The following is a 57,671-nucleotide window of genomic DNA, read 5'->3' on the forward strand; positions in this document are numbered from 1 at the left end:
GCACCGAACCGTCGTCGCCCGGGACGACGACGTGGTCGGCGTCGACGACGAGGAGGCGCTCCCCGACCTGCGAGCGGACGGGCAGCCGCACGTCGGTGCGCTCCCACCGGTCGGCCTTGGGCGTCTGGACGACGAGGGCGCGGTCGAGCACGCCGAGCACCGATGTGGTGGTGAGCACGGCAGAGGAGCGGTAGCGGGCCCGCGCGTCACGGTCGTCGGGCGTCTCGCTCCACGAGAAACGGCCGGGCCCTCCGGCGACGGGTTCGCCGACGAGCACGGCGTCGTCCGTGCCCTCCTTGGGGAACCCCACGACCTGGCCGCCGACCACCCCCAGCACCCCGGTCAGGTCGTCGGGGGTCGTGACGGCGCCGCTCGCGACCTGCACGAGATGGGTGGCGTGGCACCCCTCGAGGACGACGTAGCTGTTGCCGACGGTGGGTGAGCGTGAGACCAGGTCGGCGATCGTCGTGCTCCACCGCACCGTGCCCGAGGGGTCCGTCCCGGTGACGAAGCCCGCGCGTTCCGGCGGCACGTCCGGACAAGGGTCGAACGAGCAGGTGCTGTGGGTGCAGCCGGCGACCGCGAGCAGCATGACGAGGGCCGCGGCCACGCCCCCAGAGCTCCTTCGGCGCACGTCCGCCCCCTGTCCACGGTCTCCGGTGTCCTTCGCTGTGCCTCGTCGTCCTGGAGGACACCGTTGCCTCGGCGGATCGTTGCACGCGGAGGAAGCCGATGCGGGGAATGCCGTGCGCACCGGCTGCGTTTGGGAGGAGGTGCGCCTCTCTGGCACACTCTTCCTTCGGACCGGTTCACGGGAGAGCGGCTCCCCAGCGCGAGCAGCCATGACACCGACCCGGCCGACCACCTCGAGGAGACAACGTTGAAGAAGGACCTTCACCCCCAGTACGTCGAGACCACGGTGACCTGCACCTGTGGCAACACGTTCACCACGCGCAGCACCGAGACCTCCGGCAAGATCGCCGCGGACGTGTGCTCGCAGTGCCACCCGTTCTACACGGGCAAGCAGAAGATCCTCGACACCGGTGGCCGCGTGGCCCGGTTCGAGGCCCGTTACGGCAAGAAGGCCGCCAAGTAGGTCTCCCGCACGCCGGCTCCCACGACTTCGGTCGTCGGGGGCCGGCGTTCGTCGTACCCACCTCCGTTCCGCCACCCGAAGGGCCTTCCGTGCTGGAATCCGTGCAGTCGATCCTCGACGAGTACGCCGAGCTCGAGCAGCAGCTCGCCGACCCCGCGGTCCACGGTGACCAGGACCTCGTGCGCACCCTCAACAAGCGGTATGCCGCACTGGCTCCGACCGTCGCGGCGGCGCGTGAGTGGCAGGCCGCCGGCGACGACCTCGCCGCGGCCCGGGAGCTGGCCGGCGAGGACGAGTCGTTCGCCGAGGAGGTGCCGTCTCTCGAGGCGCGTCTGGCCGCGGCGCAGGAGCACCTGCGCCGGATGCTGGTGCCGCGCGACCCCGACGACGACCGTGACGTCATCCTCGAGGTCAAGGCCGGCGAGGGAGGCGACGAGTCCGCGCTCTTCGCCGGCGACCTGCTGCGGATGTACCTGCGCTACGCCGAGCAGCGCGGCTGGCGCACGGCCATCGAGGACGCCACCGAGAGCGACCTCGGCGGCTACAAGGACGTACGCGTCTCCGTCCGTTCCAAGGGCACCCCCGGCCTGGCGGAGGGCCCGTGGGCGCGGCTGAAGTACGAGGGCGGGGTGCACCGCGTGCAGCGGGTGCCCGTGACCGAGAGCCAGGGCCGCATCCACACCTCCGCCGCCGGCGTGCTCGTCATGCCCGAGGCCGAGGAGGTCGAGGTGACCATCGACCCGGGCGACCTGCGCATCGACGTCTACCGGAGCAGCGGTCCGGGCGGGCAGAGCGTCAACACGACCGACTCCGCCGTGCGCATCACGCACGTCCCGACCGGGCTCGTGGTGTCCTGCCAGAACGAGAAGTCGCAGCTGCAGAACAAGGAGGCCGCGATGCGGGTCCTTCGCGCCCGCCTGCACCAGATGGCCAAGGACGAGGCCGACGCCGAGGCGAGCGCCGCGCGTCGCTCCCAGGTGCGCACCGTCGACCGCTCCGAGCGCATCCGCACCTACAACTTCCCCGAGAACCGCATCTCCGATCACCGCACCGGCTACAAGTCCTACAACCTCGACGCCGTGCTCGACGGCGACCTCGACCCCGTCGTGCAGTCGGCGCTCGACGCCGACGAGGCCGCCAAGCTCGCCGCGCTCGCCGACGACGGCTCACGCCCGTGACGGAGGGCACGATCGACCTGCGCGTGGGCGTCCGGGGCGCGGCTGCGCGGCTGCGCGAGGCGGGGGTCGCCTCTGCCGACGTCGACGCCGTCGAGCTCGCGGCCCACGCCCTCGGGGTGGACGCCTCCGAGGTCCGTCGGCTCATGGTGCTCGGCGGCCGCACCCTTCCGAGCAGGTATGCCGTCCTCGTCGACGAGCGCGCGCGCCGGGTGCCGCTCCAGCACCTGACCGGCCGCGCCCACTTCCGCCGGCTCACCCTCTCGGTGGGGCCGGGTGTCTTCGTGCCGCGCCCCGAGACGGAGCTGCTCGTGGAGCTGGCGCTCGCCGAGGTGGACCGGGTGTCTGCATCTCGCGCGGATGCGCCGGTCCGGGTCGTGGACCTGTGCACCGGCTCCGGGGCGATCGCGCTGTCGGTCAAGGAGGAGCGGCCCGACGCGGAGGTCCGCGGCGTCGAGATCTCGCCCGACGCATACGCCTGGGCTGTGGCCAACCGCGACCGTCTCGCCCTCGACCTCGACCTCGTCGAGGGCGATGCCACCCAGCCGTGCTTCCCGGACTGGACGAACGGCGTCGACGTGGTCACGGTGAACCCGCCCTACATCCCTGTCGGCGCCGTGCCGCTCGACCCGGAGGTGCGCGACCACGACCCCGCGGTGGCGCTCTACGGCGGCAGCGAGGACGGACTGGCGATCCCGCTCGCCGTGGCGAGGGTGGCAGCCACGCTGCTCCGTCCCGGCGGCCTCGTCCTCCTCGAGCACGCGGACTCGCAGGGGGAGAGCCTGCCGCGCCGGCTGGCTGCGGCGGGTGGCTGGACCGACGTGGCCGACCACGACGACCTCTCCGGTCGCCCTCGGGTGACGACGGCCCGCCGCTCCCGCTGACCCGGACCTCCGACGGGCTTCCCAGCGCTCCCCAGTAGGCTCGGGGCGTGAGCGAGCGCTACGACTGCACCGATCCCGCCGGTCGAGCCGAAGGCATCCCGGCCGCCGCCGCCGCCGTCCGACGTGGCGAGATCGTGGTCCTCCCGACCGACACCGTCTACGGCATCGGTTGCGACGCCTTCGACGCCACCGCCGTCGCCTCGGTGCTCGCCGCGAAGGGCCGGGGACGCGACATGCCGCCGCCGGTGCTGATCCCCACCGCGCGCACCGCGCAGGGGCTGGCCACGCAGGTGCCCGACTACGCGCAGCGGCTCATGGAGAAGTTCTGGCCCGGGCCGCTGACCCTCGTGCTCAAGGCGCAGACGTCGTTGCACTGGGACCTCGGTGAGACCAACGGCACCGTGGCGCTGCGCGTCCCCGACCACGAGATCACCCTCGAGCTGCTCGGCGACATCGGCCCGATGGCCGTGACGAGCGCCAACACCACCGGCGACCCGGCGGCGCGCACGGCCGGCGAGGCGTCGGCCATGCTCGGCGAGTCGGTGGCGGTCTACCTCGACGGCGGCACGGCGGGGGAGGGGCAGCCCTCGACGATCATCGACTGCACCGGCGAGACGCCGGTGACCCTGCGCCTCGGTGCGCTCTCGCAGGCCGACGTCGACGCCGCCCTCGAGCCGGAGCCGCCCTTGGAGGCGCCCGCCCCCGAGGAGGAGCCACCCGCAGACGTACCGGCCGACGTGTCCACCGGCGAACGGCCGGCGGACGACCACGGCCCGACCCAATAGAGTTGGCCCGCGCTCGCGCCCCACTCCCGACCCACCCGGAGATCCTTCATGGCTGACGACACGTTCTACGGTTCCGACTTCGGCGCCCTGCAGTCCTTCGACCCGGACATCGCGGGAGTGCTCCTCTCCGAGCTGGACCGCATCCGCGGCGGCCTGCAGCTCATCGCGAGCGAGAACATCAGCTCGCCGGCCGTGCTGACGGCCCTGGGCTCGACGCTGTCCAACAAGTACGCCGAGGGCTACCCGGGCCGTCGCTACTACGGCGGCTGCTCCGAGGTCGACAAGGCCGAGACGATCGCCATCGAGCGGGCCAAGGCCCTCTTCGGCGCCGACCACGCGAACGTGCAGGCCCACTCGGGCGCCAGCGCGAACCAGGCCGTCTACGGCGCCTTCATGTCGCCCGGCGACACGATCCTCGCGATGGCGCTGCCGATGGGCGGCCACCTGACCCACGGCACGAAGGTCTCCTTCTCCGGCAAGTGGTTCAACGCCGTGCACTACGGCGTCGACCAGAAGACCGAGGACATCGACTACGACCAGGTCGAGGCGCTCGCCAGGGAGCACCGACCCAAGGTCATCTGCGCCGGCGGCTCGGCCATCCCGCGCCTGATCGACTTCGAGCGCTTCCGCGCCATCGCCGACGAGGTCGGCGCCATCCTCTGGGTCGACGCCGCGCACTTCATCGGGCTCGTCGCCGGCAAGGCGATCCCCTCCCCGGTGCCGTATGCCGACGTCGTGACCTTCACGACGCACAAGGTGCTGCGCGGCCCGCGCTCCGGCGCGCTCGTGTGCAAGGCCGAGCACGCCGCTGCCATGGACAAGGCGATCTTCCCGATGATGCAGGGCGGCCCGCAGATGCACACCATCGCGGCCAAGGCGGTCAACTTCAAGGAGGCCGCCACCCCCGAGTACGCCGAGTACGCCAAGGACGTCATCGCCAACAGCCAGCAGCTCGCGGCGAGCCTGCTCGAGCTCGGCATCCGTCCGACCACGGGCGGCACCGACACCCACCTGTCGCTGCTCGACCTGCAGGGGGTCGGCGTCACCGGCAAGGAGGCCGAGGAGCGGGCCGACGCGGCCGGCATCGTCCTCAACAAGAACGCCATCCCGTTCGACCCGCAGAAGCCCAACGTCGCCTCCGGCATCCGGGTGGGCACGCCGTCGGTGACGACCCAGGGGATGGGCCTGGAGGAGATGAAGCAGATCGCCTCCCTCATCCACCAGGCCGTGACCAAGGGCGACGCGGACCCCGAGCACGCGGTGAGCAAGCAGGTGCGCGCGGAGGTCACCGACCTCGTGACGCGCTTCCCGGCATACCCTCGCTGAAGAGCCCGTACGTCCCAGCGTCGGCTCCCGAGCGAAGGTCGGTAGGTGCACGAGTACGTCCTCGTCCTCATCGTGGCCGCGGCGGTCACGTACCTCGCCACACCCTTCGTGCGCAGCCTCGCCGTGGCGACGGGCGCGTTCACGGCGGTCCGTGAGCGCGACGTCCACAAGACGCCGATCCCGCGACTCGGGGGAGTGGGGATCTACATCGGCTTCGTCGCGGCGGCGCTGGTGGCGAGGGCGCTGCCCTACCTCGGCACGCTCTTCTCGACGAAGCAGATCCTCGGCGTCGTCGCGGCGGGCGGAATCGTGTGCCTGCTCGGGGCGTTCGACGACATCCGCGAGCTGGACTGGCTGACCAAGCTGGCCGGCCAGATGCTGGCAGCCGGCTTCATGGCGTACACCGGGGTGCAGCTGCTGTCCCTGCCGATCTTCGGCACGACGATCCTGCCCACGCCCGTGCTGGTGCTCTTCACCGTGCTCGTCGTGATCGCCTCGACCAACGCGGTGAACTTCATCGACGGCCTCGACGGGCTCGCGGCCGGCGTCGTGGGGATCGCCGCCTTCGCGTTCTTCATCTACAGCTACCTCGTGTCCCGCTCCTTCGTGCCGGCCAACGTCTTCTCGACGGCGACGTTCATCTGCGCCGCCCTGGTCGGCTGCTGCGCGGGCTTCCTGCCGCACAACTTCCATCCCGCGCGCCTGTTCATGGGGGACTCGGGGGCGCTCACGCTGGGGCTGCTGCTCTCGGCCGCCACGATCACCCTGACCGGCAACGTCGACCCGGGACAGGTCAGCTCCAACGACGTGTCCGCGGCCTTCCTGCCGATCCTCGTGCCGCTCGCCGTCCTGCTGCTCCCGCTGCTCGACATGCTGCTGGCCGTCGTGCGCCGCACGCGCGCCGGGAAGCGACCCTGGCACCCGGACGCGATGCACCTGCACCACCGCATGCTGAGGATCGGCCACGGCCACCGCCGGGCCGTGCTCATCCTCTACCTCTGGGCCGCCATCGTGGCCCTCGGTTCGGTGTCCTTCGTGATCTGGGACGGGCTGCGCCCGCTAGCGGTCGTGGGGGCGGCCGCGGCCATGGGGGTCGTGCTCACGGTCTGGCTCCCGCGGTGGAGGCCTTCTGAGCGCTTGTGATAGCATTCACAAGCACCTGAGGGCAGTCTGAGAAGGCCGCCGGAGGTGCTGAAAGTGCCCCTCGCACACCCCAGGTCCCGCGCCTCGACGAGTCCGCCGCAGCCTGGGAGAGCCACCGCACCACGCCTCCCGACCCACCCAGGCAGGTCCTCCTTGAGCGCCACACCGGCCGGCAACGCATCACAGTCCGATGCGTTCGCGCAGCTCCTCCGGGGCTCCCTGCTCCCGACGGCGGTCACCGGCCTCGTCTGCGTCGTCGTCGGCCTCTTCTCGAGCCCGAAGGCCGGCTGGTCGGCCGCGCTCGGCGCCGCGCTCGTCATCTTCTTCTTCAGCCTGACGCTCCTCGTCATGAAGCGCACGGCCGATCTGGCGCCGACCACGACGATGATGGTGGTGATGGCCACCTACACCCTCAAGGTGCTCGTGCTCGGCGTCGTGATGTTCGCGCTGCGCGACGTCGCGTGGGCCTCCGGCTACGCCATCGGGCTGTCCATCACGGTGTGCGCCGTGGTGTGGCTCTTCTTCGAGATGCGCGCCTACAAGCGCCTGCGGATCTTCGCGTACGACCCCGACGGTGAGGCCTCCCTCGACCGCCCGCCGAGGCCGGAGCCGCGTGATGAGCCGTGAGAGCGGAGACCGACATGAGCACACCGACGCCTCGCGATCCCGACGACGCGCGCCCCGACCGGGACCAGACCGGCGAGCCGCCAGTGCCCCCCGAGCCCACGGAGCCGACCGAGCCCACCGAGGAGGAGCGCCGGGAGCAGCTGCAGGCGTTCAACCGGCGCGAGCAGGACTCCGCCTGGCGGGCTGTCGCGTACCTGCTGACCGGACCGCTGGTCTACGGCGGGCTCGGCGCCCTCGCCGACCACTGGCTGGGCACGTCGTGGCTGGTCGGAGCCGGGATCGTGGGCGGGATGGCCTTGTCGCTATACCTCATCTGGTTCCGATACGGTACCCATTGAGCAGACTGCCGATCCTGACCTCCCGCGTGCGGCCGAGCACCGTGCCGCCGAACAGCGCCTCGCCCGCCGAGCTGCCGAACCGGGGTCAAGCCCTCGACCACGCCCCCTGCACTGCCCCTGAACTGCTGATGCCGCTGGCCGGCGCAAGCGCCCAGAACGTACGAAGGAGTAATCCGTGAGCATCGTTGCCGCCGCACCGACGGACTTCGAGGCCCCTGGAGTCAGCGAGTTCTGGCAGCCGCTGTTCGGCACCAGCGGTCCCTGGGCCATCACCCGCCCGATCCTGCTGATGGTCGCCTCGGCCATCCTGCTCGTCTGGTACCTCCTGGCGACGACGCGCAAGAAGGCGATCGTCCCGAGCCGCGGGCAGATGGCCACCGAGGCGGTCTACGGCCTGGTGCGCAACGGCATCGCCAAGGACCTCATCGGGTCCAAGGAGTTCCTCAAGTTCGTCCCGCTGCTGTTCTCGCTGTTCATGGTCATCCTCGTGAACAACGTGTTCGGCGTCCTGCCGCCCTTCAGCTACCCGACGATGAGCCGCATCGGCTTCCCGATCGCGCTCTCCCTGCTCGTCTGGGTCATCTTCCACGTCGTCGGCATGCGGAAGCACGGCTTCCTCGGCTACTGGAAGTCGCTCGTCCCCTCGGGCCTGCCCAAGGCGATGATCGGGCCGATCTTCATCCTCGAGCTCATCACCGACCTGTTCACGCGGCCGGTCACGCTCGCCCTGCGACTCTTCGGCAACATGTTCGCCGGCCACATCCTCATCGTGCTGTTCATCACCGGCGGCTGGTACATGCTCACCAACGGCGGCATCCTCGTCATCGCCGGCGGTGTCACGTGGATCTTCGCCTTCGTCATGACGCTCTTCGAGCTGCTGGTCGAGTTCCTGCAGGCCTACGTCTTCACCCTCCTCGCCGCGCTCTACATCGGCGGCGCCCTGGCCGACGAGCACTGACGGCCGCACCTACCAGCACGACCAGCTCCACCCGTTCCACCCACGCTTCACCAAGCCCCGCTGGTAACCGCCAGCGGGACCGACCAGAAGGAAATGGAATCAACATGACCGGCAACATCGCCATCCTCGGTTACGGCCTCTCCGCCATCGGCCCCGGTATCGGTGTCGGCCTGATCTTCGCCGCCTACATCAACGGCGTCGCTCGTCAGCCCGAGGCCCGCGGCATGCTCCAGCCGATCGCCTTCCTCGGCATGGCCATCACCGAGGCGCTCGCCATCTTCGGTATCGCGCTCGCGTTCGTCTTCAAGGCCTGACGCCCCCGGGCACTCCGAAGCTTCGTTCGTTTCTCTCTAGGAGACCCTCATGCAAGCAGTGACCGTGACCGCCGACGGCGGCGAGGGCGGCTTCTGGGCCACCGCGGCACCGATCATCCCGCACCCGCTGGAGTTCATCTTCGGCCTCGTGGTCTTCGCGATCCTCTACGTCATCGTGAAGCGCACGGTCGTCCCGCGTCTCGAGCAGATCTACGCCGAGCGCACGGCGGCCATCGAGGGCGGTATGAACAAGGCGGAGGAGGCCCAGGCGCAGGCCCAGGCCGCGCTCGAGCAGTACCAGGCGCAGCTCGTCGAGGCCCGCTCCGAGGCCGCCCGCATCCGCGAGGACGCCAAGGCCCAGGGCGCCCAGATCCTCGCCGAGATGCGCGAGCACGCGGCGTCCGAGGCGGCCCGGATCACCGAGACGGCGCACAAGCAGATCGAGGCCGAGCGCCAGCAGGCGGTCGTCTCGCTCCGTGGTGACGTGGGCCGCATCTCCACCGACCTGGCGAGCCGCATCGTCGGCGAGTCCCTCCACGAGGAGACCCGCCAGAAGGGCATCGTCGAGCGCTTCCTCGCCGAGCTCGAGTCGGGCGACGTCGTCCGTGAGAAGGTCGGGGACCGCTGATGCAGGGACCCTCACGCGCAGCAGCGGCGGCGAGCCGCGGGGTCTTCACCGGCGTGCTCGCGGCCGGTGTCGACCGTGCGCGGCTGGCCGAGGAGCTCTTCGCGGTCGTCGGCGTGATCGACGGCAGCGCGACCCTGCGTCGCGCCGTCGCCGACCCCTCGCGCGAGGGGGCGCACAAGGCCCAGCTCGCGGAGCGGCTCTTCTCGGGCAAGGTCAGCGCCGAGGCGCTCGTCGTGCTCAAGGGCGTCTTCACGCAGCGGTGGAGCTCGGAGCGCGACCTCTCCGACACCCTCGAGTCGTATGCCGTCGAGGCCGTCATCGCCGAGGCCGAGGTCGCGGGCCGTGCCGACCGGCTCGAGGACGAGCTGTTCCGTTTCGAGCGGATCGTCGCCGCCGACCCGGCCCTGCGCGCGGCGCTGTCCGACACGCAGGCGCCGGCGGACAAGCGGGGCGACCTCGTGTCGTCGCTGCTGCGCGACAAGGTCACGCCCGAGACCCTCGTGCTGGCCCGCCAGGCGGTGGTCGCTCCGCGCGGTCGTCGCTTCGACCGGGTCGTGGAGCACTACCTCGAGACGGCCTCGAGCCGCCGCGAGCAGCAGACGGCCGTCGTCACCTCGGCCGTCCCGCTCACCGACGACGACCGCGCCCGCCTCGCGGCGGGGCTCGCCGCCCTCTACGGCGGCACGGTCCACGTCAACACCGTCGTCGACCCCCGGGTCCTGGGCGGGGTCAAGGTCGAGATCGGTGACGAGGTCATCGACGGGACCGTCATCCGCAAGCTCGACGCGGCCCGCCGGGCCATGGGCGCCTGAGGCGTCCACCACCAGCTGTGAACAACCACCGGCCCTTGCGGGTCGAAACCGAGGAGAAGATCTGACATGACGGAGCTTTCGATCCGTCCGGAGGAGATCCGGGACGCACTGGACTCGTTCGTCCAGTCCTACGAGCCCGGCGCGGCCTCCCGCGAAGAGGTCGGCCGCGTCACCGACGCCGGTGACGGCATCGCTCACGTCGAGGGTCTGCCCTCGGCCATGACCAACGAGCTGCTCCAGTTCGAGGACGGCACGCTGGGCCTCGCGCTCAACCTCGACGTCCACGAGATCGGGGTCGTCGTCCTCGGTGACTTCGCGGGCATCGAGGAGGGCCAGACCGTCAAGCGCACGGGCGAGGTCCTCTCCGTCCCGGTGGGCGACGCCTTCCTGGGTCGGGTCGTGGACCCGCTCGGCAACCCGATCGACGGGCTCGGCGACATCCAGAGCAGCGAGCGGCGTGCGCTCGAGCTGCAGGCGCCCAACGTCGTCCAGCGCAAGTCGGTGCACGAGCCCCTCCAGACCGGAATCAAGTCGATCGACGCCATGACGCCGATCGGGCGCGGCCAGCGCCAGCTGATCATCGGCGACCGCCAGACCGGCAAGACCACGGTCGCGATCGACACGATCATCAACCAGAAGCGCAACTGGGAGTCCGGCGACCCCGACGCCCAGGTCCGCTGCATCTACGTCGCCATCGGCCAGAAGGGCTCGACCATCGCGTCGGTCCGCGGCACCCTCGAGGAGGCCGGCGCGCTCGAGTACACCACGATCGTCGCCGCCCCCGCGTCGGACTCGGCGGGCTTCAAGTACCTCGCCCCCTACACCGGTTCGGCCATCGGCCAGCACTGGATGTACCAGGGCAAGCACGTCCTCATCGTCTTCGACGACCTGAGCAAGCAGGCCGAGGCCTACCGCGCCGTGTCGCTGCTGCTGCGCCGTCCGCCGGGCCGCGAGGCCTACCCGGGCGACGTCTTCTACCTGCACAGCCGCCTCCTCGAGCGCTGCGCGAAGCTCTCCGACGACCTGGGCCACGGCTCGATGACCGGCCTGCCGATCATCGAGACGAAGGCGGGTGACGTCTCGGCGTACATCCCGACCAACGTCATCTCCATCACCGACGGCCAGATCTACCTGCAGGCCGACCTCTTCAACGCCAACGTCCGACCGGCCATCGACGTGGGCGTCTCGGTCTCCCGAGTCGGCGGCGCCGCGCAGATCAAGGCGATGAAGTCGGTCGCCGGTCGTCTCAAGCTCGACCTCGCGCAGTTCCGCGCCATGGAGGCGTTCGCCATGTTCGCCTCCGACCTCGACCCCGCGTCGCGGGCCCAGCTCGCCCGTGGTGCGCGCCTCGTCGAGCTGCTCAAGCAGCCGCAGAGCTCGCCCTACCCCGTCGAGGAGCAGGTCGTCTCGATCTGGACCGGCACGACCGGCCGGCTCGACGACGTCGCCGTCGAGGACGTCCGCAACTTCGAGCAGGAGCTGCTCGAGACGCTGCGTCGCGAGGGCCGCATCCTGCAGACCATCCGCGAGACCCTCAAGCTCGACGACGACACCGAGACGGCCCTGGCCAAGGTGGTCGACGAGGTCAAGTTCACCTTCCGGGGCACCGGTCGGGACGGTCTCGAGGCGGGCAACGAGGAGTTCGACGAGATCGCCGACGACCAGATCACCCAGGCGCAGATCGTCAAGCAGAAGTAACCGGGCACGGGGCTGCACGCCCCGTGCCCCCGGGGCGCCCGCTCGGCTGGGCGGGCGCTCCGGGGCAGCCCAACGGCATACGGCATCGGGGTAGACCCGATCCACCCCACGAACGCAGACTTACGACATCAAGAGAGGCGGAGCACATGGGAGCGCAGATGCGGATCTACCGCCAGCGCATCAAGTCCGTCAACTCCATCAAGAAGATCACCAACGCGATGGAGCTGATCGCCGCCGCCCGCGTCGTCAAGGCCCGCCAGCGGGCCACCGAGGCGATGCCGTACACGACCGCGCTGACCCGCGCCGTGTCGGCGGTGGCGACCAACACGAACGAGGACCACCCGCTGACGACGGCGAAGGAGACCGCCACGCGGGCCGGCGTCGTCGTCATCACGGCTGACCGCGGACTTGCCGGTGCCTACTCCGTCGCGGCGATCAAGGAGAGCGCGGAGCTGATCTCGCGCCTGACCGCCGAGGGCAAGGAGGTCGTGCCCTACCTCGTCGGTCGCAAGGCCGTGAGCTACTACAAGTTCCGCAAGCGCCCCTACGCGGCCGAGTGGACGGGCTTCTCCGACGCCCCGACGTTCGAGAACGCGAAGGAGATCGCCGACCGGATCACCGCAGACTTCCTCAAGGACACGGCCGAGGGCGGGCACGACGAGATCCACGTCGTCTTCACCCGGTTCCGTTCCATGGTCCGGCAGGACCCGCACGTGCTGCGCCTGCTGCCCCTCGAGGTCGTCGAGGCCGACGAGGCCGGCCACGACGAGAGCCTGGACCTCAGCGTGCACCACTACGAGGAGGGCCAGATCCCGCCGGAGTACTCCTTCGAGCCGAGCGCCGCCGAGGTCCTCGACCTGCTGCTGCCGAAGTACGTCCGCAACCGGATCTACACCGCCCTGCTCAGCTCGGCGGCGTCCGAGCTCGCCGCCCGCCAGCGCGCGATGAAGTCGGCGACCGACAACGCGACGGAGCTGATCAAGACCTACCAGCGCCTCGCCAACCAGGCCCGCCAGGCCGGCATCACCCAAGAGATCAGCGAAATCGTGGGCGGCGCCAACGCCCTCGCCGACGCCCAGAAGTAACGCCCACAGGTAAGGAAGCAGACCACCATGACTGCAACTGTCAGCGACACCACGTGGACGGCCCCGCCCGCGGGCGGCGTCGGACGCATCTCCCGCATCATCGGCCCGGTCGTCGACGTCGAGTTCCCCGTCGAGGCCATGCCCGAGCAGTACAACCTGCTCACGACCGAGGTCACCCTCTCCGGCGAGACGAAGAACCTCAACCTCGAGGTCGCCCAGCACATCGGCGACAACATGGTCCGCGCCATCTCGCTCCAGCCGACCGACGGCCTCGTGCGCGGCTCCGTCGTGCAGGACACCGGCGGCCCGATCACCGTCCCTGTCGGCGACGTGACGCTGGGCCACGTGTTCAACACGACCGGCGAGTGCATGAACCTCACCGAGGGCGAGACGCTCCAGGTCAAGGAGCGGTGGGGGATCCACCGCAAGGCCCCGGCCTTCGACCAGCTCGAGTCCAAGACCACGATGTTCGAGACGGGCATCAAGGTCATCGACCTGCTCACCCCGTACGTCCAGGGTGGCAAGATCGGCCTCTTCGGTGGTGCCGGTGTCGGCAAGACGGTGCTCATCCAGGAGATGATCGCCCGTGTCGCCCGTGACCACGGTGGTGTGTCGGTGTTCGCCGGCGTGGGTGAGCGCACCCGTGAGGGCAACGACCTCATGGTCGAGATGGAGGAGGCGGGCGTCCTCGGGCAGACCGCCCTCGTGTTCGGCCAGATGGACGAGCCGCCGGGCACGCGCCTTCGCGTCGCCCTGTCGGCGCTGACGATGGCGGAGTACTTCCGCGACGTCCAGAAGCAGGACGTGCTGCTGTTCATCGACAACATCTTCCGCTTCACGCAGGCCGGCTCGGAGGTCTCCACCCTCCTCGGCCGTATGCCGTCCGCCGTGGGCTACCAGCCCAACCTCGCCGACGAGATGGGCACGCTCCAGGAGCGCATCACCTCCACGCGTGGTCACTCGATCACCTCGATGCAGGCGATCTACGTGCCGGCCGACGACTACACCGACCCGGCCCCGGCCACGACGTTCGCGCACCTCGATGCGACGACCGAGCTGTCCCGTGACATCGCGTCGATGGGTATCTACCCCGCCGTCGACCCGCTCACCTCGACCTCGCGAATCCTCGACCCGCGCTACGTGACGCAGGAGCACTACAGCACCGCGGTGCGCATCCGCTCGATCCTGCAGCGCAACAAGGAGCTGCAGGACATCATCGCGATCCTCGGTATCGACGAGCTCTCCGAGGAGGACAAGATCCTCGTCAACCGGGCCCGTCGCATCCAGCGCTTCCTGTCGCAGAACACCTACGTCGCGAAGCAGTTCACGGGCATCGAGGGCTCCACCGTTCCGCTGTCCGACACGATCGAGGCGTTCACCAAGATCGCCGACGGCGAGTACGACCACGTCGCCGAGCAGGCCTTCTTCATGTGCGGTGGCCTCGACGACGTCGAGCGCCAGTGGGCCGACATCCAGAAGAACCTCTGACCGGTCTCTGACGAGAGCGGTTCGACACTCCCGAGGCGGGGAGGTGCCCTGGTGGGGCGCCTCCCCGCCTCGTCGTATCCGGGCTCTTCGCGTCACCGGCGGGCATGCGGGTACGCCTCCCAGTGTTGGCACAGATGAACGACGTCAGCGCCGACGGGACCAGCACCTCCACCCAGCCCAAGGAGAATCGTGAGCACGTCCACCCAGCAGGCCCCCCGCCATCGGGTCGTGGTGATCGGATCGGGTTTCGGCGGGTTGTTCAGCACACAGCGGCTGAAGCGAGCCGACGTCGACGTCACCCTGATCGCCCGGACCTCCCACCACCTCTTCCAGCCGCTGCTCTACCAGGTGGCCACCGGCATCCTGTCCGAGGGCGAGATCGCCCCCTCGACGCGTGAGGTGCTGCACAACCAGCCCAACGCCACGGTCCTGCTCGGCGAGGTGACCGACATCGACCTGGTGGCGCGGACGGTGACGCACACGACCGTCGGGCGCGAGACCGTCACGCCGTACGACTCCCTCATCGTGGCTGCCGGGGCCGGCCAGTCCTGGTTCGGCAACGACCAGTTCGCCCGGCACGCCCCCGGCATGAAGTCCATCGACGACGCCCTCGAGCTGCGCGGCCGGATCTTCGGCTCGTTCGAGCTGGCCGAGCTGGCCTCGACGCAGGCCGAGATCGACCGCCTCATGACGTTCGTCGTCGTCGGGGCCGGACCCACGGGCGTCGAGATGGCGGGGCAGATCTCGGAGCTCGCCAAGCGCACGCTGCGCCGCGACTTCCGGCGGATCGACCCCACCAAGGCGAGGGTCATCCTCCTCGACGCGGCTCCCGCGGTGCTCGGCTCGTTCGGCGAGAAGCTGGGGGAGCGGGCGGTCGAGCGACTCACGGACATGGGCGTCGAGGTGCGCCTCGGTGCCAAGGTCGTCGACGTCGACTCCACCGGCATCGAGGTCGAGCACCAGGACGGCCGACGCGAGCGCATCGAGTCGGTGTGCAAGGTGTGGGCGGCCGGGGTGAGCGCCTCGCCGCTGGGGCGCCAGCTGGCCGACCAGACGGGCGCCCAGCTCGACCGCGCCGGCCGCATCGCCGTCCAGGACGACCTCACCCTCCCGGGGCACCCGGAGGTGTTCGTGGTCGGCGACATGATGTCGCTGAACCGGCTCCCCGGAGTGGCGCAGGTGGCGATCCAGGGCGGGCGCTACGCCGCCGAGCAGATCATGCGGCGCCTCGACGGCCGCGAGCCCAAGGGCCCGTTCGAGTACTTCGACAAGGGCTCCATGGCCACGATCTCGCGGTTCTCAGCCGTGGCATCGGTCGGCAAGGCGCAGTTCAGCGGCTTCTTCGCCTGGGTGTTGTGGCTCGCGGTGCACCTCGTCTACATCATCGGCTTCAAGCACCGCATCACCACGCTGCTGCACTGGGTGGTGACCTTCATCGGTCGCGGTCGCTCCGAGCGCGTGGTCACCGAGCAGCAGGTGTTCGCCAGACAGGCCATCGCCGACCTCGGCGACGAGTTCGGCCCTGAGCTGCCGCGCCTGGCCCACGACCGCCCACACGAGCAGGCGGACCTGCTCGACGCGGGCCCGGGCGCCCAGGCCCAGGCCGCTGCTCGGGCGCAGGGCGTCCCCGCCCCGGCGGCACAGGCGCAGGCCGGTGCGCGACAGGCACCCGCTCCCGCGGAGCGTCCTCGCGCGGACTGAGCCCCGCCTGCCCTCGTCTGTCCCCGTGTGCGGCGGGGCCGGGTCGCATGACGCGGCCCCCGCCGCATACGTGTTCGGGGTCGTCAGCGGACGAGGCGCTCCACGGCCGCACCCAGGCGCGGCAGGGCGGCCACCACGTGGTCCTTGGCCTTGCCCCGCAGGGAGCCGTACACCTTGGCCGCGGAGGCGTGCGACGTGCTCGCCGCCCTGGCGTCCGTCACGGCGAGCAGGGCGTCGGCCACGGTCTCGGGCTGCGAGGCCAGGTGGTCGCCGAAGGGACGGTCGCCCTTCGTGGCCCAGAAGGGGTCGAGGGCCGTGGCGAACTGCGGGAGCAGACGGTCGGTGGCGCGCTGCACGAAGCCCCCGCCGAGCTTCTTGACGGTGGCGTAGCCGGCCTTGACGGCGACACCGCCGATCCCGGACTTGTCGGCCACCTCGGCGTCGACGACGTCGGTGAGGGCCGTGACGGCCACGGGCCGGCGCGACGGTTCGAGGAGGGCCTCGGAGACGGTGGTGCTCATGGTCGGGACTCCTTGTGGAGGGTCGGGAAGCGGGGTCGGCGAAGCCGGACCCCGCGCGTTCGGAGCATCCTGCCAGAGGCACTAAACTCGGCGGCACACCCCCACGATCCGGAGGAAACGTGAGTTCGCTCAAGGTTGAGATGGTTGCCGCCGACCGGAAGGTCTGGGAGGGCGAGGCCAAGTTCGTACGCGCCCGGTCCATCTCCGGTGAGCTCGGCATCCTGCCCGGCCACACCCCGCTGCTCGGCGTGCTCGTCGAGGGCGAGGTCTCCATCGAGTCGCTCGAGGGCGAGCGCCGCACGGTGATGGTCGACGGTGGCTTCCTCTCCGTCGACTCCGACGTGGTGACGATCGTCGCCGAGCACGTCGACGCCTCGTCGCTCCAGGCCAACTGAGGTCGCCGCGTGCCGTCCGCTCTGATCTCCACCGAGGTCGTGATCGGCACGCTGCTGGTGGCCGCGGTGGTCGTCCTCGCGACGACCTACCTGCGCCGCCGCTACATCGCCAGGGGCCTGCCGCTGACGCTCTGCGGCCTACGCCGGGCCGGCACCGAACGTTGGCGCCTCGGCCTCATCCGCTTCGGCGACAACGCCCTCGAGTGGTACACCCTCGGGGGCGTCTCCCTGCGCCCCAAGCGGCGTTGGCTGCGCCAGCGGCTGCTCCTCGAGGCGCCGCTGCTGCTGCAGGGGGCCGACTCGATCCCGCTGCTGCCGGGCGCGAGCCGGGTGCCGTGCAGCGACGGCGACCACCGCTTCGACCTCGCCCTGCAGGGGCCTGCCTACACCGCGCTGCGGTCCTGGCAGGAGGCCTCGCCTCCGGGCTACAACGTCAACGTCGCCTGACTCGGACGCCTCATGGCGGAGTCTGATCGTGCGCCAGGTCGCGCACCTGTTGCGCCCTGACGACGGGGCTGCGGGGTCTACTGCCTGACCAGGCGCTGGGCCAGCGGCGGCGGACCGGCTCGCCGGCTGAGCGGCGTGCCCGGTGGCCGGGTCAGTGCTTCTCGGCGCGCTCGGGCTTCTCGACGCGGCCGCCACCGGGCTGCCACAGCACGTCCCCGCCGATCGGCTTGTTGGCGATGCGCGCGAGGATGAAGAGCAGGTCCGAGAGCCGGTTGAGGTACTTCGCGGTCAGCACGTTGACGCCGCCGACGCCGCGGGCCTCCTTCGGCTCGGACCCGGCCGGCGCGGTGGGCGCAGGCGAGGTGCCGTGCTGGTCGATCGCCGCCCAGGCGGACCGCTCGGCGCGCCGGACGATGGTCGTGGCGAGGTGCAGGTAGGCGGACCCGGCCGTGCCGCCGGGCAGGATGAACGACCGCAGCTTCTCGACCTGCTCCAGGTAGTGGTCGCAGTCCTTCTCGAGGTCGTCGACCCAGGGCTGCTCGACGCGCAGGGGCGGGTAGTCGTAGGTCTCGCGCAGCGGCGTCGAGAGGTCCGCGCCCACGTCGAAGAGCTCGTTCTGAACGCGGCGCAACGTCGCGACGACCTCCTCCGGGAGCTCCCCGCACGCGACGGCGATGCCGATGGCGGCATTCGCCTCGTTGGAGTCGGCGTACGCGTGCAGCCGGGCGTCGTTCTTGCTGACCCTGGAGAAGTCCCCGAGGCTCGTCGTGCCGTCGTCGCCGGTTCGCGTGTAGATCCGCGTGAGGTTGACCATGGGGTCACTCTCTCACCCCCCGCGCGCCCACCGGCGGTCGGCCGGCCCGCGTGGAGGGCCCCGGTAGGGTGCTCGGGTGAGAGAGCGATTCCGCGTCGTCGGCGGCGCGCACCTCGTGGGCCAGGTGGCCGTCGTCGGAGCCAAGAACAGCGCGCTGAAGCTCATGGCCGTGGCCCTGCTGGCGGTCGGTCGCACGACGCTGACCAACGTCCCGGCCATCGCCGACGTCACGATCATGGCCGAGCTGCTGCGTCGCCTGGGCGTGGGCGTGGACTACGACCCGCAGGCCGGTGTCGTCGTGCTCGACGTGCCGGAACGCATCGGTCACCGCGCCGACTACGAGCTCGTCCGGGCCCTGCGCGCGTCCATCTCCGTCCTCGGGCCGCTCGTGGCCCGGGTGGGCGAGGCCGATGTCGCGGTGCCCGGGGGTGACGCCATCGGCTCGCGCGGCCTGGACCTGCACGCCGCCGGCCTCGAGGCCCTGGGGGCCGAGGTTCACGTGACCCACGGCTACCTCGTGGCAACGGCTCCGAACGGGCTGCAGGGAGCCGACATCCGGCTCGACTTCCCGAGCGTCGGGGCGACGGAGAACATCCTCACGGCAGCAGTGCTGGCCCGCGGCACGACCACCATCGACAACGTCGCCAGGGAGCCGGAGATCGTCGACATCGCCGAGATGCTGGTCTCGATGGGCGCCCGCGTCGAGGGCGCCGGCACGTCCCGGCTCACCGTCCACGGTGTCGAGGTGCTGAGTCCGACCCGCCATGCCGTGGTCCCCGACCGCATCGCGGCCGGCACGTGGGCCTTCGCAGCCGCCACCACCCGCGGCGACATCGAGGTGGTCGGCGGCGTGGCCGAGCACCTTCGGGCCCCCCTCGGCGCGCTCGAGCAGGCGGGCTGCGACGTCGCGGTGACCGAGGCCGGCTTCCGGGTCTCGGCCCGGGAGCGGCGTCCCCGCGCCTTCGACGTGGCGACGCTGCCCTACCCGGGCTTCCCGACCGACCTGCAGCCCTTCGCGCTGACCTACAACGCCGTCGCCGACGGTTCGGCCATGGTGACGGAGAACCTCTTCGAGGCGCGCTTCCGCACCGTGCAGGAGCTCGCGCGCCTGGGGGCCGACGCCCAGATCGACGGGCACCACGTGATGACTCACGGCGTCGAGATCCTCTCGGGGGCACCGGTCGTCAGCAGCGACATCCGCTCCGGCGCCGCCCTGGTGCTGGCCGGTCTGGTGGCCGACGGCGAGACGCTCGTCAGCAGCGTGCACCACATCGACCGCGGCTACCCACGGTTCGAGGAGGCGCTGCGCGCGCTGGGTGCCGACGTCACCCGCGAGCCGGACGACGAGCTCCCCTTCGACTGATTCGTCACGAACGTCCGGAGCGTCCCGAAGCGGCGCTCGGTTCGACCCGCGATGTTCGTATTTTCTTGACCAGTTCTTGACTCCAAGGGGCAGCGTTTCGGCCGACCGAGACGTCATCATGATTGACGTCACAGCGTTTGGAAGGGGTCCACATGACGCTGAACACCCACCGCAGGGGTCTGGTCCGGGTACTCGAGGCGCCGGACGGCCACGACGTCATCATCGAGGGGCGCCTCGACGTCCACACGGTGCCCGACATCCGCGACGCGATCCATGCGGTCATCTCGCAGGGGCCCGGCGAGCTGCGCCTGCACGTGCGTGATGCCGAGATCGGCGACGCCACGGGTCTCGGGGTCATCGTCCACCTCCACCGGCGGGCCACGCGTGCCGAGCGTCGGCTGCTGCTCGTCGACGCGAGCGAGCGCACGACCCGCCTGCTGCGCGGTTGCCGTCTCGACCGCCTCCTCGCCACCCCTCGCCACGTCGCGGTCGGTGGCCATCCGTCGGCGACTGTGGCGCCTCTCACCGCCTGAGCGACTCCTCGCCGCGCGGGGCCGCCGCTACCGTCGAGCCATGTCTTCGACGGAGAGCACGCCGCCCCCCACCACTCGGGTGACGCCCGACCGTCCGTGGGTCATGCGCACGTATGCCGGCCACTCGAGCGCCGCTGCGAGCAACGCCCTCTACAGTCGCAACCTCGGCAAGGGACAGACCGGGCTGTCGGTCGCGTTCGACCTGCCGACCCAGACCGGCTACGACCCCGACCACGTGCTCTCGCGGGGCGAGGTGGGCAAGGTGGGTGTCCCGGTCAGCCACGTCGGCGACATGGCGGCCCTCTTCGACGGCATCCCGCTGCGCGAGATGAACACCTCGATGACGATCAACGCGACGGCGATGTGGCTGCTCGCGCTCTACCAGGTCACCGCCGAGCGCCAGGCCGAGGCGGCCGGCGAGGAGCCGGCCGAGTGGGTGCAGGCGCTGTCCGGCACGACGCAGAACGACATCATCAAGGAGTACCTCTCGCGCGGGACCTACGTCTTTCCGCCCGCGCCGTCGCTGCGGCTCATCACCGACCTCGTCGCCTACACGGTGCGCGAGATCCCGAAGTGGAACCCGATCAACATCTGCAGCTACCACCTGCAGGAGGCCGGGGCCACGCCGGTGCAGGAGATCGCCTACGCGATGTCGACGGCGATCGCCGTGCTCGACGCGGTGCGCGACTCCGGTCAGGTGCCGCCCGACGAGTTCGCGAGCGTCGTCGCCCGCGTCTCCTTCTTCGTCAACGCGGGCGTGCGCTTCGTCGAGGAGCTGTGCAAGATGCGCGCCTTCGTGCAGCTGTGGGACGAGCTGACGCGGGAGCGCTACGGCATCACCGACGCCAAGGCCCGACGGTTCCGCTACGGCGTCCAGGTCAACAGCCTCGGCCTGACGGAGGCCCAGCCCGAGAACAACGTCCAGCGCATCGTCCTCGAGATGCTGGGCGTCACGTTGTCGAAGGACGCCCGCGCCCGCGCCATCCAGCTCCCGGCGTGGAACGAGGCGCTCGGGCTCCCGCGGCCGTGGGACCAGCAGTGGAGCCTGCGCATGCAGCAGGTCCTCGCGTACGAGTCGGACCTGCTCGAGTACGACGACCTCTTCGCCGGCTCGCACGTCGTCGAGGCGAAGGTTTCGGCCCTCGTCGAGGGTGCGCGCGCCGAGATGGCCCGGGTCGAGGAGCTGGGCGGTGCCGTGGCGGCCGTGGAGTCCGGCTACATGAAGGCAGCGCTCGTCGCCTCCCACGCCGAACGCCGCCGGCGCATCGAGTCGGGGGAGTCGGTCGTCGTCGGACTCAACCGCTTCGAGACGACCGAGCCGAACCCGCTGACCGCCGACCTCGAGACCGCGATCCAGACGGTCGACCACGACGTCGAGCGCCACGCCGCCGAGGCCGTACGCGTGTGGCGGGAGAACCGCGACGCCGACCCCGGGCGCCGGGCCCGGGCGGAGGCCGCCCTCGAGCGCCTCCGCGCCGACGCCGCGTCGACCACCAACCTCATGGCGGCCTCCCTCGAGTGTGCGCGCGCCGACGTGACGACGGGGGAGTGGGCCGCAGCCCTGCGCGAGCAGTTCGGCGAGTACCGCGCTCCCACCGGCGTCTCCGGGTCGGTGGGCGTCGGGTCCAGCGAGCCCGGCGACGCCCTGGCGCGGGTCCGCGACCTCGTGGCCCGCACCGGGGAAGACCTGGGCGAGAGGCTGCGCATCCTCGTGGGCAAGCCGGGCCTCGACGGGCACAGCAACGGCGCCGAGCAGGTGGCGGTGCGCGCCCGCGATGCCGGGTTCGAGGTCGTCTACCACGGCATCCGCCTGACGCCCGAGCAGATCGTCGCCGCAGCCGTGGCGGAGGACGTCCACCTCGTCGGGATCTCCATCCTCAGCGGCTCGCACATGGAGCTCGTGCCCGAGGTGCTGCGCGGCCTGCGCGACGCCGGCGCCGGCGACGTGCCGGTCATCGTCGGCGGGATCATCCCGGAGTCCGACGCCGCTGCTCTCCGAGCGGCCGGGGTCGCCATGGTCTTCACCCCGAAGGACTTCGGGCTCAACGAGATCATGGCCGAGATGGTCGGTGTGATCCGGAGCGCACGTGGACTCCCGGTGCTCGAGTCCGCGCCGGCCTGAGCAGGGGTAGCGTCGCGAGCATGAGCGACCTGCAGTGCGCGGCACGACTCGTCCTCGTCAACCCTCCCGGTCTCACCGACGTCGCGTGGCTCGCCTCCGCGATCCACCTCGAGCGGGTCCAGGCGGTGTATGCCGCCGACGACGTCCCCGACACCGGCCCGGTCGAGTCCCTGGCCGACGACCTGGGGGTGCCTGCTCACCTCGGGCACGGTGACCTGCACGACGGGTCGTCGGGACTCGAGGAGCTCGTGGACCGGCACCGCGGCGAGACCGTCGTGGTCGTGCGCGGCGGTGAGGCCACCGACCCGGTCATGCTCCTCGTCGACGCCGACGGTGTGTCCCGCCAGCCGATCGAGGGCCTGCGCTGAGGCACGTCCAGGGCACACGGCATACGACCAGGTCGGCGGACGACCCGGCGGGTCAGAAGAGGCGGGACTCCGCGTCGTCGATGCCCTTGAGGGCGTCGTAGTCGAGGACGACGCAGCGGATGCCGCGGTCCTCGGCGAGCGTGCGCGCCTGCGGCTTGATCTGCTGCGCCGCGAAGACACCGGTCACGGGCGCGAGGTGCGGGTCGCGGTTCATCAGCTCGAGGTAGCGCGTGAGCTGCTCGACGCCGTCGATCTCACCGCGGCGCTTGATCTCGACGGCCACGCTCGTGCCGGCCGAGTCCCTGGCGAGGATGTCGACGGGCCCGATGGCGGTCATGTACTCGCGCCGCACGAGCGACCAGCCGTGCCCGAGGGTGTGGATGTGCTCGGCGAGCAGCTTCTGCAGGTGCGCCTCGACGCCGTCCTTGACCAGGCCCGGGTCGACGCCGAGCTCGTGGTCCGAGTCGTGCAGCACCTCGTGGAGATGGACGGTCAGGCGGTCCTCGCTCTTGGCGTGCTGGACGCGCCAGACGGCGACGACGCCGTCGGCGGCCAGCCCCTCGTCCGGCTCGACCTCGGCCATGGTGCACGGCGGGGACATCCAGTTGAGCGGCTTGTAGGAGCCGCCGTCGCTGTGCACGAGGACCGACCCGTCTGCCTTGACGACGAGCAGCCGGGTCGCGAGGGGCAGGTGGGCGGTCAGCCGACCGTCGTAGTCGACGCTGCAGCGGGCTATGACGAGACGCACCGGACCACCCTAGAGGAGCCGGCACGACGCCGCGTGGGCAGCGTCACGCCCCGGGCGGGTGTGGCCGGTGCGCGGCCTCTGCGAGACTCGCACCCATGGCTCGTGAGTTCACCAAGGTTGGCGTCATCGGACTCGGCACCATGGGTGCCGGCATCGTCGAGGTCTTCGCGCGCAACGGCATCGACGTCGTGGCGGTCGAGGTCAGCGACGAGGCGGTCGAGAAGGGCCGTGGCGTCCTGCAGCACTCGACCGACCGGGCCGTCTCCCGCGGCAAGCTGAGCGAGCCCGACCGCGACGCCCTGCACGACCGTGTGCAGTTCACGAGCGACATGGCCGACCTCAAGGAGTGCCAGCTCGTCGTCGAGGCCGTGCCCGAGCACCTCGACCTCAAGAAGGAGATCTTCGGCCGGCTCGACGCGATCGTCTCGGACGACGCGATCCTCGCCACCAACACGAGCTCTCTGCCGGTCACCGAGATCGCCGTCGCGACGATCAACCCCAAGCGCGTCGTCGGGATGCACTTCTTCAACCCGGCACCTGTGCTGCAGTTCGTCGAGGTCATCAAGACCGTCATCACGAGCGACAGGACCTTCGAGGACGTCAAGGCCCTCGCCGAGCGCCTCGGCAAGAAGCCGGTCGTCGTCGGCGACAAGGCGGGCTTCATCGCCAACGCGCTGCTCTTCGGCTACCTCAACCACGCCGTCGCGATGTACGAGAGCAAGTACGCCACGCGCGAGGACATCGACGCCGCCATGAAGCTCGGCTGCGGCTACCCGATGGGCCCGCTCGCGCTGATGGACCTCATCGGCCTCGACACGGCCTACGAGATCCTCGACACGATGTACAAGCAGGGGCGTGACCGCCTGCACGCGCCGACCCCGATCATCAAGCAGATGGTCAGCGCGGGCCTCAGGGGCCGCAAGAGCGGCCGCGGCTTCTACACCTACGCCGAGCCCGGCAGCTCACAGGTCGTCGACGACGCGCTGACGCCGTCGGGCGCCGCTGCCGGGGCGGCCGGCACCCGCCCCGTCCGATCGGTCGGGGTCGTCGGCTCGGGCACGATGGCCACCGGCATGGTCGAGGTCTTCGCCAAGGCGGGGCTCGACGTCACCTTCGTGGCGCGCACCGAGGCGAAGGTCGCGGCGGTGCAGGCCGCACTCGCCACAAGCCTCGAGAAGGCCGTCCAGCGCGGCAAGGCCACCGAGGAGGAGCGTGACGCGGCGCTCGCCCGCGTACGCGGCAGCGTCCGCCTCGAGGACCTCGCCCAGGTCGACCTCGTCGTCGAGGCGGTCGTCGAGGACCTCACGGTCAAGCGGGCCCTCTTCGAGAACCTCGACGAGATCTGCCGTCCGGGCGCGATCCTCGCCACGACGACGAGCTCGCTGCCCGTCGTGGAGTGCGCGGCCGCGACCACGCGTCCGCAGGACGTCATCGGCATGCACTTCTTCAACCCCGCCCAGGTGATGAAGCTGGTCGAGGTGGTCCACACCGTGTCGACCGCCGACGACGTCGTGGCCACCGTCCAGCAGCTCTGCCGCACCATCGGCAAGCACCCGGTGACCTGCGGCGACCGTGCCGGCTTCATCGTCAACGCGCTGCTCTTCCCCTACCTCAACGACGCCGTGAAGATGCTCGAGGCCAACTACTCGACGGCCGACGACATCGACACCGCGATGAAGACCGGCTGCGGCCTGCCGATGGGCCCGTTCGAGCTGCTCGATGTCGTGGGCCTCGACGTGTCGCTCGCGATCGAGCGGGAGCTCTACCTGGAGTTCCGCGAGCGCGGCTACGCCCCGGCACCACTCCTGGAGCACCTCGTGACCGCCGGGTATCTCGGACGCAAGACGGGCCGCGGCTTCCGCACCTACGCCTGACACCTACGCTGGAGCCATGCCCTCGCGCCGCCGCCCCAGCAAGCACGCGCGCGAGCACGTCCCCCTCGACGTGACGCGGATCCAGGGCGGCAGCACCCGCGAGGAGTCGTATGCCGGCACGCGCTGGACCGTGCGCTCGGTCAGTGGGGCGACCGCCACCCGGGCGTACCTGTGTCCCGGGTGCCAGCAGGACGTCGTGCCCGGCACGCCGCACGTCGTCGTGTGGCCGGCCGAGGGGGTCGGTGGCGTCGGCGACCGACGGCACTGGCACTCGGGCTGCTGGCAGCGCCGCGATGCCCGGCCGCCCGGCAACTCCTACCGCTGAGGTCTGCCTGCCCCGCCGGCCCTACCCGTCCGACCGCCGGTTCGATGTGTTGCAGGGTCACCGGTGGCCCCCGATCACATCGACCCGCGGGGGAGAATGGCAGCAGGAGCAGGCGGCGAGTCGGGCGTGACCGGGGTCAGGCGTCGAGGACCGGGGTGAGCTCGCGGGCGACCAGGTGCAGCGGCGCGGTGTCGCGTGAGGCGCGGGCCAGCACGAGCGCGCCCTCGAGCGCGCAGAGCATGAGAGTCGACAGCGTCTCGGCCCGCCGCCGGGTCCTGCCCATGCCGACCAGGGCCTCGGCGACCGGTTCGCGCCAGGTGTCGAGCGCGGCGGCGGCGGCGCTGCGGACGGCCTCGTTCGAGTCGGCGCAGTCGACCACGGCACCGGCTACGGGGCAGCCACGCTCGAAGTCGCGGGCCCGCAGGTCGGCGGACCAGTCGTCGACCATGGCGGTGAAGAGCCGGCTGGGGGAGGGCCGCCGCATGCCTTCCAGGTGCTGCCGCACGCGGTCGGCGGCCCACGTGCCGGACCACTCGAGGGCCTCGGCGACGAGCTGGTCCTTGCCGCCGGGGAAGTAGTGCTGGAGGGAGCCGCGGGGAGCCTCGGCCGCGGCGACGACGTGGCGCAGGCCCGTCGCCGTCACACCGGCCCGACGAAGCTGCTGCGCCGCCTCGTAGACGATCCGCTCACGTGGTCCGCCTGGTCCTCCCCGCATCTCGGGCTCCTGTCGGCAGGTGGTCGCTTCCGCTGGGTAATGACAGGTGTCATGATAGCTCTGTCGCTATGACGATCGTCATGACGGCGAGGCTGTGGTCGAGGAGGACCCCGTGGTACGAGTGGGATTCATCGGGCTCGGCATCATGGGTCGGCCCATGGCGACCAACCTGCTTCGAGCGGGGATCCCGCTGGCCGTGTGGAACCGGTCGCCGGAAGCCCTGACGGCGATGGCACGCGAGGGGGCCCTCGTGCGGTCCTCGCCTGCCGCCGTCTTCACCGAGAGCGACGTCGTGCTGCTCATGCTGGCCCACGAGGCTGCGGTGGACGAGGTGCTGGGCCGGGCGACGCCCGAGTTCCCCGCCATGGTGGCCGGGCGCGTCGTCGTGGCCTGTGGCACCACCTCCGCCGCGTTCTCCGTCGGCCTCGAACGTGACGTCGTAGCGGCCGGCGGGCGCTACGTGGAGGCCCCGGTCTCCGGCTCGCGGGTCCCGGCGGAGCGGGGTGAGCTGGTGGGGCTCCTGGCGGGGGACGACGGTGCGGCGGAGCTGGTCGTGCCCCTGCTCGAGAAGACGTGTCGCACGGTCGTGCGCTGCGGGGTCGTGCCGGCCGCGCTCGGCACCAAGCTCGCCGTCAACCTCTACCTGTGCACCATGGTCGCCGGGCTCACCGAGGCCTACCACCTGGCCACCGCGCTCGACCTCGACCTGGTGGCCTTCCAGCGGGCTGTGGACGCCGGGCCGATGGCCAGCGCCGTGTCGACCCTCAAGCTCGCCAAGCTCGTCGAGCGGGACTTCGACGTTCAGGCGGCGATCCGTGACGTCCACCTCAACACGCGGCTCGTCGCCGAGGCGGCCCGGTCCGTGGGCGTGGCCAGCCCGCTGCTCGACGTCACCCGGGAGCTCTTCCGTGAGACGGAGGAGTCGGGAGCCGGGTCCCTCGACATGGCGGCGGTCGTGACGGCCCTCGAGAGCCGCGACGGGATCACCGCCACACGGCATACGTCGGCGGTCGAACGAGCGGTCTAGGGCCGCGGCCGCGCGGCCAGCACCTGCTCGCGCAGGACGTCGGCGTGCCCGCAGTGCTGCGCGAGCTCGCGCAGCATGTGGAGGTAGACCCACCGCAACGGGAGAGGACCTCGTCGGTTGCCGTGCACGATGTCGTCGAGCCCGAGCGGTGCCGTCGCCCTGCGCGAGTCCTCGCACGCCTGCTCGTGGGCCCGCAGCACCGAGGCGACGGTGTCGGCGTCGGTGAGGAGGAAGGACTCGTGCGGCGTGGCAGGGATGCCGATCTCCGCACGGGAGCGACACGTCACCGCCTCGTCGAACCACACCTTCTCGACGAACGTCGCGTGCTTGAGCAGGCCGAGCAGGGTCGTGGCCGACGGCACCAGCGAACGCCTGGCCTCCTCCTCGCTCAACCCGTCGAGCGCGGCACGGATGCCGGTGCGGTGCTCGTCGAGGAAGACCTCGAACAGGACCCGGAGCGGCGCGTCGAAGACGTCCTCGCCGTGCGTCGGGGGCAGCGTCATGGGACAGAGCCTGACACGACGGACCCCGGTTCAGCCCGGGGAACCGGCCGCCCGAGCCGCGGTCGCCCTATTGGCGCCGCTGCCGCGGTACGAGGACCTCCTCGTAGAGGAGCAGGGCCCCTGCGGCGAACGGGATGGCGAGGAGGGCGCCCAGGATCCCGAGCAGCGCGCCACCGGCGAGGGCGGCGACCACGGTCACCGCACCCGGCACCGCCACGGTGCGTTGCATGATCCGCGGCATGACGGCGTAGTTCTCGATCTGCTGGTAGACGATGAAGTAGATGATGACGATGAGCGCCTTCTTGGGCTCGTCGAAGAAGGCCACGATCGCGACGACCGAGGCGCCGAGGGTGGCCCCCACCATCGGGATGAGGCCGAGGAAGCCGACGGCGACGGCGAGCACGGCGGCGAACTTCAGGCCGATGAGCGTCATCATGATCCACGCGCAGAACGCGTTGATGGCGGCCACGGCCACCTGGCCGATCGCGTACGACCCGACCCGACGCATGACCTCCTCGGCGAGCGAGACGGTGCGCGGACGGCGGCTGGCCGGCACGAGGGCGTAGGCCGCCTGCTTGACGGCCGGCAGCGAGGCGAGGAAGTACAGGGTGAGGACGAGCACCGTCAGGACGCTGAACACACCGGACGCGATGACCTTGCCCGCGTCGAGCACCCCGCCGAACACGCCCGCCCACAGGTTGCCGTCGGCGACGCGCTTGTTGACCTCCTCCTGGACGCGCTGGACGAGCTGGTATCGGTGGTCGACGTCCTGCACCCACGGGTTCGCCAGGAGGTTGTCGAACATCCGCGGGGCGTTGGTCGCCAGCTCCGTGCCCTGCTGCGCCACCGGTGGGATGACGAGCCACCCGACGAGCGTGAAGAGTGCGAGCACGCCGAGGAAGACGATGGTGACGGCCGCTCCGCGGCGGAACCTGCGACGCGTGAGTCCCTCGACCAGCGGGTTGAGGGAGAGGGTCAGGAAGAGCGAGACGACGAGCAGGGTGATGACGGTGCCGAGGCGTCCGACCGCCTGCACGACGGCATACGCGGTGAGCACCCCGACGGCGCCCACGAAGCCCACGTAGAACGGCGACTGCCGGTTGAAGGGTGTGCCGGTCGGGCCGAAGTCGCGCCGGGGGCCCTTGGACTTCCTGGTGCCCGTGCCGCTGCCGTCATCGCCGGCAGCCGCGGTGTCGGCCGGAGCGGTGTCGGCCGCAGGGGCCGGCGTCGCCTGCGGTCCGTGCGGAGTCGTGCCGGTCGTCTCGGACGTGTCGGTCGCGAGGGCCAGGGTGGCCTGGAGGACGTCCGGTTGCTCCGGTTCGGGAGTCGCCCGCGGGTGGCGGGGCTCGCGGTACTCCGGCGGCGGCTGGTCGTCGAAGCCGAGGTCGCGGGCACGGAACTGGTCCATGCGCGCCCGCTGCGTGCGGCGGTAGCGCGTCCAGCGACCCCAGATGCTCACGGGCGCGAGCCTACGGCAGCGCCGCGGGGCACGTCCGGCGACGCCACGCAGAGCGGGCACCCCGCGCGGCGTCGCCGGACGGCATAGGGCTACTGGTTGCAGAAGCGGTTGATGGCCTTCTCGAAGCCCGCGCGCTTCGCGGGGTCGGTGACGCCGAGACCCGGCTCGGGAGAGAGCGTGAGCACGCCGACCTTGCCCTGGTGGGCGTTGCGGTGGACGTCGAGCGCGGCCTGGCCCACGTCCTCGAGCGTGTACGTCTTGCTCAGGGTCGGGTGGATGAGGCCACGGTTGATCAGCTCGTTGGCCTCCCACGCCTCGCGGTAGTTGGCGAAGTGGGAGCTGACGATGCGCTTGAGGTTCATCCAGAGGTAGCGGTTGTCGTACTCGTGCATGTAGCCCGACGTCGAGGCGCACGTGACGATCGTGCCGCCCTTGCGCGCCACGTAGACGCTGGCGCCGAAGGTCTCGCGCCCGGGGTGCTCGAAGACGATGTCGACGTCGTAGCCGCCGGTCAGCTCGCGGATCCTCTTGCCGAACCGCTGCCACTCGCGGGGGTTCTGCTCGGTCCCCTCGTCGTTCCAGAAGCGGTAGCCCTCGGCGTTGCGGTCGATGATGAGCTCGGCACCCATGGCCCTGCAGATCTCTGCCTTCTCGGGCGAGGAGACGACGCAGATCGGGGTCGCGCCACCGGCGAGGGCCATCTGCGTGGCATAGGAGCCGAGGCCGCCGGACGCGCCCCAGACCAGCACGCGGTCGCCGAGCTTCATCGCGGCACCGTGCTTGGAGATGAGCTGCCGGTAGGCGGTGGAGTTGACCAGGCCGGGGGAGGCGGCCTCCTCCCACGTCAGGTGCGACGGCTTGGGCATCAGCTGGTTGGCCTTGACGATGGCGAGCTCGGCGAGGCCGCCGAAGTTCGTCTCGAAGCCCCAGATGCGCTGCTGCGGGTCCATCATCGTGTCGTCGTGGCCCTCGGCGTCCTCGAGCTCGACCGACAGGCAGTGGGCGACGACCTCGGTGCCCGGCTTCCACTTCGTCACACCGGGTCCGGTGCGCAGGATCACGCCCGCGAGGTCGGAGCCGACGACGTGGTAGGGCAGGTCGTGGCGCTTGGCGAACTCGGACGTGCGCCCGTAGCGCTCGAGGAAGCCGAACGTCGAGACCGGCTCGAAGATGGAGGTCCACACGGTGTTGTAGTTGATGGCGCTGGCCATCACGGCGACGAGCGCCTCGCCGGGCGCCAGCTCGGGCACCGGCACCTCGTCGATGTGCAGGGACTTGCGCGGGTCCTTGTCGCGGGTGGCGAGTCCCTCGAACATGCCCACCTCGTCCTTGTGGACGGTGGCCCCCCGGTAGCTCGCGGGGATCTCGATGTTCGCGTAGGTCTCCTGCGTGCGGTCGCCGGAGAGGATGGCGTCGCGGATGGCCTGCATTGAAGGTCCTTACGTCGCAGCGTCATTGGTGGGTCGAGACGGACTCGAGCCGTGCGGTGTGCCACCGAACGTAGCGAGAGGTGACCGACGGGTAGCCGGTTCTGAGACGGCCACCACAGGTGACCTGGGTCACGACGCGTGACGCGGCGCGAACGCCGCCGTCGGTCACCGCGAGGAGGCAGCCGTACCGGCGGCAACGAGCTCGGAGACCGTGACGAAGGAGTAGCCGTCGCTGCGCAGCCGGCCGATGATCGCCCGCAGCCGGTCGATGGTGACGAGCCGGTCCTCGCTCCCGGTGTCGTGCGCCAGCACGATGGATCCGGGACGGACCTGGGAGGCGATGTCGTCGACGATCCGGTCCGGGTGCCCGGCCACGAGGTCCTCACGGGCCTGCGCCGACCACATGACGGTCGTGAGTCCCGCCTCGGCCGCCGCGAGCACCGCGGCCCCCCCGAGGTGGCCGTAAGGCGGACGGAACAGCGTCGGCGCCGACCCGTACGTCTTCTCCATGAGCCCGCTCGTCCGCGCGATCTCGTCGCGGCAGGCCGACCAGTCCAGGCGGCCGAGGTCGCGGTGGTCGAAGGTGTGGTTGCCGAGCTCGTGGTGGCCCACGCTGGCGCGGTGCAGGTCGCCGTGGTCGCGCACGTTGCGGCCGAGACAGAAGAAGGTCGCCGGCACGTCCTCGGCCTCGAGGGCGGCCAGCACCCGCGGCGTCCACTCCGGATGGGGGCCGTCGTCGAACGTCAGCGCGACGCGGCGCAGGCCCGCGGCGCCGCCCGCTCCGTCTGCTCCACCCGGTCCGCCCCAGACGACCGACCCGGCGGTGGCCGACGGCGCCGAGCGGTCCGGCCGCACGGCGCTCACCGGGCTGCCGTAGAAGGGCAGCGGCGTGCTCTCGCCGAGGTGCTCGGCCAGGCGTCCGGCGCCGACCGCACCTGCCGCGCCGACCGCTGCGCCGGCGACCGCGGTGAGGGCCTGCCGCCGGGTGACCTCCATGGCACGCGATGCTACGGCCAGCGCACCGGAATCCCCGCAGGTCCCGCCCCGTGCGTGCCACACTGGCGCCGCCCGGGGGACGAGAGGGCGACGGGAGGACGAGGGAGGTCACCGTGCGACGTGCGCTGGTGGGCGTGCTGCCCGCGGTCGCGGCGGCCGCGCTCGCCCTCGTCCCGCTGATCGCCCCGGTGCTCGTCCACGACGAGCACCCGCCGGTGCTGCGCAACGGCGCCGGCTGGCGCACCACGTGGGCGCCGGCCCCCTCGTCCCTCGGCAGCCGGCTCGTGGAGCCGCCCGCCGACGCGGCCTGGCTCGCCTTCGGGACGGTGCCCGCTCCACCCGGCGCTCGGGGCCGTGTGGTCGCCCAGGCCCTGCTCGACCTGCACGCCCTGACCCGGCCCAACGGCGCGGTGGCGGCCGGGCCCGACGGGCCGTGGGCGTACGCGTGGCCGAGGGACTCGGCGTTCGTCGCAGCCGCGTACGCCGTGACCGGCCACCAGGACGACGCCCTGCAGGTCCTCGGCTTCCTCGGCCGCGTCCAGCGGTCCGACGGGGGCTTCGAGGCCCGCTACCTGCTCGACGGCTCCGGCCCACCGGACGACCGCCCGCGTCAGAGCGACGGCGCCGGCTGGGTCCTCTGGTCGCTCGACCGCCTCCGCGCGGCACAGCCGGACGGCGTCCTGCCGCGGCAGGTGCAGGGGCTGCGCGACCGGTCGGTCGCGTTCGTGATGGCCCAGACCGGGGCCGGGACGCGCCTGCCCGAGGTCTCGCCCGACTACTGGGAGGTGCCGGAGCGCCGCGTCACGCTCGGCACCGCGGCCCCGCTCGCCGCCGGTCTCGAGGCCGCTGCACGGATGTATGCCGCCGAGCGCGACGACCGGCGCGCGGCCGAGGTCGCCCGCGCGGCGCGACGCCTGCGCGCCCTGATCCGCTCGCAGTTCGGGCCCGACTACCAGCGGCACGGGGGCACCGGCGGGCTCGACGCGGGGGTGACCATGCTGATGCCGCCCTTCGCGCTCGTCGACGACTCCGCCGCCGAGCGGGCCTGGGAGCGCTACCCCGTCCTGGCCCTCCGGACTGCTGGTGGACTCGCTCCCGGTGTGGACTGGAGGCAGGACGGCGTCTCGTGGACGCCCGAGACGGCGCTGGTCGCCTACACCGCCGCCGCGTCGGGCCAGGCGCCGCTGGCCGAGCGGTGGATGGCGTGGCTGGAGCGCCACTGCACCTCGTGGGGGAGCCTGCCGGAGAAGGTGCTGCCGGACGGCAGCCCGGCCGGGCCGGCACCGCTCGCGTGGACGGCGGCGCTCGCCGTGCTCACCGAGGGCGAACTGGCCACACACCGCTCGGACGTGGTCGGCTGGGTGCCGAGTGCGGCGCCGGCCTCAGTGGGCTGATCCGGCCGGCTCGACGAGCTCCACCAGGACACCGCCGGCGTCCTTGGGGTGGATGAAGTTGACGCGGCTGCCGCTCGTGCCGCGCTTCGGGGTCTCGTAGAGCAGGCGCAGCCCGCGCTCTCGCAGCGTCGTGCACACGGCGTCGATGTCCTCGACGCGGTAGGCGAGCTGCTGGATGCCCGGACCGCTGCGGTCGAGGAACTTCGCGATCGTCGACTCGGGCGACAGCGGCGCGAGCAGCTGGATGCACGAGCCGGACTCGCCGACGCCCATCATCGCCTCGCGCACGCCCTGCTCCTCGTTCGTCTCCTCGTGGAGCATCGTCATGCCGTACTTCTCCTCGTAGAAGGAGATGGCGGCGTCGAGGTCGGGCACCGCGATGCCGACGTGGTCGATGTGGGTGAAGAGCGCATCCGTCATGGCGCCAACGTATTGCCACCACGCGGCACACGGACGCCGGATGCCGTGTGCGATCGGTCTCGCTCGGCGCGGACGTGTCGTCCCGCGCGACTACAGTTGTCGGGACACCACCAAAGACGTCGGAAGAGGCTTGCACCCATGACTGCTGACCGTCCCACCTCCGTGATCGTCGCCGGCGCCCGCACCCCCATGGGTCGGTTGCTCGGCTCGCTCAAGGACTTCTCCGGAGCCGACCTCGGTGGCATCGCCATCCAGGGCGCCCTCGAGAAGGCAGGCGTGGCTCCCGAGCAGGTCGACTACGTCATCATGGGCCAGGTGCTGCAGGCCGGCGCCGGCCAGATCCCGGCCCGCCAGGCCGCCCACGCCGCCGGCATCCCGATGACCGTCCCGGCCCTGACCATCAACAAGGTCTGCCTCTCGGGCATCAACGCCATCGCCATGGCCGACCAGCTCATTCGCGCCGGCGAGTTCGACGTCGTCGTCGCCGGTGGCCAGGAGTCGATGACCAACGCGCCGCACCTGATGACGAAGTCGCGCGAGGGCTACAAGTACGGCGACGTGACGATGCGCGACCACATGGCCCACGACGGCCTGTGGGACGCCTTCACCGACCAGGCCATGGGCGCCCTGACCGAGCAGGCCAACACCGGCTCGCAGGCGTTCACCCGCGAGGAGCAGGACGAGTTCTCGGCGCGCAGCCACCAGCTCGCCGCCAAGGGCTGGAAGGACGGCATCTTCGACGACGAGGTCGTCGCCGTGAACATCCCGCAGCGCAAGGGCGAGCCGATCGTCTTCAAGAACGACGAGGGCATCCGGCCCGACACGACCAGCGCCTCCCTCAGCGGCCTGCGCCCGGCCTTCAGCAAGGACGGCACGATCACGGCCGGCTCCGCGTCGCAGATCTCCGACGGCGCCGCCGCCGTGGTGGTCATGAGCAGGGCCAAGGCCGAGGAGCTGGGCCTGACCTGGCTCGCCGAGATCGGCGCGCACGGCATGGTGGCCGGCCCCGACTCGACCCTGCAGCAGCAGCCGGCGCGTGCCATCGCGCGCGCCTGCGAGAAGGAGGGCATCACGCCGGCCGACCTCGACCTCGTCGAGATCAACGAGGCGTTCGCCGCCGTCGGCCTGGCCTCGGCCAAGGAGCTCGGCATCGACCTGGACAAGGTGAACGTCAACGGCGGCGCGATCGCCCTCGGGCACCCCATCGGCATGTCCGGCGCCCGCATCGCCCTGCACCTCGCGCTCGAGCTGAAGCGCCGCGGCGGCGGGGTCGGCGCGGCCGCACTGTGTGGCGGCGGTGGTCAGGGCGACGCGCTCATCGTCCGCGTCCCCACGTCCGCCTGAGCGACGAGGCAGCCCTCCGCGTGGCGCGGCGAACCGTCGACGTCCCCGCCCTGGTCGAGTCGGCCAGGGCGGGTTCGCCGCGTGCCGTGGCCCGGCTGATCTCGCTCGTCGAGGACGGGCACGAGTCCCTGCGCGAGGTGATGGCGGCGCTCACGCCCCACGCCGGCAGCGCCTACGTCATCGGCCTCACCGGCTCACCGGGCGTCGGCAAGTCGACGACGACGACGGCGCTGGTGGGGGCCTTCCGCGAGCGGGGCCTTCGCGTCGGGGTCCTCGCCGTCGACCCGAGCTCGCCCTTCTCGGGAGGCGCACTGCTCGGTGATCGGGTCCGCATGCAGGACCACGCGCTCGACCCCGAGGTCTACATCCGCTCCATGGCCTCGCGGGGGCACCTCGGGGGCCTGTCGTTCACGACCCCCCAGGCCATCCGCGTGCTCGACGCGGCCGGCTGCGATGTCGTCCTCGTCGAGACGGTCGGGGTGGGGCAGTCCGAGGTCGAGATCGCGGGGCTGGCCGACACGTCCGTGGTCCTGCTGGCGCCCGGCATGGGTGACGGCATCCAGGCGGCCAAGGCCGGCATCCTCGAGATCGGCGACGTCTTCGTCGTGAACAAGGCCGACCGTGACGGCGCCGACGCGACGGTCCGCGACCTGCGGCACATGATCTCCCTCGGCGACCGGACCGAGCCGGGGCTCTGGAGGCCGCCGGTCGTCAAAGCCGTCGCGGCACAGAAGGTCGGCATCGACGAGGTCATGGAGGCGCTCGACAAGCACCGCGCCTTCGTCGAGGAGAACGGCGAGCTCGCGCGCCGGCGCGAGCGCCGGGCCGCGGACGAGATCGAGACCATCGTGCTCGCCACCCTGCGGGCCCGCTTCTCGCACGTGGCCGGCCACGCCGGCGTCGTCAGGCTGGCGCGCGAGGTGCTCGCCGGGCACCTCGACCCGTATGCCGCCGCCGACCGTCTCGTCGTCGAGCTGGGCGAGCAGCTCACCGCCTGAACCGATCCCGACGACTGGCCGCGCCCGGCGGGGAAGCCGCCCTCGGCGACCGGTGCACGAGAAGGGTGGCCAGGCGGCGGGGTTCACGGCGGCATACGGTGTGGGCATGCTGATCGCCTTCTCCGTCGCCCCCACCGTCGCGGCCGACGACACCGGCTCGGTGTCCGACGCGGTCGCCCGAGCCATCCGCGTCGTCCGAGACTCGGGACTGCCGCACCGCACCGACGCGATGTTCACCACGATCGAGGGGGAGTGGGACGAGTGCATGGCTGTCGTCAAGCAGTGCTGCGACGTGCTGGCTCAGAGCTCTCCCCGGGTGGGCCTCGTGCTGAAGGCGGACATCCGTCCCGGTTTCACCGGTGAGCTGGACGGCAAGCTCGAGCGGCTCGAGCACGCGCTCGACCGCCAGGGCGGGACCGACGGCGAGAGCGGTGGCTGAGGGCGCCTGGCTGCTCAGGGCACCTGCGGTCGAGGACTGCGACGAGCTCGGCCGGGTACACATGGCGGTGTGGCGCGACGCGTACGCCGGCATCATGCCCGCCGACTACCTCGCCGGGCTGAGCGAGGAGAGGTCCGCCGCCCGCTGGCGGGAGCAGCTGTCCGGAGCGGACGACTCAGGCAGCCGGACCCTGCTCGTCGTCGACCCGGAGGGCCGTCTGGCCGGCTTCGGGAGCGCCGGGCCCAGCCGTGACGAGGACGCACCCACCCCCTGGGAGCTGTACGTCGTCAACCTGCTGCCGGACGCGCGCGGCACCGGCGTGGCCGACCGGCTCCTCGACGAGCTCCTCGGCGATCGCGACGCCACGCTCTGGGTGGTCGACGCCAACGCGAGGGCCCGGGCGTTCTACACCCGCCGCGGGTTCGTCGACGAGGGCGGTCGGTCCGCGCACCCCGCGACCGGCACGCTCGAGGTCCGCATGATCCGCCGCGCGGGCGGCTGACCCGCCACGCCCTTCCTACTCTGTTGCGAACAGGTCACGATCGCCCCGGTTCGCAGCACTCACGCCCCGGGGCCGGTGCCTCGGGTGCAGACTCGCTCCGCCACGGGGGACACACGGTCGTGGCTGACTGACGGACGACGGTGGACTGGGCTGGAGCAGCGAGCCGGTGGACAGGGGGCCAGGACGTGACGAGCCGGGGGAGGCGTCGTGTCGGGGGACGGGCGACCGAGCCACCCCGCTCCCGGCCCGCGCCTGTTCGTGCCTCTCCCCGCAGCTCCGTGCGCACCTTCACGCGGACGTTCGTCGCCACCTCGAGACACCGTCCCGCCCAGGCGGTCTCGCTCCTGCTGCTGTCGGCGCTCGTGAGCGCCTCGGCTGTCTTCGGTCCCCTGTACGCGCGTTCCGTCGAGCACGGCCTGCTGCGAGACGCCTTGTCGCGCAGCACCGTGATGGCGACCGGCGCCGTCGCCGAGGCCCAGTCGGACGGGCAGACCGTGCCCGCGGTGACCACGGTGTCGACCGCGATGCCCGGCTCGGTGCGTCGAGCGTTCCACGCACCGGTCGCGACGGTCTCCGGCCAGGTGGTGCTGCGGCAGTCGCAGCGGCGCGGTGGCGTCGACGTGCTCACGACCGCCTATGCGCCCCAGGCCGGCTGCGCGCACCTCACCGTCACGGCCGGCGCCTGCCCGACGGGGCCCGCGCAGGTCATGGTCTCCACCGCCGAAGCAGCCTTCGAGGGGTGGCACGTCGGGGACGTCGTCGAGCTCGTGGCCGCTCCCGGTGGGGTGTCCCCTCGAACGCCCGCGAGTGCGGGGTCCGGCGCGGTCGGCCAACGTGCCACCGTCGTCGGCACCTACGACCAGGTGCCCGACGATCCCGCCTGGTTCGGCCTCCGGCTCACCGGCCGTGCCGGGACCAAGGCCGTGCAGGGGCTCTCGTCCGTCCCGAAGGTCGATGCACCCGTCGTCGCGCCGGCCTTCTTCGCAGCCGCCCCGGCCGGTACCACCACCACCCTGACGTACGCGCTGCGACGTGACGCGCTCGGCGTGGACGAGCTGCCCACCCTGCTGGGCGGACTGCGAGCAGCGCAGGGCCGCCGGGTCGACGGGCCCACCACACCGGTCCTGCGCAGCAGCCTCGACGAGGTCGCCGACACCGTGGTGCTCGGCCAGCAGCAGGCGGCACTGCTCGTGCCGCTCCTCATGGGCCAGCTCGCCCTCCTCGCCGTCATCGTGCTCGGTCTCGCGGCCTCGGCCGCCGTCGAGCAGCGCCGGCCGGAGATCGCCCTCGCGCGCCTGCGTGGCGAGGGGGTGCGCGGCGCCCGCCGGCTCGTCGTGACCGAACTGGGCACGCTGGTGGTCCTCGGGGTCCCGGTCGGCACGGCCCTCGCGGTCGTTCTCGACCGGGTGGCTGCGAGCCTCTGGCTCCCGCAGGGGGCACCGTTCGACGTGCCGGCGACGGCGTATGCCGCAGCGGGCGTCGCGCTCGCCGCCGCCCTGGGCGCGGTCCTCCTCGCCTCCCGCCGTGTGGTGCGCGAGCCCATCCCGTCCCTGCTCCGGCGGGTCCCACCGCGTCCGCGGTCGCTCACCGTGGGGCTGCTGGACGCGGTCGTCATCACCGTCGCGGCGGCCGGCGTCGTCACCATCGTCAGCGGCAACGTCACCGGGCCGTTGGCCATGGCGACCCCGGCGCTGCTCGCCTTCGCGGTCGGCCTGCTGCTGGCCCTCGTCGTCGTCCCCGTCGCCAGCCGTCTCGGCCACCTGCTGCTCCGAGGGGGCCATGTTGCGAGCGGGCTCACCGCGGTGCAGCTCGCGCGCCGCCCTGCCGTGCGCCGCCTCGTGGCCATCGTCACGGTGGCCACGGCCTTGCTCGTCTTCGCGACCGACGCCTACCTCGTCGCCGAGCGCAACCGCGATCAGCGGGCGACCCTGGAGGCCGGCGCCCAGGTGGTGCTCCAGACCGATGCCAAGGAGCCGCGGCTCGTGCGCGAGGTGCTCCACCGGGTGGACCCGGGCTCGCGCTTCACCGCGCCTGTCGCGAACCTCTTCGCCGGCAACTCAGGGGCTCTTGCGACCATGGCCGTCGTGCCCGCGGCGATGCGCTCGGTCGCCCTCGACCCGGGCGGTGCCACCGCCGCGAACGTGGACTGGTCGAAGGTGTCCGCGTCGGCCGGGGGCTCCACCGAGCTGCGCGGCCGGCGCGTCACCGTGACCGTCGACGGCTTCGGCATCGACAGGGTCATCCCGGGCGCCGACCTGGCCGCCGGAGACAACCGGCGCGTGAGCACGGCTCCGGACACGGTTCCCCTGCGCCTCGAGCTGCGCGACGGCACCGGCGCAGACCTCAACGTGCCGGTGGGAGCCGTTCCCTTCTCGGCCACCGGCACGGTTCGCCTGACCGGTCGCATCCCCTGCGCGACCGCCTCCTGCACCCTGACCGGCATCTCCGTGGACCGGGTCGAGACCGAGACGCGGCTCATCGCCGGGCACATGCGCCTCCGGTCCGTGACCAGCGACGCGTCCCCGCCGATCCCGCTCGCCGCTCTCGCGTGGGAGGAGCCCGGCACCCCGTTCCCGGTCCAGGACCTCGAGCCCAGCCGTCCCGGGTTCGCCACGGTGACGACCCAGGGAGCGGACGGCATACGCGTCGCCTTCGCGTCGACGGGCGGCATCGTGTCGCTGACGACCGGGCCGCCGCCGCTGCCGGTCGTGGTGGTCCCGGCGCTGACCGGCGACAGAGACTCGCCGACCCAGTCGATCGTCGGTTTCGGTGGCTCCAACGTCCGGGTCCGGGAGGTCGCCCGCGTCCCGGTCGCGCCCGGCGACGCGACGAACGTGGCCCTCGTGGACTACGACGCCCTGTCGGCCCAGGCGAGCCGCCTCTACGCGAGCGGGTCCATCGACGTGTGGGTGGGGGAGGCCTCTCGTGCTGCCACCGTCGAGCAGGCGCTGCAGTCCGCCGGGGTGTCGGTGCTCTCGCAGACCGGGCTCGCCGCCCTGCGGGAGTCCTACGACCGGTCCGCCTCCGCGTGGTCGCTGCAGCTGGCCATCGTCATCGGTCTCGTCGCGCTGGCGCTCGGGGCCCTCGTCCTGCTGCTCGTGACCGTGACCTCGTGGCGGACGAGGTCCAAGGACCTCGCCTCGCTGCGGCTCGCCGGCGTCGCGCCGCGCCGCCTGCGCCAGGTGGCCGTGGCCGAGCAGGTCGTGGTCATCACGATCGCGGCGCTCGCGGGCGCAGCCTGCGGTGCGGCCGGCGGGCGGCTCTCGCTCGGACTCGTCCCGTTCTTCACCACCTCGTCCGACACGTTCGTGCGCGACCTGCACCCGGCCGTCGGGCCGATGGCCACGGCAGCCGCCCTGACGTTGGTGTGGCTCGTCCTGGTCGCCGCCGCCCTCGGGATCTGGCTCGCGCGGCGAGCGTCCGTCACACGCGTCCGGGAGCAGGCATGAGTGCCGTGACGCCGCGGACGGCACCCGACGACAGCCCACCGGTCGTGGGCGCTCGACGCGGGCTCGACGTGACGACTCGCGGGCTCGTGGTCATCTACCGCTCCGAGGGACACGACGTCGCAGCCCTCTCGGGCGTCGACCTGTGCGTGTCCGCCGGCGAGGTCGTGGGGCTGCTCGGCCCCAGCGGTGCCGGCAAGTCGACCCTGTTGACCGTGTTCGGCGGCCTGCTCGAGCCCAGCGCGGGCCGGGTCCACGTCGGCCACCACGAGGTGAAGTCGATGAGCGACGCCGAGCTCGACGACTTCCGGGCGGGGGACGTGGGGCTCGTGCTGCAGGGCGCCGGCCGCAACCTGCTGCCGTACCTGACGCCGTCGGAGAACGTCGCCTTCGCCCAGGGCCGCGCCCGTCGCCTGGGACGCGAGGTCCCCGACGTGCCGGAGGTGCTGGCGCTGCTCGGCATCGGCGAGCTGGCCCACCGACCGCTGGGCAGCCTGACGCCAGGCCAGCTTCAGCTGACCGCCATCGCCGTGGGCATCGCGTGCTTCCCCGGGCTGCTGCTCGGGGACGAGCCGACGAGCCAGCTCGACCACGAGTCGCGTGACCGGGTGCTCGACGCGCTCTCCAGCATCAACGAGCGGCTGGGGTCGACGATCGTCGTCGTGACGCACGACCCGCAGGTCGCCGCCCGCCTGCCGCGCACCGTGACCATCCGCGACGGGCGCGTCGGCGCTGAGGGGCGCCTGGGGGAGGAGTATGCCGTCGTGTCGGCCGACGGGGCGCTGCCCCTCTCGGGTGCCGCCCTCGACGACTTCCCGCCCGGCTCGCTGGTGCGGCTGCGGCACGACGGCGCGGGCTGGCGGCTCGAGGGAGAGGACGACGACGCGCGTCCGGAGGTCCAGGCGGAGGACGGATGACCCGCGAACCAGGCGCGAAGGCGTTCCTGCACGGCGAGCGACGGCCGCGGGCCACGGTGGTCGCAGGGGACGACGCCGCCGCGGCGTCCGGCGCCGGGGGGCTCGCGACATACGGCCTCGGGGTGCGGTTCGGGCAGGTGGTCGCCCTCGACGACGTCACGCTGGAGGTTGCGCCCGGCGAGCTGCTCGCGGTCAGCGGGCCGTCCGGTGCCGGCAAGTCCACGCTGCTCTGGTCGCTGGCCGGCGCGCTCGATCCCGCGGCCACGGTGACGGGGAGGGTCGTCGTCGCGGGCACCACGGTGGCGCCGTCCGGCGCCCGCGAGGACACGGTGCGGCTCGGGGCAACGCTCGTGCCCCAGGGGAACGGGCTGGCCACGGTGCTGACGGCGACCGAGAACGTGCTCGTGCCGCTCCTGGAGTCCGGGGTGCCTGCGAAGGAGGCCATGGACCGGGTGCGGGACGCGCTGGCGGCAGTCGGGCTCGAGGACTCCGGCGACCACCTCGTCGAGGAGCTCTCCGGCGGGCAGCAGCAGCGGGTGGCCGTCGCCCGGGCACTCGCTGCCCGGCCCCGCATCCTGCTGGCCGACGAGCCCACCTCCGAGCTCGACCACACGAACCGCGAGCGGGTCCTCACGCTGCTGGCCGGGCTCGCCGCCGGCGGAGCCGCCGTCGTGATGACAACCCACGACCCCGAGGCTGCGGCCGGCGCGACCCGCCGCGTCGTGCTGGACGAGGGCCGGGCGCGCCCCCTCGGCTGAGGGGCGTGGCGGAGCCCGCTAGGGAGCAACCGGGCGGGTCGGACGCCGCTCGGCGTCCGCAGCGTGACGCCGCCGACACGATGCGCCGCACGCGGCTGCGGGCACGGCGTCCGGAGTGTCCCGAAATGTCCCCAGAGGGTGGTTCACCGGATTGGGGTTGCGGACGGGCCCTGCGTATCGTGGGGGCCGGCCGTGCAAATCCCGGCCTCCTCAGTGTGTCACCGAAAGGTCTTCCATGCCCCGCCCCGCGATCCGTCGACGAGGTCTTGCCGCCGCGCTCGTCTGCGCCGCCATGCTGTCCGCCTGTACGGGCAACTCGGACGGCAGCACCGGCGCGACCGGCTCGGGCGACCCCGCCGTCACGGCGGACGCCGCGCAGCAGGCCGCCTCCGCCTCGGTCGCGGCCGCAGCCACCTCGTCCCTCGACGCGACGGCAGGCGGGGGTGCCGCCCGGCAGAAGGCCTTCGCCGGCGCGGCCCTGCAGTCGGCCAACGCGTACGCCAAGACCCTGCCCGGGCGCACGTCCGCCGAGAAGGCCGACGCGGAGCTCGCGACGACCGGGGTCAAGGTGCTCGCCGTCTCGCGCAGCGGTGACAAGCCCCAGCAGATCCTCGCCCAGACGACGCTGAAGAAGACCGGCGCCGCCGTCCTCGTCCTGCTCGTCGGTGACGGGTCGGGCACGACGTTCAAGGCGGCCGCGGTCACGCCGATGCTGCCCGACGCCAAGCTCGACGCGCTCGACCCCGCGGCCGACGGCTCGGCCGCCATCGGCGACGGCAAGGGACTGGCCACCAGCCCCGAGATAGCGCTCGCCGCCTTCGCCGCGTCGGTGAAGTTCCCCGCCCCCACGCCGACCAAGGTGCTCGCCGACGACCCGCTCTCGGAGCAGCTGCGCCAGTCGGCGCGCGCCCAGTCGCAGGCGCTCAACAACCAGGGTGCCTTCACGCAGGAGCACGACCCCAAGGGCGTGCTCGGCGGCCTGCGCCTCAAGGGCGGCAACGGCGCCATCGTCTTCGCCCACCTGGTGCGCAACGACGCCATCGCCATGCGCACGCCGGTCAAGCTCACCCCGGCCAAGGAGCTGACGCTCCTGACCGGCATCAAGCAGATCACGACGGAGGCCAATCTGACCTCCAACGAGATCCTCGCGATCGTCATCCCTGCGTCGGGACAGGCGCGCGTCGTCGCCGCCTCCGACCAGCTCGTCGCCGGCTCGGGTCGGTGAGGCAGGATTGATCTATGAGTCACCAGCCATTCACCGCAGCAGCACTGCGCGGTGCCGTCGACCTGTCCTCGCTCAAGCGTCCGGCCCCGCAGGCTGGCCCCGCATCCGGCGCGGCCTCCACCTCCGCGGACGGTGCTGGCCTCGTCATCGAGGGCACTGACGCCTCGATCCGTGAGGTCGTCGCCTCGTCGGCGAGGCACCCCGTCGTCATGGTGCTGTGGTCGCCGCGCCTCAAGGAGTCCGCAGACTTCCTCACGACGTTCGGCGCCGTCGCCCGACGGTATGCCGGCCGCTTCCAGCTCGTGACGGTCGACGTCGACGCCAACCCCGGCATCCTGCAGGCCTTCCAGGTGCAGGCGGTGCCGGTCAGCTTCGCCTTCGTCCAGCAGCAGCCCGTGCCGCTCTTCGAGGGTGCCCAGCCCGAGGCCCAGATCACCGCCGTCATCGATCAGGTGCTGCAGCTCGCCGCCCAGCACGGCGTCACCGGAACCGTGGCGGTCGGGGACGCGGCCGACGCAGCGGCCGAGGACGAGGCCGAGGAGCAGCCGCTGCCGCCACTGCACCAGAAGGCCTTCGACGCCATCGAGGCCGGCGACCTCGACGGCGCCGCAGCCGCCTACCGTGAGGCGCTCGCCCAGAGCCCTGCCGACACCGAGGCGAAGCTGGGGCTGGCGCAGGTCGGCCTCATGCAGCGCACCCAGGGCGCCGATCTGCAGGCGGCCCGGGCCGCTGCGGCCGCCGCACCGACCGACGTCGACGCGCAGATTCTCGTCGCCGACCTCGACCTGCTCGGTGGCCACGTCGAGGATGCGTTCCTGCGGCTCATCGACACGGTGCGCGTGACGGCCGACGCCGACCGCAACAAGGCCCGGGAGCACCTCGTCGAGCTCTTCGAGGTCGTCGGCGTGACGGACGAGCGGGTCGTCAAGGCACGCAAGTCCCTGATGAGCGCCCTGTTCTGAGCGACCCCGCTCAGTCGGTGGGGGCGGTCTCGACGACGGCCTCGGCGAGGTGCTCCAGCACCTCGCCGGCCAGAGCGCCGAGGTCTGGGTCGTCCTGCCCGGGGGCCGGCACGGACAGGCCCCAGTGCGGGGTGGTCGCGTCTCCCTCGTCTCGGACGACCACGACGTGCACCGGCTCGGGCTCGACGAGGTCGAGGAAGTCCTCGAGACGGTCGCCCTGTGCCTCCTCGGCCACCACGACGTCGAAGCCCTCGAGCTGGTAGGTCTCGGCCACGGCGAGGGCGGCCGACCATCGCAGCATCCGCAGCCGCAGCTGCTGGGTGGTCGGGGGCTCGTCCCAGCCGGCGACCCGGCCGGTGGTGACAGCGGCCTCGAGGGCGGCGCCGTCCACGAGCACGGCCCGCTCCAGCCGCGCGGCGACCGCCGCTGCCAGGGCAGCCCGCTCATCGCCCCGCGCGGCCGTGACGAGCACGAGCCGGCCGCGGAGCTCGGGGGATGCGCTGGAGTCATCCGCCGAGGGCTGCGGTCACGACGTCCTTGGCTTCGGCCTGGACCCGCGCGAGGTGGTCGGGTCCCCGGAACGACTCGGCGTAGATCTTGTAGACGTCCTCGGTGCCGGACGGTCGAGCGGCGAACCAGGCGCTCTCGGTGGTCACCTTGAGGCCGCCGATGCGGGCGCCGTTGCCGGGCGCCTCCGTGAGCTTGCCCGTGATCGGCTCTCCCGCAAGGGTCTCGGCCGAGACGTCGTCGGGGGAGAGGGCTGCGAGCTTGGCCTTCTCCTCACGCGACGCAGCAGCGTCGATGCGGGCGTATGCCGGGTCGCCGTGTCTGGCGGTCAGCTCGGCGTAGTGCTGGCTGGGGGTCATGTCCGTCGCGGCGAGGATCTCGGACGCGAGCAGGGCGAGCAGGATCCCGTCCTTGTCGGTGGACCACACCGTGCCGTCCTGGCGCAGGAAGCTCGCGCCGGCCGACTCCTCGCCGCCGAAACCCACTGAGCCGTCGAGCAGCCCGGGCACGAACCACTTGAAGCCCACGGGCACCTCGAGCAGGGTGCGACCGAGGTCCTCGGCGACGCGGTCGATCATGGACGAGGAGACAAGGGTCTTGCCGATGGCCGTCGTGGCGGGCCAGCCGGGTCGGGCGCCGCCGTAGAGGTACTGGATCGCGACGGCGAGGTAGTGGTTGGGGTTCATCAGGCCCGCATCGGGAGTGACGATGCCGTGCCGGTCGGCGTCGGCGTCGTTGCCGGTGGAGATGTCGTAGGCGTCCTTGTTGCGGATGAGCGAGGCCATGGCCGACGGGGAGCTGCAGTCCATGCGGATCTTGCCGTCCCAGTCCAGGGTCATGAACGCCCACTGCGGGTCGACCCGCGGGTTGACCACGGTCAGGTCGAGGCCGTGGCGCGAGGCGATCTCGCCCCAGTAGGCGACGGAGGCGCCACCGAGCGGGTCGGCGCCGATGCGGACACCGGCCTCTCGCACCTTGGCGAGGTCGACCACCTTCGGCAGGTCGTCGACGTAGCTGTCGAGGAAGTCGTAGGCGCCGGCCTCACCGCGGGCCTGCTCGAAGGCGACGCGCCGGACCTCCTTGAGGCCGTCGCGGATCAGGTCGTTGGCCCGCTTCGCGATGACGGAGGTGGCGTCGGTGTCGGCGGGACCACCGTGCGGTGGGTTGTACTTGAAGCCGCCGTCGGCCGGTGGGTTGTGCGAAGGAGTCACGACGATGCCGTCGGCGAGCCCGCTGGCGCCGGAAGGCTTCCCGCGGTTCGCTCGAAGGATCGCGTGCGACACCGCTGGAGTGGGCGTGAAGCCGTCGCGGTCGTCCACCAGCACCTCGACGCCGTTGGCCACGAGCACCTCGAGGGCCGAGCGCCACGCGGGCTCGGACAGGCCGTGCGTGTCACGTCCGATGAAGAGCGGGCCGTCGAAGCCCTGGGAGACGCGGTAGTCGACGATGGCCTGCGTCGTGGCGAGGATGTGGTCCTCGTTGAAGGCCGTGCGCAGGCTGGACCCCCGGTGGCCCGACGTGCCGAAGGCGACCTGCTGGTCGGGGTCGTCCACGTCGGGGTGCCGGTCGTAGTAGGCGCCGACCAGAGCGTCGACGTCGACGAGGTCCTCGGCCTGGGCCGGCTGGCCGGCACGGGGGTGGGTCATGAAGCGCCTCCGTTCGTGGGCGGGTTGGTCGGGCCGGTCGGCTGGGCTGCGGCACCGCCGGTGCCGCCGGCGTCGTGCGCCGCCTGCTCTGCGGCCGCATCGGCCATGGAGTCGGCGACCACCTCGGGGCTCACGGGAGGCGAGACCTCCTCGGCCGTCCCCTGGATGACCCCGGGCTCTGCCTCCTCGACCGGCACGAGCCAGACCGTGGAGAGCCGCGCGACGGTCACGTCGACGGCATACGGCTGCTGGTGCCACGCCTCCTGGCGCGCCTCGAGGACGATGCCGGCGCTGCTCGGGGCGTCGGGGTGGTAGCCGGCGGTGTCGAGCACGACCTGCCACCTCCCGCCGCGCGGCAGCCCGATCCGGTAGGACTCCTGGGTCTGCCCGCTGAAGTTCATGACGCACGCCACGACCGGTGCGTCCGTGCTCCGGTCGCCCTTGCCGAAGCGCAGCCACGAGAACGTGTTGTGCGCGGCGTCGTCGGCCTCGAGCCACTCGAAGCCGGCGGGGTCGGCGTCGAGCTCCCACAGGGCGCGGTTGCCCTTGTAGATCGCGTTGAGGTCCTTGACGAGGTTGTGCACGCGGTAGTGCAGCGGCTGCTCGAGGAGCCACCAGTCGAGGCTGCGGCCCTCGGACCACTCGGACTCCTGGCCGAACTCGCAGCCCATGAAGAGCAGCTGCTTGCCGGGATGGCACCACAGGTAGGCGAGGAAGGCGCGCAGCGTCGCCACCTGCTCCTCGCGTGGGCCGCGCGACTTGCGCAGCAGCGAGCCCTTGCCGTGGACGACCTCGTCGTGGCTGATCGGCAGCACGAAGTTCTCGTCGAACGCGTACATGAGCGAGAACGTCAGCTTGCCGTGGTGGTACTTGCGGTAGATGGGCTCCTCGCCGAGGTACTTCAGCGAGTCGTTCATCCAGCCCATGTTCCACTTGAAGCCGAAACCGAGACCGCCGTGGTTGGTGGGCCTCGTGACCCCCGGCCACGTCGTGGACTCCTCGGCGATGGTCACGATGCCGCCAGCCCGCTTGTAGGCGGTGCCGTTGGTCTCCTTCAGCAGCCGGACCGCCTCGAGGTTCTCGCGGCCGCCCTCCTCGTTGGGAAGCCACTCGCCGGCGCCGCGGGCGTAGTCGAGGTAGAGCATCGAGGCGACGCCGTCGACCCGCAGGCCGTCGACGTGGAACTCCTCGAGCCAGTAGAGCGCGTTGGCGACGAGGAAGTTGCGCACCTCGTTGCGGCCGTAGTCGAAGATGTTGGAGCCCCACTCGGGGTGCCAGCCGCGTCGGGGGTCCGCGTGCTCGTAGAGCGGCAGGCCGTCGAAGCGGGCCAGCGCCCACTCGTCGGTGGCGAAGTGCCCGGGCACCCAGTCGAGGATGACGCCGATGCCGGCGCGGTGCAGCTCGTCGACGAGGTAGCGGAAGTCGTCGGGCGTGCCCCACCGTGAGCTCGGCGCGTAGTAACCGGTCACGTGGTAGCCCCACGATGGGACGTACGGGTGCTCCATGACCGGCAGGAACTCCACGTGGGTGAAACCGAGGTCGCGCACGTAGTTGACGAGGTGCTCGGCCAGGCCGCGGTAGCCCAGGCCCTGGCGCCACGAGCCGAGGTGCACCTCGTAGGTGCTCATCGGGCCCTGGTGCGAGTTGCGGGTGCGGCGCTGCTCCATCCAGTCGCCGTCACGCCAGTCGTAGTGCGTCTCCGTGACGATGGCCGCCTGCTTGGGCGCCACCTCGGTCATGCGGGCCATCGGGTCGCTCTTGAGCCGGACGAGCTCGTCGGGACCGCGGACGGCGAACTGGTAGTTCATGCCCTCCTGGGCGCCGGGCAGGAACAGCTCCCAGATGCCGCTCTCGCCGAGGGCGCGCATGGGGTGCGTGCGGCGGTCCCAGTCGTTGAAGTCGCCGATGACGTGGACCGCCTTGGCGCGCGGCGCCCAGACGGCGAAGGAGACGCCCCAGACCTCGCCGAGCGGCCCGGGGTAGTGGCGCACGTGCGCGCCGAGGACCGTCCACAGCTGCTCGTGGCGGCCCTCGTTGATGAGGTGCCGGTCCATCTCGCCGAGCGTCGGCGCGAAGCGGTAGGGGTCGTCCTGGACGTGCTCGACCCCGTCGCCGTACTCGACGAGGAGGCGGTAGTCGTGCGTGGAGCTGAAGTCGGGCGAGGTCATCGACCAGATGCCGTCGCGGACGTGGATGAGCTCGACCCGGTCACCGGTGTCGAGCCGGGCCCCCACCCGCGTCGCGTACGGCCGGAACGCCGTGATGGTGAGGCCGCCGGGTCCGAGGTGCTGTCCGAGCAGGTCGTGCGGCTGGCCGTTGCGGCCGCTGAGGAACGCGGAGATCGCCGCCTCGTCGAGCGAGGGGCCCTTGCTCGTGCCGGTGGTCATGGGGTGCCTTCCTCGGTGGTGAGCCGCTCGACGGCGCCGAGCGGGATGGGCAGCCACGAGGGCCGGTTGCGCGCCTCGTAGACCACCTCGTAGAGCGCCTTGTCGAGCTCGAGGGCGCGGGTCAGGGTCTGGGCGTCCGCATCGGGCTCGCCGGCGACGGAGGCGTAGCCCTCGAGGAACGCGGTGCGGCACGCGGCTGCCCAGTCGGTCGCGTCGACGGACGGCTCGGCCAGCGCGACCGAGCCGGCGGCGTAGTCGAACGAGCGCAGCATGCCGGCCACGTCGCGCGCGGTCAGGTCGGGGCGTACGCGTTCGGCGAGCGGGCGCAGCGGCTCGCCCTCGAAGTCGAGGGCCACCCAGCCGCGCTCCGGCACGTCGAGGACCTGCCCGAGGTGGTAGTCGCCGTGGATGCGCTGCAGCGGGGGCCAGCGGAGCGCACCCACGGAGCCCACGAACCGCTCGACGGCGGCGGAGCAGGAGGACAGCTCGGGCACGAGCGCCACGGCATCGGCATACCGCCCGCGCATGGACGCGGCGAGGGCCTCGCGTGCCTCGGCCGTGACCTCGTGGGTGCCGAGGGCGTGCGCGAGCGCGGCGTGGATCTCGGCGGTGACGACGCCGAGGTCACGCGCTCGCGCGGTGAAGTCGCTCCCCGAGGCGGCAGCGACCAGGGCCACCCGCCAGGCGTCCTCGACGCCCGGGATGAACTCCTGCGCGAAGGCGAGGTGCCCCTGCATGGGCACACCGTCGGCGGGTGAGTCCCACGCGCCGGACAGGTGGCCGATGGCCATGGGCACGCGGTCGGAGCCCTCCTCGGTGAGCGCCGACTGCACGACGACATCCGGGTTGTCGCCGTCCTGCAGGGTGCGGAAGACCTTGACGATCAAGGGCTCTGCGGGGCCGCCCTCGGCAGACGTCATGCGGCAGATGATCGAGGTGTTGGACTGCTCGCCGCTCAGCACGTTGGAGGAGGACACGGTCCCCTCCGTGCGGTGGGTCGACGAGCCGGTGGCCAGCGCGTTGCTCCCGACGGAGGCCTGCGCCTCGTCGGACACCCCGGCGTCGAGGATGGTCGCCATGAGCTGCGAGACGTAGACGGGGTCGTGCGGCCCGTCGTAGACCCACCGGGTGCCGAGCACGCTGTGCTCCATCGTGCCGAGCAGCGCGTGCTCCGTGCCCTCGAGCGGGGCCGCCCGGTAGGTGAGCGGGACCTGGTAGACGACAGCGGGGGACACGGCCTCGTCGGCGAGCAGCAACGTCTCGCAGCCGACCTCGCCCGCCGGGTCCTCGAACCGGAAGCCACCGACCCGGCGCAGCTGCGGCACGTGACCCTTGCCGTGGTACCAGCGCTGGCGCGGCATCCACTCGGTCACCATCTCGGTCTTCGTCGGCGTCAGGGTGGCGCCCTTGTGCACGATCGCCATCAGCGGTTGTCCTCCCCGCCGCGCAGCTGGAGCCAGAAGAAGTCGCGCGAGCCGAGGGTCAGGGTCACGCGGCCGTCGTTGGCGACCCACGGGAAGCCCTGACCGCCGAAGAGGTCGATGAGCTGCCGCCCGGACAGGTGCTCCGGGAGCTGGATGGTGGCGGCCTGGGGGCGGCTCGACAGGTTGTTGACGCAGAGCACCGCCTCGTCCGGGTTGTCGGGGTCACCGGTCAGGACGCGTGTGAAGGCCAGGATCGCGTCGTTGTCGGCCTCGACGACCTGGAAGTCGCCGAGCCCGAAGACCGGGTGGCGGCTGCGGATCTGCAGCATGCCGCGGATCCAGTGCAGCAGCGAGGCCGAGGAGGCCATCTGTGCCTCGACGTTCACGTTGTTGTAGTGGTAGACGAGGCTGCTGATGACCGGCAGGTACAGCTTGCCGGGGTCGACGCTCGAGAAGCCCGCGTTGCGGTCGGGTGTCCACTGCATCGGGGTGCGCACGGCGTCGCGGTCGTTGAGCCAGATGTTGTCGCCCATGCCGATCTCGTCGCCGTAGTAGAGGCACGGCGAGCCCGGCAGCGAGAGCACGAGCGCGTGGATCAGCTCGATCTCGGGGCGGGAGTTGTCGAGCAGGGGGGCGAGGCGGCGGCGGATGCCGACGTTGGCACGCATACGGGGGTCGGGGGCGTACCAGCCGTACATCGCCGCCCGCTCCTCGGGCGTCACCATCTCGAGCGTCAGCTCGTCGTGGTTGCGCAGGAAGGTGCCCCACTGGGTGCCCTTGGGGATGGCGGGGGTGTCGGCGAGCACGTCGATGATCGGTCGGGCCTTCTCCTCGCGCAGCGAGTAGTAGAGGCGCGGCATCACCGGGAAGTGGAAGCACATCTGGCACTCCGGCTCCTCCTCGGAGCCGAAGTAGTCCACCACCTCCGCCGGCGGCTGGTTCGCCTCGGCGAGCAGGATGCGGCCGGGGTACTCCGCGTCGACCATGGCGCGCAGCTCGGCGAGGAACCCGTGCGTGCGCGGCAGGTTCTCGCAGTTGGTGCCCTCCTCCTCGAAGAGGTAGGGCACGGCGTCGAGCCGGAAGCCGTCGATGCCGAGGTCCATCCAGAAGCGCACGATGTCGAACATCGCCTCGCGGACGGCCGGGTTCTCGAAGTTGAGGTCGGGCTGGTGGCTGAAGAAGCGGTGCCAGAAGAACTGCCGGCGCACGGGGTCGAAGGTCCAGTTGGACACCTCGGTGTCGACGAAGATGATGCGGGCGTCGTCGTAGCCGTCGTCGGTGTCGGACCAGACGTAGAAGTCTCCGTAGGGGCCGTCGGGCTCGGCGCGGCTCGCCTGGAACCACGGGTGCTGGTCGCTCGTGTGGTTCATGACGAGGTCGGTGACGATGCGGATGCCGCGCGCGTGCGCCTGCGAGACGAGCTCGGTGAACTCCGGAAGCGTGCCGAACTCGGGCAGCACGGCCTTGTAGTCGGAGATGTCGTAGCCGCCGTCGCGGAGCGGCGAGGCGTAGAAGGGCGGCAGCCACAGGCAGTCGACGCCGAGCCACTGGAGGTAGTCGAGGCGCTGGATGAGTCCCGTGAAGTCGCCGGCGCCCACCCCCTTGGAGTCGGCGAAGGCGCGGACGAGCACCTCGTAGAAGACCGCCTTCTTGAACCACTGCGGGTCGTGCTTCAGCCCGGGCTGGGAGAGGTTGAGGCCCTGCATGTGGTCAGTGGCTCCTCACGTGGATGATGTGGACCGGTTCGGAGTCCGGCCCCAGCCGGACGAAGTTGTCCTGGCGCCATTCCCACGTCTGGTTGGTGATGTGGTCGTGGGCGTCGAAGCTGGACCATGAGGCCATACCCAGCGCCTCCATGTCGAGATGCACCCACGTCTCACGGCTCGCGTGGGGGTCGAGGTTGGCCACGACGAGGACGGTGTCGCGCTCACCCGTGGCCGCGTCGACGATTCGCGACTTGCTGAAGACGAGGACGTTCTCGTCGTCGGCGGAGTGGAAGCGCAGGTTGCGCAACCAGCGCAGGGCGGGGTGCCAGCCGCGGATCTCGTTGAGCCGCTTGAGGTACCACGCAAGGGAGCGGCTCTCGAGAGGGCCGCCCGGCTCGTAGAGATACCACTGGCGGTCCTTGTACTCGTACTTCTCGTTGTCGAGCTGCTCCTCGGCGCCGGGGCGGGCGAGGTGCTCCATGAGCTCGTAGCCGGCGTAGATGCCGTACGTCGGCGACATCGTCGCGGCCACCGCCGCACGCAGCTTCCACGCGGTCGGACCGCCGTACTGCATGTAGGGCGTGAGGATGTCGTGCGTCGTCGGCCAGAACGACGGGCGCATGTAGGCCGCGCCGGTCTCGTCTCCGGCGAGCTCGCGGCCGTACTCCTCGAGCTCCCACTTCGCGTTGCGCCACGCGTAGTAGGTGTAGCTCTGCTGGAAGCCGGCCTTGGCCAGCTCGTGCATCATCGCCGGCTTGGTGAACGCCTCGGAGAGCCAGATGGTCTCGGGGTGCTGCAGGGCGACGTCGGCGATCAGCCACTGCCAGAAGGCGACCGGCTTGGTGTGCGGGTTGTCCACGCGGAAGATGCGGACCCCGTGGTCCAGCCACACCTGGATGACGCGGCGCACCTCGGCGTAGGCCGCGGCCGGGTCGTTGTCGAAGTTCAGGGGGTAGATGTCCTGGTACTTCTTCGGCGGGTTCTCGGCGTAGGCGATGGAGCCGTCGGCGCGGGTCGTGAAGAGCGAGGGGTGGGTCTGCACCCACGGGTGGTCGGGGGAGGCCTGCAGCGCGATGTCCAGCGCGACCTCGAGCCCGTTGCGGCCCGCCTCGGCGACGAAGTGGTCGAAGTCCTCGAAGGTGCCGAGGTCGGGGTGGATGGCGTCGTGCCCGCCGTCGGGGGAGCCGATGGCGTAAGGGGATCCGGGGTCGCCGGGCTGGGCCGCGAGGGTGTTGTTGCGCCCCTTGCGAGCCGTCGTGCCGATCGGGTGGACCGGCGTCAGGTAGACGACGTCGAAGCCCATGTCGGCGATGGCGGGCAGCCGCTCGGCGGCGGTGCGGAAGGTGCCGGAGACCCACTCGCCCGTCTTCTCGTCGCGGTGCGCGCCCTCGGAGCGGGGGAAGATCTCGTACCAGGCTCCGTAGAGCGCGCGCTCGCGCTCGACGTGCAGGGAGTATGCCGGTGAGCTCGACACGAACTCGCGCAGCGGGACGAGGGAGGCGAGCCCGTGGATCTCGGGCGAGGTGGCCGCGCCGAAGCGGTGGGCGGCCGGCATGCGGCTGTCGCCGAGGGCGACGATGCCCTGGTCGATCGCGCTGGCGTCGATGCCCAGACCGCGCACGGACTCGGCGAACCGCTCGAGCACCCGGACCCCCTCGGCGCACATGAGGTCCTCGTCCACACCGGCCTCGATCTTGATGCCCGCGTCGTGCACCCAGGTCGCGTAGGGGTCGGACCAGCCCTCGACGCGGTAGGTCCACCAGCCCTCGCGGTCGGCGACGACGGTCGTCGCCCACTCGGACAGGCCGGGGTTGACGCTGTGCATGGCGAAGTAGTGGTCGCCGCCGTCGGGGTCGGTGAGCACGGCCGTCGCGTTGACGGCGTCGTGGCCCTCGCGGAAGACCTTGGCCCGCACGGTGAACTCCTCGCCGACCACCGACTTGGCCGGGCGCCTGCCGCAGTCGACGAGCGGACGGACGTCGCTCACGGGGATGCGCCCCATCGGGAGCGCGCCACCCGGCATACCCTCCACGGTCGGCGGGGTGCTCACGGGGTGGGCCGGGGCCAGGTGCACGGCTCCGGCCTCGGTGTCGTCGACGAACGCGCTGTCTGCTGTCGGGGTGGCATCCGCTCTCTTGGGGGCGGCGCTGCGCACGCGGGCTGGCCTGCTGGGACGGGACTTCTTCGCTGAGCCGGTCACGCGTCGACCGTACCCAAGTTGGACCATCGGGCGCATGAGGCACCCCCCGCCGTCCGGTGGGTGAAACCCTGCTGCAAGTTCTGCAAGAAGCCGACATCGAGGGCCTCTATGCTGTCCCCTTGTGAAGGCCATCCGACGCTTCAGCGTCCGTACCGTCCTGCCCAGCCGCATCGAAGGACTCGGCGTCCTCGCGAGCAACCTGCGCTGGTCCTGGCACCCGCCGACCCGCGACCTGTTCGAGAGCATCAGCCCTCGCAAGTGGGCGCAGGCCGGAGAGGACCCCGTCAAGCTCCTCTCCCGCCTCTCCTCCGACGAGCTCGCCGCGCTCGCCGCCGACGACGAGTTCGTCGCCGACGTCGTGCGCGCCAACGAAGACCTGCACCACTACCTCACCGACGAGCACTGGTACCAGTCCTGGAGCCGCGAGCAGGAGGCCGCCGGCAAGGCCGCGCCCGCTGCGATCGCCTACTTCAGCCCCGAGTTCGGCATCACCTCAGTGCTGCCGCAGTACTCCGGCGGCCTCGGGATCCTCGCCGGCGACCACCTCAAGTCCGCCTCCGACCTCGGCGTGCCGATCGTCGGCGTCGGCCTCTTCTACAAGACCGGCTACTTCAAGCAGTCACTCAACCGCGACGGCTGGCAGGTCGAGACCTACCCGGTGCTCGACCCCGACGGCCTGCCCCTGGCGCTGCTGCGCGAGGAGGACGGCACCCCTGCCGTCGTCACCGTCAGCCTGCCCGCCGGCCGCGAGCTGCACGCGCACGTCTGGAAGGCGCAGGTCGGCCGCGTCCCGCTGCTCCTGCTCGACTCCGACGTCCCCGGCAACGACGAGCAGACCCGCAAGGTCACCGAGTCGCTCTACGGCGGCGGCGGCGACACCCGCCTCGAGCAGGAGCTGCTCCTCGGCATCGGTGGCGTGCGTGCCCTGCGCCTCTGGTCGCGCCTGTCCGGCGCGCCGACGCCGGAGGTCTACCACACCAACGAGGGCCACGCCGGCTTCCTCGGCGTCGAGCGCATCACCGAGCTCGTCCGCGACCACGGCCTGACCTTCGACGAGGCCCTCGAGGCGGTGCGCGCGGCGACGGTGTTCACGACGCACACCCCCGTCCCCGCCGGCATCGACCGGTTCGACGCGGCGAAGATCAACCTCTTCTTCGGCGGCGCCAACGCGATCCCCGGCGTGCCGGTCGAGCGGCTGCTCGCCCTCGGCGCCGAGGACTACGAGGGCGGCCAGCCCGGCATCTTCAACATGGCGGTCATGGGCCTGCGCCTGGCGCAGCGCGCCAACGGCGTCTCGCAGCTGCACGGTCTCGTCAGCCGCGAGATGTTCGATGGGCTGTGGCCGGGCTTCGACGACGACGAGGTACCGATCACCAGCATCACCAACGGTGTCCACGCCCCGACGTGGGTCGACCGCGCCGTCTACGACGTCGCCCTCAAGCACCTCGGCACCGCCGACATCGCCGGCCAGAACGCCTGGGACCGCATCGACGAAGTGCCCTCCGACGCCGTCTGGTCGACCAAGCGCGAGATGCGCGAGAAGCTCGTGGCCGACGTGCGCCGCCGGGTGCGCTCCTCGTGGCAGAAGCGCGGAGCGAGCGACGCCGAGCTCGGCTGGGTCGAGGACGTCCTCGACCCCGACGTGCTGACGATCGGCTTCGCCCGGCGCGTCCCGACGTACAAGCGCCTCACCCTGATGCTGCGCGACCCGCAGCGGCTCAAGGCCCTGCTGCTGCACCCGACGCGGCCGGTCCAGCTCGTCATCGCGGGCAAGTCGCACCCGGCCGACGAGACCGGCAAGCGCCTCATCCAGGAGATGGTCCGCTTCGCGGACGACCCGGAGGTGCGCCACCGCATCGTCTTCCTGCCCAACTACGACATCGCCATGGCGCAGCACCTCTACCCGGGCTGCGACGTGTGGCTCAACAACCCGCTGCGCCCGTTCGAGGCGTGCGGCACCTCGGGCATGAAGGCCGCCCTCAACGGTGGCCTCAACCTCTCCATCCTCGACGGCTGGTGGGACGAGTGGTTCGACGGGCGCAACGGCTGGGCGATCCCGACCGCCGACGGTGTCGAGGACGCCGACCGGCGTGACGACATCGAGGCCTCGGCGCTCTACGAGCTGATCGAGCACGACGTGGCCGCGAAGTTCTACGACCGCGACGCCGCCGGCCTGCCCCAGGGCTGGATCGCGATGATGACGCACACCCTCAAGACGCTCGGCCCCAAGGTCCTCGCCAGCCGCATGGTCGAGGACTACACCGCGAAGCTCTACAGCCCGGCCGCCGGTGCCGGCCGCGCGGTGGGTGGCACGGACTTCGCCGGCGCCAAGGACCTCGCGGCCTACAAGGCCAAGATCCGCGCCGCGTGGCCGAAGGTCAAGGTGGAGCACGTCGAGCCCTCGGGCCTGTCCGACTCCCCGCAGATCGGCGACGTCCTCGACCTGCGCGCCTACGTCTCGCTCGACGGGCTCACCCCCGACGACGTCGAGGTGCAGCTCGTCCACGGGCACGTCACCGAGGGCGACGAGCTGTGGGGCATGGAGGTCGCGCCGCTGCAGCTCGTGGAGTCCTACGAGGACGGCCGGCACCAGTTCGCCGGCTCGCAGCCGCTGCGCCGCACCGGCTCGTTCGGCTACAGCGTGCGCGTCGTGCCGAAGCACGCGGGCCTCGCCGGCCCCGCCGAGCTGGGCCTGGCCCGCAACGCCTGAGAGCCCGGAAGACGCCGAGAGCCCGGACCCGTGCGGGTCCGGGCTCTTCGCGTACCAAGGCGTTCCGCGGGCGCCTCAGGCCGGCCCGACGGCGCGCCAGACCCGCATCGAGGCACCCACCATGGGCACCTGAGTGCCGGGGTCGAGGACCTCCTGCAGGTCCAGCGGACGCTCGTCCACGCTGTCCCAGAGCAGCCGGTATGCCGTCACGCCCGGCGCCAGGGGGAGCGTGACGTCGGCGGCCCACGCCGACCCGTTCACCACGACGAGCACCGACTCCTGCCCGAGGGCCGTGCCGTTGTAGAGGGCCTGCAGCACGTCGAGCGCGGGATTCTCCCAGCGCTGCCCGACGGGCAGGCCGTCGACGGCGAACCAGGCGAGGTCCGTCGAGCCGTCCGCGTGCACCTGCCGGCCGGAGAAGAACGCCCGCTGGCGCAGCACCGGGTGCTCCCGGCGCAGCCGGACCACGTGGCGCGTCGTCTCGAGGAGGTCGGCCTGCCACGGCTCGAGCTCCCAGCTCGTCCAGCTGGTCTCGTTGTCCTGGCAGTAGGGGTTGTTGTTGCCGCCCTGGCTGCGACCGATCTCGTCACCGGCGGCGAGCATCGGCACGCCGGTGGAGAGCAGCAGCGTGCCGAGCAGGTTGCGCATCGACCGCCGTCGGGCGGCCCTGACGTCCGGGTCGTCCGTGCACCCCTCGACGCCGTGGTTCCACGACCGGTTGTCGTTGGTGCCGTCGGTGCCGTTGTGGCCGTTGGCCAGGTTCTCCTTGGTGTCGTAGGCCGTCAGGTCGGCGAGCGTGAAGCCGTCGTGGGCGGTGACGAAGTTGACCGACGCGATGGTGCCGCGGTCGTGGCTGTGGAAGAGGTCCTGCGACCCCGCGAGCCGCGTGGCGAGCTCGCGGACGCCGTGGCCGACGCCGCCCGAGGCGGAGGCGGCGACGTCGCGCAGCCAGAAGGTGCGCGTCGCGTCGCGGTAGCGGTCGTTCCAC

General features: G+C 71.7%; 53 protein-coding genes (1 of these 53 running past the window's edge). 36 read left to right on the plus strand and 17 right to left on the minus strand.

The features are described 5' to 3' along the window. On the minus strand, positions 1-610 hold a 610-nt coding region (locus ABD194_RS13575; RefSeq protein ID WP_343992192.1), incomplete at its 3' end, for a hypothetical protein. Between the two features lie 270 nt (positions 611-880). Between ABD194_RS13575 and rpmE the strand changes: the two genes are divergently transcribed. The 16 genes from rpmE to ABD194_RS13655 all read left to right on the plus strand — a co-directional run bounded on the left by rpmE (position 881) and on the right by ABD194_RS13655 (position 16,058). Continuing rightward, the gene (gene rpmE, locus ABD194_RS13580; RefSeq protein WP_142184528.1) at positions 881-1,096 is read left to right on the plus strand and encodes a 50S ribosomal protein L31; all 216 of its coding nucleotides are present in this window, start codon (positions 881-883) and stop codon (positions 1,094-1,096) included. An 89-nt stretch (positions 1,097-1,185) separates the two neighbouring features. After that, positions 1,186-2,274 carry a peptide chain release factor 1 gene (prfA, locus tag ABD194_RS13585; RefSeq protein WP_343992195.1) on the plus strand — a complete coding sequence of 363 codons (1,089 nt, stop codon included), beginning with the start codon at positions 1,186-1,188 and terminating at the stop codon, positions 2,272-2,274. Continuing rightward, positions 2,271-3,155, plus strand: coding sequence for a peptide chain release factor N(5)-glutamine methyltransferase (prmC, locus tag ABD194_RS13590; RefSeq protein ID WP_343992198.1), 885 nt, complete (start codon positions 2,271-2,273; stop codon positions 3,153-3,155). Before prfA ends, prmC begins: the two co-directional genes overlap by 4 nt. 47 nt (positions 3,156-3,202) lie before the next feature. Next, on the plus strand, positions 3,203-3,940 hold the full coding sequence (locus tag ABD194_RS13595) for an L-threonylcarbamoyladenylate synthase (RefSeq protein WP_343992200.1): 738 nt from the start codon (positions 3,203-3,205) through the stop codon (positions 3,938-3,940). Between the two features lie 48 nt (positions 3,941-3,988). After that, a complete protein-coding gene (locus tag ABD194_RS13600; RefSeq protein ID WP_343992202.1) occupies positions 3,989-5,266 on the plus strand; it encodes a serine hydroxymethyltransferase in 1,278 nt (425 codons plus the stop codon). A 45-nt stretch (positions 5,267-5,311) separates the two neighbouring features. Then, positions 5,312-6,409, plus strand: coding sequence for a glycosyltransferase family 4 protein (locus ABD194_RS13605; protein ID WP_343992204.1), 1,098 nt, complete (start codon positions 5,312-5,314; stop codon positions 6,407-6,409). A gap of 153 nt (positions 6,410-6,562) precedes the next feature. Beyond that, on the plus strand, positions 6,563-7,036 hold the full coding sequence (locus ABD194_RS13610; RefSeq protein ID WP_343992206.1) for a Cg1360 family ATP-synthase-associated protein: 474 nt from the start codon (positions 6,563-6,565) through the stop codon (positions 7,034-7,036). Between the two features lie 14 nt (positions 7,037-7,050). Then, positions 7,051-7,374 carry a hypothetical protein gene (locus ABD194_RS13615; RefSeq protein WP_343992208.1) on the plus strand — a complete coding sequence of 108 codons (324 nt, stop codon included), beginning with the start codon at positions 7,051-7,053 and terminating at the stop codon, positions 7,372-7,374. Positions 7,375-7,549: 175 nt separating this feature from the next. Next, the gene (atpB, locus tag ABD194_RS13620) at positions 7,550-8,332 is read left to right on the plus strand and encodes a F0F1 ATP synthase subunit A (protein WP_343992210.1); all 783 of its coding nucleotides are present in this window, start codon (positions 7,550-7,552) and stop codon (positions 8,330-8,332) included. Between the two features lie 104 nt (positions 8,333-8,436). After that, entirely contained in the window at positions 8,437-8,646 is a 210-nt protein-coding gene (atpE, locus tag ABD194_RS13625; RefSeq protein WP_026863922.1) for an ATP synthase F0 subunit C, read from the plus strand. Positions 8,647-8,695: 49 nt separating this feature from the next. Further along, entirely contained in the window at positions 8,696-9,274 is a 579-nt protein-coding gene (locus ABD194_RS13630) for a F0F1 ATP synthase subunit B (protein ID WP_343992217.1), read from the plus strand. Next, the gene (locus ABD194_RS13635) at positions 9,274-10,086 is read left to right on the plus strand and encodes a F0F1 ATP synthase subunit delta (protein ID WP_343992220.1); all 813 of its coding nucleotides are present in this window, start codon (positions 9,274-9,276) and stop codon (positions 10,084-10,086) included. Before ABD194_RS13630 ends, ABD194_RS13635 begins: the two co-directional genes overlap by 1 nt. Before the next feature lie 66 nt (positions 10,087-10,152). Beyond that, the gene (gene atpA, locus ABD194_RS13640) at positions 10,153-11,784 is read left to right on the plus strand and encodes a F0F1 ATP synthase subunit alpha (protein WP_343992222.1); all 1,632 of its coding nucleotides are present in this window, start codon (positions 10,153-10,155) and stop codon (positions 11,782-11,784) included. Between the two features lie 146 nt (positions 11,785-11,930). Then, the gene (locus tag ABD194_RS13645; RefSeq protein ID WP_343992224.1) at positions 11,931-12,869 is read left to right on the plus strand and encodes a F0F1 ATP synthase subunit gamma; all 939 of its coding nucleotides are present in this window, start codon (positions 11,931-11,933) and stop codon (positions 12,867-12,869) included. A gap of 27 nt (positions 12,870-12,896) precedes the next feature. Beyond that, the gene (atpD, locus tag ABD194_RS13650; protein ID WP_343992226.1) at positions 12,897-14,357 is read left to right on the plus strand and encodes a F0F1 ATP synthase subunit beta; all 1,461 of its coding nucleotides are present in this window, start codon (positions 12,897-12,899) and stop codon (positions 14,355-14,357) included. A gap of 189 nt (positions 14,358-14,546) precedes the next feature. Further along, complete coding sequence (locus ABD194_RS13655) at positions 14,547-16,058, plus strand: NAD(P)/FAD-dependent oxidoreductase (protein ID WP_343992228.1); 1,512 nt, start codon at positions 14,547-14,549, stop codon at positions 16,056-16,058. 83 nt (positions 16,059-16,141) lie between these two features. Here the strand turns inward: ABD194_RS13655 and ABD194_RS13660 are convergent, their stop codons facing one another. Continuing rightward, positions 16,142-16,579, minus strand: coding sequence for a DUF6918 family protein (locus ABD194_RS13660; protein ID WP_343992230.1), 438 nt, complete (start codon positions 16,577-16,579; stop codon positions 16,142-16,144). 119 nt (positions 16,580-16,698) lie between these two features. On the opposite strand from ABD194_RS13660, the gene ABD194_RS13665 reads away from it, so the two are divergent. Together ABD194_RS13665 and ABD194_RS13670 are read left to right on the plus strand one after the other, a co-directional pair. Beyond that, complete coding sequence (locus tag ABD194_RS13665; RefSeq protein ID WP_343992232.1) at positions 16,699-16,974, plus strand: F0F1 ATP synthase subunit epsilon; 276 nt, start codon at positions 16,699-16,701, stop codon at positions 16,972-16,974. Positions 16,975-16,983: 9 nt separating this feature from the next. Next, positions 16,984-17,421, plus strand: coding sequence for a DUF2550 family protein (locus ABD194_RS13670; protein WP_343992234.1), 438 nt, complete (start codon positions 16,984-16,986; stop codon positions 17,419-17,421). A gap of 151 nt (positions 17,422-17,572) precedes the next feature. Here ABD194_RS13670 and ABD194_RS13675 read toward each other — a convergent pair whose 3' ends face one another. Then, entirely contained in the window at positions 17,573-18,235 is a 663-nt protein-coding gene (locus ABD194_RS13675; RefSeq protein WP_343992236.1) for a cob(I)yrinic acid a,c-diamide adenosyltransferase, read from the minus strand. 76 nt (positions 18,236-18,311) lie between these two features. Here ABD194_RS13675 and murA point away from each other — a divergent pair, with 76 nt between their 5' ends. The 4 genes from murA to ABD194_RS13695 all read left to right on the plus strand — a co-directional run bounded on the left by murA (position 18,312) and on the right by ABD194_RS13695 (position 22,621). Then, positions 18,312-19,598: a UDP-N-acetylglucosamine 1-carboxyvinyltransferase gene (murA, locus tag ABD194_RS13680; protein WP_343992238.1), complete on the plus strand. Its 1,287-nt coding sequence runs from the start codon at positions 18,312-18,314 to the stop codon at positions 19,596-19,598. A 152-nt stretch (positions 19,599-19,750) separates the two neighbouring features. Further along, a complete protein-coding gene (locus ABD194_RS13685) occupies positions 19,751-20,131 on the plus strand; it encodes an STAS domain-containing protein (RefSeq protein ID WP_343992240.1) in 381 nt (126 codons plus the stop codon). A 103-nt stretch (positions 20,132-20,234) separates the two neighbouring features. Next, positions 20,235-22,253, plus strand: coding sequence for a protein meaA (locus ABD194_RS13690; RefSeq protein WP_343994151.1), 2,019 nt, complete (start codon positions 20,235-20,237; stop codon positions 22,251-22,253). Between the two features lie 20 nt (positions 22,254-22,273). Continuing rightward, complete coding sequence (locus tag ABD194_RS13695; protein ID WP_343992242.1) at positions 22,274-22,621, plus strand: hypothetical protein; 348 nt, start codon at positions 22,274-22,276, stop codon at positions 22,619-22,621. Between the two features lie 52 nt (positions 22,622-22,673). On the opposite strand, the gene nucS is transcribed toward ABD194_RS13695, so the two are convergent. Continuing rightward, positions 22,674-23,369, minus strand: coding sequence for an endonuclease NucS (gene nucS, locus ABD194_RS13700; protein WP_343992244.1), 696 nt, complete (start codon positions 23,367-23,369; stop codon positions 22,674-22,676). A 95-nt stretch (positions 23,370-23,464) separates the two neighbouring features. On the opposite strand from nucS, the gene ABD194_RS13705 reads away from it, so the two are divergent. Continuing rightward, positions 23,465-25,243 carry a 3-hydroxyacyl-CoA dehydrogenase family protein gene (locus ABD194_RS13705; protein ID WP_343992246.1) on the plus strand — a complete coding sequence of 593 codons (1,779 nt, stop codon included), beginning with the start codon at positions 23,465-23,467 and terminating at the stop codon, positions 25,241-25,243. A 16-nt stretch (positions 25,244-25,259) separates the two neighbouring features. After that, on the plus strand, positions 25,260-25,568 hold the full coding sequence (locus ABD194_RS13710) for a hypothetical protein (RefSeq protein ID WP_343992248.1): 309 nt from the start codon (positions 25,260-25,262) through the stop codon (positions 25,566-25,568). A 136-nt stretch (positions 25,569-25,704) separates the two neighbouring features. Here ABD194_RS13710 and ABD194_RS13715 read toward each other — a convergent pair whose 3' ends face one another. Next, positions 25,705-26,283, minus strand: coding sequence for a TetR/AcrR family transcriptional regulator (locus ABD194_RS13715; RefSeq protein ID WP_343992250.1), 579 nt, complete (start codon positions 26,281-26,283; stop codon positions 25,705-25,707). Between the two features lie 112 nt (positions 26,284-26,395). On the opposite strand from ABD194_RS13715, the gene ABD194_RS13720 reads away from it, so the two are divergent. Next, entirely contained in the window at positions 26,396-27,310 is a 915-nt protein-coding gene (locus tag ABD194_RS13720; protein ID WP_343992252.1) for an NAD(P)-dependent oxidoreductase, read from the plus strand. Here the strand turns inward: ABD194_RS13720 and ABD194_RS13725 are convergent. From ABD194_RS13725 to ABD194_RS13740, 4 genes are all read right to left on the minus strand, one after another. Beyond that, positions 27,307-27,813, minus strand: coding sequence for a DinB family protein (locus tag ABD194_RS13725; RefSeq protein WP_343992254.1), 507 nt, complete (start codon positions 27,811-27,813; stop codon positions 27,307-27,309). The two genes, ABD194_RS13720 and ABD194_RS13725, sit on opposite strands and share 4 nt — an antisense overlap. Positions 27,814-27,880: 67 nt before the next feature. After that, on the minus strand, positions 27,881-29,272 hold the full coding sequence (locus ABD194_RS13730; protein ID WP_343992256.1) for an AI-2E family transporter: 1,392 nt from the start codon (positions 29,270-29,272) through the stop codon (positions 27,881-27,883). 89 nt (positions 29,273-29,361) lie between these two features. Further along, complete coding sequence (gene ccrA, locus ABD194_RS13735; protein ID WP_343992258.1) at positions 29,362-30,702, minus strand: crotonyl-CoA carboxylase/reductase; 1,341 nt, start codon at positions 30,700-30,702, stop codon at positions 29,362-29,364. A gap of 165 nt (positions 30,703-30,867) precedes the next feature. Continuing rightward, the gene (locus ABD194_RS13740; RefSeq protein WP_343992260.1) at positions 30,868-31,698 is read right to left on the minus strand and encodes a polysaccharide deacetylase family protein; all 831 of its coding nucleotides are present in this window, start codon (positions 31,696-31,698) and stop codon (positions 30,868-30,870) included. A 113-nt stretch (positions 31,699-31,811) separates the two neighbouring features. Between ABD194_RS13740 and ABD194_RS13745 the strand changes: the two genes are divergently transcribed. After that, positions 31,812-33,092: a glycoside hydrolase family 15 protein gene (locus ABD194_RS13745; protein WP_343992262.1), complete on the plus strand. Its 1,281-nt coding sequence runs from the start codon at positions 31,812-31,814 to the stop codon at positions 33,090-33,092. Here ABD194_RS13745 and mce read toward each other — a convergent pair. Further along, on the minus strand, positions 33,081-33,512 hold the full coding sequence (gene mce / locus ABD194_RS13750; protein ID WP_343992264.1) for a methylmalonyl-CoA epimerase: 432 nt from the start codon (positions 33,510-33,512) through the stop codon (positions 33,081-33,083). The two genes, ABD194_RS13745 and mce, sit on opposite strands and share 12 nt — an antisense overlap. A gap of 138 nt (positions 33,513-33,650) precedes the next feature. Between mce and ABD194_RS13755 the strand changes: the two genes are divergently transcribed. The 9 genes from ABD194_RS13755 (at position 33,651) to ABD194_RS13795 (ending at position 44,103) form a co-directional block, all read left to right on the plus strand. Then, positions 33,651-34,856, plus strand: coding sequence for an acetyl-CoA C-acetyltransferase (locus tag ABD194_RS13755; protein ID WP_343992266.1), 1,206 nt, complete (start codon positions 33,651-33,653; stop codon positions 34,854-34,856). Between the two features lie 20 nt (positions 34,857-34,876). Continuing rightward, on the plus strand, positions 34,877-35,854 hold the full coding sequence (gene meaB / locus ABD194_RS13760) for a methylmalonyl Co-A mutase-associated GTPase MeaB (protein ID WP_343992268.1): 978 nt from the start codon (positions 34,877-34,879) through the stop codon (positions 35,852-35,854). Positions 35,855-35,960: 106 nt separating this feature from the next. Then, positions 35,961-36,293 carry a thiamine-binding protein gene (locus ABD194_RS13765; protein ID WP_343992270.1) on the plus strand — a complete coding sequence of 111 codons (333 nt, stop codon included), beginning with the start codon at positions 35,961-35,963 and terminating at the stop codon, positions 36,291-36,293. Then, positions 36,286-36,795, plus strand: coding sequence for a GNAT family N-acetyltransferase (locus ABD194_RS13770; RefSeq protein WP_343992272.1), 510 nt, complete (start codon positions 36,286-36,288; stop codon positions 36,793-36,795). The genes ABD194_RS13765 and ABD194_RS13770 overlap by 8 nt, the downstream gene beginning before the upstream one ends. A 278-nt stretch (positions 36,796-37,073) precedes the next feature. Continuing rightward, positions 37,074-40,244, plus strand: a complete 3,171-nt coding sequence (locus ABD194_RS13775; RefSeq protein ID WP_343992275.1) for an FtsX-like permease family protein — start codon at positions 37,074-37,076, stop codon at positions 40,242-40,244. Further along, positions 40,241-41,158 carry an ABC transporter ATP-binding protein gene (locus ABD194_RS13780; protein WP_343992278.1) on the plus strand — a complete coding sequence of 306 codons (918 nt, stop codon included), beginning with the start codon at positions 40,241-40,243 and terminating at the stop codon, positions 41,156-41,158. The genes ABD194_RS13775 and ABD194_RS13780 overlap by 4 nt, the downstream gene beginning before the upstream one ends. Beyond that, on the plus strand, positions 41,155-41,916 hold the full coding sequence (locus tag ABD194_RS13785) for an ATP-binding cassette domain-containing protein (RefSeq protein WP_343992281.1): 762 nt from the start codon (positions 41,155-41,157) through the stop codon (positions 41,914-41,916). The genes ABD194_RS13780 and ABD194_RS13785 overlap by 4 nt, the downstream gene beginning before the upstream one ends. 235 nt (positions 41,917-42,151) lie before the next feature. Further along, on the plus strand, positions 42,152-43,141 hold the full coding sequence (locus ABD194_RS13790) for a hypothetical protein (RefSeq protein WP_343992283.1): 990 nt from the start codon (positions 42,152-42,154) through the stop codon (positions 43,139-43,141). A gap of 14 nt (positions 43,142-43,155) precedes the next feature. Then, complete coding sequence (locus ABD194_RS13795) at positions 43,156-44,103, plus strand: tetratricopeptide repeat protein (RefSeq protein WP_343992285.1); 948 nt, start codon at positions 43,156-43,158, stop codon at positions 44,101-44,103. Positions 44,104-44,113: 10 nt separating this feature from the next. On the opposite strand, the gene ABD194_RS13800 is transcribed toward ABD194_RS13795, so the two are convergent. The 6 genes from ABD194_RS13800 to ABD194_RS13825 are packed head-to-tail and all read right to left on the minus strand — an operon-like array spanning position 44,114 to position 53,973. After that, positions 44,114-44,575, minus strand: coding sequence for a hypothetical protein (locus tag ABD194_RS13800; protein ID WP_343992287.1), 462 nt, complete (start codon positions 44,573-44,575; stop codon positions 44,114-44,116). Positions 44,576-44,609: 34 nt separating this feature from the next. Then, complete coding sequence (pgm, locus tag ABD194_RS13805) at positions 44,610-46,256, minus strand: phosphoglucomutase (alpha-D-glucose-1,6-bisphosphate-dependent) (protein WP_343992289.1); 1,647 nt, start codon at positions 46,254-46,256, stop codon at positions 44,610-44,612. After that, positions 46,253-48,643: a 1,4-alpha-glucan branching protein GlgB gene (gene glgB, locus ABD194_RS13810; protein WP_343992292.1), complete on the minus strand. Its 2,391-nt coding sequence runs from the start codon at positions 48,641-48,643 to the stop codon at positions 46,253-46,255. Before glgB ends, pgm begins: the two co-directional genes overlap by 4 nt. Next, positions 48,640-50,067: a maltokinase N-terminal cap-like domain-containing protein gene (locus ABD194_RS13815; RefSeq protein WP_343992294.1), complete on the minus strand. Its 1,428-nt coding sequence runs from the start codon at positions 50,065-50,067 to the stop codon at positions 48,640-48,642. Before ABD194_RS13815 ends, glgB begins: the two co-directional genes overlap by 4 nt. Continuing rightward, positions 50,067-51,773: a maltose alpha-D-glucosyltransferase gene (gene treS / locus ABD194_RS13820; protein ID WP_343992296.1), complete on the minus strand. Its 1,707-nt coding sequence runs from the start codon at positions 51,771-51,773 to the stop codon at positions 50,067-50,069. The genes ABD194_RS13815 and treS overlap by 1 nt, the downstream gene beginning before the upstream one ends. A gap of 4 nt (positions 51,774-51,777) precedes the next feature. Further along, positions 51,778-53,973: an alpha-1,4-glucan--maltose-1-phosphate maltosyltransferase gene (locus tag ABD194_RS13825; RefSeq protein WP_425579986.1), complete on the minus strand. Its 2,196-nt coding sequence runs from the start codon at positions 53,971-53,973 to the stop codon at positions 51,778-51,780. 121 nt (positions 53,974-54,094) lie between these two features. Here ABD194_RS13825 and glgP point away from each other — a divergent pair, with 121 nt between their 5' ends. After that, a complete protein-coding gene (gene glgP, locus ABD194_RS13830; RefSeq protein WP_343992298.1) occupies positions 54,095-56,683 on the plus strand; it encodes an alpha-glucan family phosphorylase in 2,589 nt (862 codons plus the stop codon). A 75-nt stretch (positions 56,684-56,758) separates the two neighbouring features. Here glgP and glgX read toward each other — a convergent pair whose 3' ends face one another. Continuing rightward, positions 56,759-57,671, minus strand: partial view of a glycogen debranching protein GlgX gene (gene glgX / locus ABD194_RS13835; RefSeq protein WP_343992300.1) — the end only. 1,232 nt of this gene lie beyond the right edge of the window; 913 of the gene's 2,145 nt are visible here — the last part of the coding sequence; the start codon falls outside the window, past its right edge; its stop codon occupies positions 56,759-56,761.

This window comes from Terrabacter terrae, assembly GCF_039529575.1.
GTDB classification, from domain to species: domain Bacteria; phylum Actinomycetota; class Actinomycetes; order Actinomycetales; family Dermatophilaceae; genus Terrabacter; species Terrabacter terrae.

Coding starts and splice junctions, on each gene's coding strand:
- ABD194_RS13645 (WP_343992224.1), top strand. CDS start 11,931: ATGGGAGCGCAGATGCGGATCTACCGCCAGCGCATCAAGTCCGTCAAC.
- mce (WP_343992264.1), bottom strand. CDS start 33,512: ATGACGGATGCGCTCTTCACCCACATCGACCACGTCGGCATCGCGGTG.
- atpE (WP_026863922.1), top strand. CDS start 8,437: ATGACCGGCAACATCGCCATCCTCGGTTACGGCCTCTCCGCCATCGGC.
- treS (WP_343992296.1), bottom strand. CDS start 51,773: ATGCAGGGCCTCAACCTCTCCCAGCCCGGGCTGAAGCACGACCCGCAG.
- ABD194_RS13600 (WP_343992202.1), top strand. CDS start 3,989: ATGGCTGACGACACGTTCTACGGTTCCGACTTCGGCGCCCTGCAGTCC.
- ccrA (WP_343992258.1), bottom strand. CDS start 30,702: ATGCAGGCCATCCGCGACGCCATCCTCTCCGGCGACCGCACGCAGGAG.
- ABD194_RS13695 (WP_343992242.1), top strand. CDS start 22,274: ATGAGCGACCTGCAGTGCGCGGCACGACTCGTCCTCGTCAACCCTCCC.
- ABD194_RS13630 (WP_343992217.1), top strand. CDS start 8,696: ATGCAAGCAGTGACCGTGACCGCCGACGGCGGCGAGGGCGGCTTCTGG.
- ABD194_RS13725 (WP_343992254.1), bottom strand. CDS start 27,813: ATGACGCTGCCCCCGACGCACGGCGAGGACGTCTTCGACGCGCCGCTC.
- ABD194_RS13780 (WP_343992278.1), top strand. CDS start 40,241: ATGAGTGCCGTGACGCCGCGGACGGCACCCGACGACAGCCCACCGGTC.
- atpD (WP_343992226.1), top strand. CDS start 12,897: ATGACTGCAACTGTCAGCGACACCACGTGGACGGCCCCGCCCGCGGGC.
- ABD194_RS13660 (WP_343992230.1), bottom strand. CDS start 16,579: ATGAGCACCACCGTCTCCGAGGCCCTCCTCGAACCGTCGCGCCGGCCC.
- ABD194_RS13795 (WP_343992285.1), top strand. CDS start 43,156: ATGAGTCACCAGCCATTCACCGCAGCAGCACTGCGCGGTGCCGTCGAC.
- ABD194_RS13715 (WP_343992250.1), bottom strand. CDS start 26,283: ATGCGGGGAGGACCAGGCGGACCACGTGAGCGGATCGTCTACGAGGCG.
- ABD194_RS13755 (WP_343992266.1), top strand. CDS start 33,651: ATGACTGCTGACCGTCCCACCTCCGTGATCGTCGCCGGCGCCCGCACC.
- ABD194_RS13635 (WP_343992220.1), top strand. CDS start 9,274: ATGCAGGGACCCTCACGCGCAGCAGCGGCGGCGAGCCGCGGGGTCTTC.
- ABD194_RS13685 (WP_343992240.1), top strand. CDS start 19,751: ATGACGCTGAACACCCACCGCAGGGGTCTGGTCCGGGTACTCGAGGCG.
- ABD194_RS13710 (WP_343992248.1), top strand. CDS start 25,260: ATGCCCTCGCGCCGCCGCCCCAGCAAGCACGCGCGCGAGCACGTCCCC.
- pgm (WP_343992289.1), bottom strand. CDS start 46,256: ATGACCCACCCCCGTGCCGGCCAGCCGGCCCAGGCCGAGGACCTCGTC.
- ABD194_RS13785 (WP_343992281.1), top strand. CDS start 41,155: ATGACCCGCGAACCAGGCGCGAAGGCGTTCCTGCACGGCGAGCGACGG.
- ABD194_RS13615 (WP_343992208.1), top strand. CDS start 7,051: ATGAGCACACCGACGCCTCGCGATCCCGACGACGCGCGCCCCGACCGG.
- ABD194_RS13765 (WP_343992270.1), top strand. CDS start 35,961: ATGCTGATCGCCTTCTCCGTCGCCCCCACCGTCGCGGCCGACGACACC.
- ABD194_RS13790 (WP_343992283.1), top strand. CDS start 42,152: ATGCCCCGCCCCGCGATCCGTCGACGAGGTCTTGCCGCCGCGCTCGTC.
- ABD194_RS13815 (WP_343992294.1), bottom strand. CDS start 50,067: ATGGCGATCGTGCACAAGGGCGCCACCCTGACGCCGACGAAGACCGAG.
- ABD194_RS13705 (WP_343992246.1), top strand. CDS start 23,465: ATGGCTCGTGAGTTCACCAAGGTTGGCGTCATCGGACTCGGCACCATG.
- ABD194_RS13690 (WP_343994151.1), top strand. CDS start 20,235: ATGCGCACGTATGCCGGCCACTCGAGCGCCGCTGCGAGCAACGCCCTC.
- atpA (WP_343992222.1), top strand. CDS start 10,153: ATGACGGAGCTTTCGATCCGTCCGGAGGAGATCCGGGACGCACTGGAC.
- glgB (WP_343992292.1), bottom strand. CDS start 48,643: ATGACCACCGGCACGAGCAAGGGCCCCTCGCTCGACGAGGCGGCGATC.
- ABD194_RS13740 (WP_343992260.1), bottom strand. CDS start 31,698: ATGGAGGTCACCCGGCGGCAGGCCCTCACCGCGGTCGCCGGCGCAGCG.
- ABD194_RS13675 (WP_343992236.1), bottom strand. CDS start 18,235: ATGGTCAACCTCACGCGGATCTACACGCGAACCGGCGACGACGGCACG.